Raw genomic sequence first — 57671 nt, 5'->3', positions numbered from 1 at the left:
GCCCAGTCCTGCGCGCCCCAGCCGTTGAAGACCCAGTTGACCGCGCCGAGACCGTCTGGGCCGAGCACGAACGTCGGTCCGATGTCGCGGTACCAGGCGTCGTCGAGCGCCTGCTCGTGCAGCACGATCTCGGACGCCAGCCAGCGCCGGGCCTCGGCGCGCTCGTGGGGCGGAACCAGCAGGTGCACCGGCTCCCACTCGGCGATCGCGTTGGCCACCGCGGCCCAGGTCCGTCGGGCCTCCTCGGCGCTGGCCGCCGTGTCGCCGAGCGTGTAGCCGCCGGCCGGCCAGGCCATCCAGGTGCAGGCGTGCGGCTCGGTCTCGGACGGCATCCGCCACCCGGTCGTCCGAGCATCCGCTGCCATGGATCTGCCCTCCTGTTTGAAAGCCTTTCAAAATTTGTGGCTGCCGTCACTATGCGCGCTCGACATGGCTAGAGTCAAGGGGTGACCAGCCAGGAACTTCGGCGCAACCGCCGGCTCGAGCGGCCACGCGAGCGGGTGCTCCAGGAGGCGTGGGACCTGATGGCCGAGAAGGGCCTGGCCGACCTCAGCCTCTCCGAGCTCGGGCGCCGGCTGGAGACCAGCGCCGGCCACCTCTCGTACTACTTCGGCAGCAAGAACGGGCTGCTCCTGGAGCTGCTTCGCTGGAGCGAAGACGACCTGATCGCCCAGCTGAACGTCGTACTCGACTCCGACGACCCGGCGCTGGAGCGGCTGCGCGGGCTGTGCGAGCTGTTCTTCCCGCGGGCGGTGGGCGACCCGCGCTGGCTGCTGTGGGTCGAGCTCTGGCCCCGGGTCATGCACGAGCCAGCGCTGCAGGAGGCCCACTTCGCGCTCGACGAGGCCTGGCGGGAGGCGATGGTCCGGTTGCTCGAGGAACTGGTCGGCGGCGACGTCGAGCAGCTGTCCAGGCGGATGCTCGCGCTGATGGACGGCCTCAGCGTGGCCCTGCTCACCGGCGAGCCCGGCGTCACCCAGGCCGACGCCTGGGAGCACGTGCAGGCGCTGCTCCCCAGTCGCTAAGCCAGCGCCGCCAGCGCCTCACGGGCGGCCCGTACGCCGGCGTCGACGGCGCCCTCCATGTAGCCGCTCCACTCCAGTGCGGTCTCGGTGGCGGCCCACTTGATCGGGCCCACGGGCGTGGCCAGCGCCTCACCGAAGTGCAGCCAGCCGCACGGACCCGGGTTGGCGTTGTAGCAGCCGCGGGTCCACTCCCGGTCGGCCCAGCCACCCTCGACGACGAGCTCCGGCTTCGCCGCGCGAGGGCCGAAGTGTCTGGCCAGCTCCTCGCGGAAGGCCTCAATCCGCTGCTCGGCTGGCCAGCGTCCCTCGATCCGGGCGTTCTCGCCTTCGAGGAAGCCCAGGATGATGCCCGGCCCTCCGGACGTCTCGGGCATGCACGAGTCGTTGGACATCCGGGCCGGCCCGACGTCGGAGATCAGCTGCGCGTTGAGCCCGTCGGCGCGCCAGAACGGCTCGTCGTACACCGCGAACATCTTGTGGGCCGAGGCCTGGGGCATCCGCTGGGTCAGCTGGTCGCGCTTCCCGGGCAGCGGCGGGTCGTACATGATCCGGCCGGCCAGCGTCGGCGCGAGCGCGACGACCACCTGCCGGCCCCGCGCGACCGGACCGCCGCGACAGCCCACGGTCACCGATTCCGCGGAGTGCTCGACGGTGAGTACTGGACAGTCCAATACGACCCGGTCGCCGAGCTCGGCGGCCAGCCGGAGCGGGATCTGTGCGGTGCCACCGACGAAGCGCTGGGTCTGGGCGCCGCCCTCGGACTCCGACAGCAGGTCGGCGGTGACCCCGCAGGTGACGACGTTGACGAGGAGACCGAGCAGCGACACCTCCACGGTGGGTACGGCGAGGATGCCGACCGTGCAGATCTCCAGCAGCTCCCGCCCGACCGGCGACAGCCCCTGGGCGTCGTACCACTGGCCGACCGTGATCCGGTCCCACTCGTCGGCACGCGGAGCGGCCCACGGCTCGGCGACCGAGACCGTGGCCGCCATTGCGTCGAGCTCGCGCAGCACCCGCTCGACCGCGGCGACGTCCTCGGCGTACCTGCCGTGGAACGCCTCGCCGCGGAGCACCTCACCCGCGAACTCGTACGACGTCTCGCCGTCCTCGAACTGCGGGTAGAGCTCGATGCCGAGCTCGTCGGCGAGCGCGGTCATCCGGTGGTGGGTGTCGCCGATCCACTGCGCGCCGAGCTCGAGGAAGACGCCGGGCAGCGGCTCCTCGGTGAGGATCCGGCCGCCGACCCGGTCGGCGGCCTCGAGCACCAGTGGCTCGAACCCGGCGCGGAGTACCTCGCGGGCGGCAACCAGCCCGGACAGGCCGGCGCCGACCACGATCACGTCGGCCTCGCGCGGCTCCCCCGTCACGAGTCGAACCCCAAACCCATCCGGTCCAGCGTCCGCAGCCAGAAGTTGCGCCGGCCGCCGTGCTTGTCCGCCTGCCCGATCGCCCACTTGGTCGTCATGATCGCCGCGTAGCGCAGCGGCTCGGGCGGGAACGGACGCGGCTTGCTGCGCACCATCTCGAGCCGGGTCCGCTCGTTGTCGACGCCGTCGACCAGGTCGAGCATCACCCGCGCGCCGAAGCGGCTCGAGCCGACGCCCAGTCCGGTGTAGCCGACGGCGTACGCCAGCCGGCCGCCGTACGCCTGACCCCAGAACGCCGTGAACCGGCTGCAGGCGTCGATGGCGCCGCCCCAGCGGTGAGTGAACGACAGCCCCTCCAGCTGCGGGAAGGTCTCGAAGAACTGCTCGGCCAGCAGCGCGAACGTCGCCGGGCGCTGGTCGTACTCGGCCCGGACCCGGCTGCCGTAGTGGTAGACAGCGTCGTAGCCGCCCCACAGGATCCGGTCGTCCGCGGTCAGCCGGTAGTAGTGGAACTGGTTGGCGGCGTCGGCGAGACCCTGCCGGCCCTCCCAGCCGATCGAGCGGCGCTGCTCGGCGGTCAGCGGCTCGGTGACCAGCACGTAGTCGTAGACCGGTACGACGTAGTGGTGAAGGCGCTTGAGCAGGCCCGTGAAGACGTTGGTGCCAAGGACCACCTTGGGCGCCCGCACCGAGCCGTACGGCGTCCGCAGCCGCAGCAGCCGGCCGTCCTCCTCAATCTCCTCGGCCTCGGTGTGCTCGTAGATCCGGACGCCGAGGTCGAGGCAGGCACGCCGGAGCCCCCAGGCGAGCTTCCCCGGATGCACCATCGCGACGCCGTCCGGATCGTGCATCCCGGCCACGTAGGTCGGCGAGTCGACGTACCCACGCGCCTGATCGCGGTCGAGGAACTCGAGGCTGCCGCCACGCTCGCGGACGGCGTCGACGATCTTCCGCAGGTCCTCGGCCTGCCACTCCGCGACCGCGAAGTCGAGCTCTCCGGTGCGCTCGAACTCGGCGTCGATGCCGTGCCGGCGCAGGGTGTCCTCGATCCCGTCGAGGTTCGCGGTTCCCATCGCCTGCAGCCGGTCGAACTCCGCGGGGAACCGCTCCAGGCCGTTCGCGTCGCCGTGGGTCAGGCTGGCGGCGCAGAAGCCGCCGTTGCGGCCGGACGCCGCCCAGCCGACCGTCTGCGCCTCGACGAGTACGACGTCACGCGAGGGGTCGTCCTCCTTGGCCTGCAGCGCCGCCCACAGTCCGGTGTAGCCACCGCCCACCACGACCAGGTCGGCCGTCAGGTCGCCGACCAGGGCCGGTTGCGGCTCGGGCGCCGCGGCGTCGTCGAGCCAGAAGACGGCGGGCTCGGCATGGGCAAGGGCGGTGACGGCGGGACGCGGCACACCAGCATCGTAGGGAATTTGACCCAAGGGCCCGAGAAAACGCTGCGCAGCGGCCTCAGTCGGGCCTTACAGTCGGTGCAACGTCTGCCTGGGAGGGAGGGCGAGGTCGATGTCGACAGGAGCCCGCGAAGAACCGTCATCACACGACATCGACTCGGAGAAGGGCCTCAGCCGTGACTCGCTGACCTTCGTCGGCACGCTCGCGATCGGGCTGGCCTCGGTCGCACCGGCGTACTCCCTGGCGGCGACGCTCGGGTACGTCGTGATCGAGACCGGCACGTTGGCGCCCGTGGCCGTGATCCTCGGCTTCATCCCGATGCTGCTCACGGCGTTCGCCTACCGCGAGCTCAACCGCGTGATCCCCGACTGCGGCACCACCTTCACCTGGGTGACCAAGGCGTTCGGGCCGAGGACCGGCTGGTTCAGCGGCTGGGTGCTGGCGATGGCCGGCATCATCGTGCTGGCCAACCTGGCCCAGATCGCCGCGCAGTACTCCTACGACCTGATCGGCGCCGACGACCTCGCCGACGACACGTTCTGGGTCACGGTTCTCGGCGTGGCGTTCATCGCAACGATGACCTGGGTGTCCTACCGCGGCATCGAGATCGCGAACTGGCTGCAGAACGTCCTGGTCGCGATCCAGTACCTCGCGCTCGGGATCCTGGTCGTGGTCGCCTTCGCCGCGGTGCTCGGCATCGGCGCCGACAAGCCCGACACCGCGATCGACATCTCCGCCTCGTGGTTCAACCCGATGGAGTTCTTCAAGGACGGCGGCACCGGCTGGGCCGGGATCACCGAGGGCATGATCCTGATGATCTTCATCTACTGGGGCTGGGACACGATCCTTTCGCTCAACGAGGAGACCAAGGACAAGGAGAAGACTCCCGGCCGGGCCGCCGTGGCGGCGACGCTGATCCTGCTGGCGACGTACCTCCTCACGACGCTCGCTGCCGTCTCCTACGCCGGCGTCGGCACGACCGGCATCGGGCTGGGCAACGAGGAGAACGCCGACGACGTCTTCAGCGTGGTCGGCGAGTCGGTCCTCGGCTCGTGGAGCTGGATCGTCATCCTCGCGGTCCTGGTCTCGGCCGTCGCCTCCACCCAGACCACGATCCTGCCTGCTGCCCGCGGCACCCTCGCGATGGGCGTCTACCGGGCTCTGCTGTCGCAGTTCGCGAAGGTGCACCCGAGGTTCCTGACGCCGTCAGTCTCGACGTTCGTGATCGGTGGCGTGGCCATTGCGATCTACGTCGGCCTCAGCCTGCTCGGCGAGAACGTGTACGGCGACGTGCTGCTCGCCATCGGCCTGATGATCGCCTTCTACTACGGCATCACCGGCTACGCCTGCGCCTGGTACTTCCGCGACGACATCCGCCGCGGCGGCAGGGACCTGTGGGTCAAGGGCGTGCTGCCGCTCCTCGGCGCACTGCTCCTCACGTTCGCGTTCTTCAAGAGCGCCTACGACATGCTGGCCACGGACTATGGCTACGTCGGCTACTGGACCGTCCCCGGCCTCGGCTGGGAGATCGGCAGCGTCTTCCTCTTCGGCATGGGCACGATCCTGCTCGGCCTCCCGATCATGTTCCTGCTCTCCCGCCGCGCCGAGCAGCAGCCCTTCTTCCACGGCGAGACCCTCCACCACGACACCCCCGTGAAGGCCCCGGAGTAGGCCACCTCTTGGGCCGACAGTTTCACAAGGTCCCTTGTGAACCTGTCCCAACCCGTCGGAAACTTCCCGTGGGGCGGGCCAAAATCACTAGGTACCTTGTGAAACTGCCTGCCATCCCTAGCCCACGCGGGGCTGCTGCTGGGTGGCGCAGTGGATGGTGCCGCCGCCGGCGGCGAGGCCGTCGGTGGTGATCGCGATGACCAGTGACTCGGGGTAGAGCTCGGAGATGATGTCGAAGGCCTCGAGATCGGCCTCGGTGTCGCCGTACTGCGGCATCACGATGCAGCCGTTGGCCTCGTAGTAGCCGATGTAGCCGGCGGCGACGGTCTCGCTGAACTCCGCGGGACTCCGCTCGGTCACCGGCAGGTCCGGGTTGCGGCGGTCGAAGGCGTCGTACACGGCCAGTAGGTCGGGAGCGGGTACGACGTCGGTGGTCAGCTCCGCGACACCGTCCAGCAGCCGCTCCCGCTCGTCGGACGGCAGCTCGTTGACCGCCGCGACGCCCTCCAACAACAGCCGACGGTCACGCTTGTCCTGCGGCTCGCCCCCCTCGGCCGAGGCATAGAGGAGGTGGCCCGACGAGGTGAACCGGGCCAGGAAGTCGACGTGCCAGTCGGTCAGCTCGATGCCGGTGCGGCCCGGCATCCAGATCATCCGCTCGACCCCGAACAGCCGCCGTAGCTCGGCCTCCACCTCGGCCTTGGTCTTGCCGGGGTTCCGGTTCGGGTTGAGGATGCAGCTCTCGGTGGCGACAGCGAGCCCGGAGCCGTTCACCTCGATGCCGCCGCCCTCGATGGTCAGCCACGTCTCCACCAGCGGTACGTCGGAGTCCTCGGCGATCGCGTACACGACCTCCCGGTCCCGCTCGATCGGTTGGTCGACGATGCCGTTGGCGGCCTTCTCGCGGTCCTTGCGCCAGCCCTTCAGCCCGGTCGTGATCGGCGCCTGGCCCCAGCCGTTGAAGTTCAGGTTCAGCCCGTGCAGGGCGCCGTCGGCGTCGGTGACGAAGACCGGACCCGTGTCGCGGACCCACAGGTCGTTGAGCGGGCTGACCAGGAAGTCGAGCGGGTGGGTCTCGACCGGCGGCAGCTCTGCCGGGTCGACCTCGCCGATGTACAGCCGGCCCGAGCCGTCCAGCTCGGCCCCGATCTGGTCCTTGACCGACAGCTCGTCGACGATCTCGGCCAGGAACTCCCGGGCCTCGGCCTTGTCGTCCTCGGTGTCGACCAGCATCGCCACCGGCTCGAACCGCGAGAGGTTGGCGGCCAGCCGGACCAGGTCCTGCCGGGCGAGGATGCGGGCATTGGTCAGGTCCCGGCCGTACGGCGAGACGGTGTCCTCGCCCCACACGCCGACCGTGGCGCCGTACGCCATCCAGGTCACCTCATGTGGGGCCCACTCCGGGGGCATGTGGAAGCCACGCTGCCCCCGGCGCCGAGACGGACTACCCGAGTCGGACGAGCACGCCCCGAGCGACAGCACGGACATGGACACACCCAGTCCGACCGAGGTCTTCAGCAAACCGCGCCGACCGATCACTCTCTGAGAATCCCACGCCACGTCCTAGGTCACCTGGAAAGACGCGCTGGTGGCGAGCAGCGTGTAGCTGTCGTTGGCGAAGAACCGGAAGTTGTAGGTGCCGGGAGTCCCGGGCGCGGTGAAGCTCACCGTGGCGGCCGTGAGGCCGGTGGCCGGCGGGCTGTACGAGCCGTTGAGGTACTTCTCGTCGTAGCCGCCGGCGCTGGTGGAGTCCGAGGCCCGGTAGAGCCCGATCCAGTCCCGGCGGTTGCCCGGGCCGTTGGCCACCGTAGCCCGGATCGTCCCGCCCCGCGGCACCGAGGTCTTGTCCGCGGTGATCGTGGGAACGGTCGACGTCGGGGTCGGCGTGGGCGTCGGCGTCACGGTCGGCGTGCCGGTCGGACCGCCGATCGGCAGCGGCTCCTCCATCGTCACGCAGTGCGCGCCACCACCGCCCTCGCCCATCAGGTTGTCCAGGTTGAGCTGCACGCACGGCCGGCCGAACGCGGTCTCCAGCGCGGCCTTGGCCGCGTTGTCGCCGGTCGGGTTGCCGAACTGGGCGGTGATCACGGCGGTGTCGGTGATCACCGCGTTGAGGTAGCCGTCGAAGAACTTCGCCTGCTGGGCGGCCGGCACCCGCGGCAGCGTCTCCGGCCCGTAGATCGTGGTCACCTGGAGCTGCCGGCCCTTGGCGTCGGTCGACGCGGCGAGCAGGTTCCGGGTCGCGATCGCCGACTGCGACCAGACCGTGCTGGGCTTCGACGGGTGCGCGAGCTGCACGAGCACCGCGCCCGGGCGGGTGTAGAGCACGGTCGCGTCGATGTGGTCGTCGGTGATGTCCTGGTTGGAGACGCCCTGGCACCAGATGATCTTGGTGGCGCCGTACATCCGCAGCAGCTCGGCGCCGATCTGCGCCTCGGTCATGCCGGGGTTGCGAGCCGCGTCGATCCACGAGCTGCGGTTGGCGATCAGCGTCCCGTCGCCGTCGCAGATCACGCCGCCGCCCTCACCGACGACGTTCGCGGCGGTGAAGCTGAACCCGTTGTACGCCGCGACCCGCTGCGCCACCAGCGCATCCTTGGCGTGCGTCTGCTCGCCGCCCCAGCCGTTGAAGTTCAGGCCGATCGCGTCGATGCCGCCGGCACCGTCGAGGCGGAAGACCGCGCCGCTGTCGCGCATCCAGCAGTCGTTGACCGGGATCGAGCTGATCACGGTGACCGCCGAGCTGACCCGGCTGCGCGCGGTCGCGGCGTTGGTCGAGCCGTCGGCGCACATGATCACCGGCGTGTGCTTGACGATCTCGTTGGCGAGCTTGGCGATGTCGCTCTGGATGCCGCCGAGGAGGCTCCCCCAGATCGACGTGCTGGACGGCCAGGCCATCCAGATCCGCTTGTGAGGCGCGGTCTCCGCCGGCACCACGAACGCGCCCGCGGCCGCCACCGAGTCGCGCTGCGCGAGGGCAGCACCGAGGCCGCTGCTCGCCGCGACGACCCCGGCCGTCGCGAACCCTGCGCGGGCCAGGAACAGCCGGCGCGAGTGACCCACCGGCGCCGTGACACTGCTTGCGTGATCGCTCACCTGAGTTTCCTTCCTTCGTCCACATCGAGGTGGAGGTCGATCCCCGTCACCAGTCCATTAACTTGGATGTCATCCAAGTTTCTGGAACCAGAGTCGCGCCAGAGGTGGCGGGTGTCAAGACCTCCGACACGTCCTTTCTTGGATAGGATCAAAATATGGATGCGATCGAGAAGCCGGCAGCGGTCACCAAGCGCCAGGAGCGCGGCGCGGCGCGGGAGAAGGCGATCGTGAGCGCTGCTGCCGAGCTGATCACCGAGCGCGGGCTGGCCAACATCCGAGTCACCGACGTCGCCCAGCGAGCCGGCATGAGCACCGGCCACGTCACCTACTACTTCCGCTCCAAGACCGTGCTGCTGATGCGCGCCATCCAGCAGTCCGAGGACGCGTTCATCGACGAGGTCGAGGCCAAGGTCCACAAGATCCGCGACCCGTGGAAACGGCTCACCAAGTTCATCGAGCTCTCGGCGTCCAACGGCACCCACGACCCCGGCTGGGTGCTGTGGTTCGAGGTGTGGGCCAACGCCGCTCTCGACCCCGAGGTGGCCACGCTGCACGAGGAGCTGGACGCCCGCTCCTGCGGGATCCTGGCCGAGGTGATCCGCTACGGCTGCGAGCGCGGCGCCTTCGCGTCCGAGGACCCGGAGCTGACCGCCACCCTGCTGTCGGCCTCGATCGACGGGCTGTCGATCCAGCTCACCCTCGGCGCCGCGAACCTCACCGGCAAGAAGGTCGTCCAGCTCTGCCTGGAGACCGCCCGGGCGCTGCTCGCGCCGGCCGACCAGTAGGTCGCTCGAAGGCTGCGGGCCGTCGGGCAGGACGTCATACGAACCGTCACCTATTCGAGCCAGGCCGTATGACGCACCGCGGGACGTCATACGAACCGCGCGCAATGGGTTGCGGCTCGTATGACGTCCGCCCGCCGCCCCGAGTGGCCGCCTCATAGGTGGTAGAGCTGCTGGAGCGGCGCCCGGTCCACCGGCCGCATGCTCAGCTGCTCGCCGCGGAAGCTCGCGACGCCGGTCGCCGCATCCACCTCCACCGGACCGGTCACGCCGTGGTGGGCCATCACGCCGAGGTTCACGTCGCGACAGCCGACTACCGGCGCCAGCTGCCGACGCGTCGGCACGGCCGATAGCCCGCTGGCGGCCGCCGCGGCGTTCACGAACAGCAGCGAGATCTCGGCAGCGGTGGGACCGTGCCCGCCGAACTGCGCCCCGAGGACCAGCGGCTGGGCGCCGTCGATCGCGGCGTTCGGGTCGCCGGTGACGCCCCAGGCCGGGAAGCCGGACTTGAGCACCAGTTCCGGCTTGGCCCCGAACATCGACGGCCGCCAGAGCACGATGTCGGCGACCTTCCCCGGCTCCAGGCTGCCTACCTGCTGGTCCAGGCCGTGCACCCGCGCCGGGTTGATCGTCAGCTTGGCGAGGTAGCGCAGCACGCGCGCGTTGTCGTCGCCCTCCGCGGCCGTCGGGTCCGCATGACGCCGCAGCACGCCGGCCAGCCCGAACGTGCTGCGCCAGGTCTCCCCCGCCCGGCCCATGCCCTGGGCGTCCGACGAGGTCACCGGGATCACCCCGAGGTCGTGCAGCAGGTTCTCCGCGCCCATGGTGGCGGCGCGCACCCGGTCGCCGGCGAGCGCGACGTCGCCCGGCAGGTCGGACCGCAGCCCGTGGACGTGGGCGATCATCGCCCGGTGTTCGGCGACCGCGTCGCGGCCGAACGGCAGCGTGGGGTTGGTCGAGGAGGCCAGCACGTGCGGCACCCCGGCCAGGCTGAGTACGTCGGGAGTGTGGCCGCCGCCGCAGCCCTCGACGTGGTACGCGTGAATGGTGCGACCGTCGAGGACCGCGAGCGTGTCCGCAACCGTCAGCCCCTCGTTCAGGCCGTCGGTGTGTACGGCGACCTGGACGTCGTACTCCTCGGCGGCGGTGAGCGCGGTGTCCAGCGTGCGCAGGTGCGCTCCGGTGTCCTCGTGGACCTTGAACCCGCAGACGCCGGCCTCGAGCGCCTCGAGCAGCGGGTCGCGCCTGCTGGACGAGCCGCGGCCGAGGATGCCGACGTTGATCGGGTAGTCGTCGAACGCGGCGTACCCGGTCCGCAGGATCCACGCCGAGCCGACCCCGACGCCCCAGAACGGGCCGATCTCCTGGCCGATCACGGTGGTCACCCCGGAGGCGAGCTCGGCCTCGCAGACCCGCGGCGACAGCATGTGCACGTGGGTGTCAATGCCACCCGGCGTGGCGATCAGGCCCTCGCCCGACACCACGGCCGTGCCGCTGCCGATGACCAGGTCGACGTCGTCCATGGTGTCCGGGTTGCCGGCCTTGCCGACACCGACCACCCTCCCCTCGCGGATGCCGATGTTGGTCGCCCGGATCCCGAGGACGGGGTCGAGCAGCAGCACGTTGCTGACCAGCAGGTCGCAGGACTCCCGGGTCCGGACGGCCTGCATGCCGATCCCGTCCCGGCCGGTCTTGCCGAACCCGAGCAGCACCTCGTCGCACTGCCCGCCCCGGTCGTCGCGGTCCACCCGGACCACCAGCCCGGTATCGCCGAGCACCACCCAGTCGCCGAGGCCGGGGCCGTAGGCGCCGGCCCGCGCGTGCGCGTCGAAGGTCATCGGGTAGCCGCCTCTCGGGTAGCCGCCATCGCCTGCTCGACGGCGTAGTCGGGGTCCGGCCCCTCGGCCTCGCTGTCCAGGAAGCCCCATGAGCGGGCGCGCCGGAGCGCGGTCTCGCGGATGCCCGGCTCGTCGAGCGGTCCGTCCACCAAGCCGGCGAAGCCGACCACCACCCGCGCCCCCCGGATCGGCGCGAGCGCCACGCTCGTCGTACTCCCCGGGTCGAAGCGGACGTGGGTGCCGGCCGGGATGTCCAGGTGCATGCCGTACGCCGCGGCGCGCGGGAAGCGGAGCCGGGCGTTGGCCTCGAAGAAGTGGAAGTGGCTGGTCACCGAGACCGTCACCGGCGCGGTGTTGACGACGTCGATCGTGACCCGGCCGTCGGCCTCCGTTTCGGGCACTGCCTCGGGCACCGGCGGGGCGACGGACACCGACCCGGGCATGTCCGCGCGCTCGGCCACCGGCCCGAACGGCTCGCTGACCACGACCAGTCGGGAGCCGTCGGCGAAGACCGCCTCGACCGACACGGTGCGCACGACGTACGGCACCTCGGGCAGGACGTCGTCGGCGACCAGCACGGCCCGGCCCGCGGCCACCGCCTGGTCGTGCCGATCACCGCGGCGGGCGGCCTCGCAGATCGTGTCGGCGACGATCGCGGTCGCCTCCGGGACGTTGAGCAGTACGCCGTCGGCCAGGCGCCGGCGAGCCAGCTCGGCGGCGGAGAAGAGCAGGAGACGGTCGCGTTCGGTCGGTGTGAGGTGCATGGAGAAAGTTTCACTCTCAGGTATTGACTGAATTTTCAGTCAAGCCCAAACTAACTCACTATGACCTCGACCACAACGGCCACCCCGCCGCACATTCCGGAGTCCGTCGACCCCCTGCTCTCGCCCCGCTACCAGGCAGAGCTGGCGCCACACGGCACCGCGGCGGCGGCCCCGCAGACACCTCCGACCGTCGACCCCCGGCTCCGCACCTACCGGATGCCGGCCGAGTGGGAGCCGCACGAGCGCACCCTGCTCACCTGGCCCACCCGGCGTGAGCTGTGGGCCGGCGTCTTCGAGGAGGCCAAGCGGGACTACGCATCGGTCGCCCGCACCGTCGCGGACTTCGAGCCCGTGACCGTGATCGCGCTCCCGGGAGCGCGGCAGGAGGTGCTCGACCACTGCGGCACCCACAACATCGACGTGCTCGAAGCGCCGGTCGACGACTCCTGGATCCGTGACAACGGCCCGCTGGTGGTCCGCGACGCCAAGGGCGACCGGCTGGGCGTCGACTTCGCGTTCAACTCCTGGGGCCGTAAGTTCCTCCCCTTCGACCACGACGGGGCGCTCAGCACGCGACTGCTGGAGCACCTCGGCATCGAGCGGGTGCCGGTCGACATGGTGCTCGAGGGCGGCAGCATCAGCGTGGACGGCGCGGGCAGCCTGATGACGACCGCCCAGTGCGTGCTGCACAGCAACCGCAACGCCGGTCTCTCCCAGCAGGTCATCGAGGAGACGATGCGCCAGGCGCTCGGCGTCGAGACGGTTCTGATGCTGCCGTTCGGGCACCTCGACGACCGACACACCGACGGCCATGTCGACGGCGTGTGCACCTATGTCGCGCCCGGCCTGGCCGTCGCGCAGACCTGCAGCGACGCCGCCAACGTGAACCACGAGGCGATGGCCCGCAACCTGCGCTACCTGCGCGACAACCCGGACGCCCAGGGCCGGACCGTCGACGTACACGGCCTGGACCTGTTCTCGGCGTTCACCGTCGAGGGCATCACCGAGTACGTCTCCTACGCCAACTTCTACGTCGCCAACGGCGTGGTCGTGGTCCCCGTGAGCGGCCAGCCGGCCGACGACGAGACCGCGCTCGCGCTGATCGGATCGCAGTTCCCCGACCGGCAGACGATCGGCGTACCCGGCCAGGTGATCGCGTACGGCGGCGGCGGTCCGCACTGCATCACGATGCAGGTGCCCGCGGCCGGAGGTGCCGGGTGACCAGCGCGGTTGCGCAGGAGCGCCCGGCCAGCGCGCCGGCCAAGCGCGGTGGCGGCGTCCGCCTGGCCAACCTGGTCAAGCGGTACGGCGACACGCTGGCCGTAGACGACCTCAGCGTCGAGGTCGGCGCCGGCGAGTTCGTGGCCCTGCTCGGGCCGTCGGGCTGCGGCAAGTCCACCTCGCTCCGGATCCTCGCCGGGCTGGAGCAGCCCGACCAGGGCAGCGTCCACCTCGGCGACACCGACGTGACCGCGGTCCCCGCGCACCGGCGCGACATCCACACGGTCTTCCAGTCCTACGCGCTGTTCCCGCACCTCAACGTCGCCGACAACGTGGCCTTCCCGCTGCGCCAGAAGGGCCTGGGCCGCGACGAGATCAGGACCCGGGTCGCCGAGGCGCTGGCGCTGGTGCACCTGCCGCACGCCGCCGGCCAGGCGGTGACCAGCATGTCCGGCGGCCAGCAGCAGCGGGTCGCGCTCGCCCGGGCGATCGTGGACCGGCCCAGCGTGCTGCTCCTGGACGAGCCGCTGTCCGCGCTGGACCGGAGCCTGCGCCAGGCGATGCAGGTCGAGCTGCGGCTGCTGCAGCAGGAGCTCGGCGTCACCACCGTCCTGGTCACCCACGACCAGGAAGAGGCGCTCAGCCTCGCCGACCGGATCGTGATCATGTCGCACGGCAAGATCGAGCAGGTCGGCACCGCCGAGGACGTGTACGACCGGCCGGCCAGCCTGTTCGTGGCCCGCTTCGTCGGCGAGCAGAACGAGCTGGTCACCGACGCCGGCCTCGTGCTGGTCCGGCCCGAGCACGTGCGGGTCGAGGAGCCGGCTGACGAGGCCGCGGGCCCGAACGCCGTCGACGGCATCGTTCGGGGCGTCAGCCTCGCCGGGATCTCGAGCGTGGTGCTCGTCCATTCCCCCCACCACAACCTGCTGGCGCGCGTCCCCCGCGACGGGCGCCCGCTCCCCCGCGTCGGCGACGCCGTGCGCTGCACCTGGGACCAGGCCAATGTCCGCCTGTTCCCCACGCCCGAAGGAGAGTCATGATCCGCCATCTCATCGCCACCGCCTCACTGCTGCTCGGCACTGCCGGCCTGGCCGCCTGCGGCGGCTCCGAGGCCGCCCCCGACCCGTCGACGTACCCCACGAAGATCGAGAAGGGCAGCACGCTCAAGATCTACTCGTGGGCCGACTACATCTCGACCGACAACATCGCCGCCTTCGAGAAGGAGACCGGTGTGAAGGTCCAGGTGGACACCTACGCCTCGGCCGAGGAGGCGCTCGCCAAGCTGCGGCTGACCCAGGGAACCAGCGGCTACGACCTGGTCGTGATGGACGGCTCCTACATCCAGCAGCTGGTCAAGGGCGGCTCGCTGCTGGCCTGGGACAAGGAGCGCCTGCCCGGCTTCGCCGGCCTCTCCGACACGTTCGTCGGCCGGTCCTGGGACCCGGAGAACACCCACGCGATCCCGAAGTCGGGCGGCTCGACCGGCTACGTGTGGGACAGCGCGGTGATCTCGACCCCGCCGGAGACGTGGAACGACTTCTACGACGCTTTCGACGACCCGGGCGTCGACGGCCGGACCTCGGTCGTGGACGGTGCGCCGTCGCTGATCAGCTCCTACTTCTGGGGCAACGACATCTCCGACCAGACCACCAACCCCGACGACTACCAGGCCGCCGAGAAGTACTTCGACGACAAGGTCCTCTCCCACCTCAAGGCCTTCAACTCCTACCCGCGCGCCGATCTCGCGTCGGGCGACCTCGTGCTCGCCCAGACCTTCACGGGTGACGCCCGGGGCGCGCTGATGGACGGCCCGAAGACGCTGCGGTTCGCGCTCGGCGCGCCGAAGACCGACATCTACGTCGACCACTGGGTGCTGCCGAAGGGCTCTGCGAACATCGCCGCCGCGCACGCCTTCGTGGAGTTCGTGCTCGACCCCGTGAACGCCGCGCGGGAGACCGAGTTCCACGGCTACTACACCGGCGTCGAGGCCTCCCGCGACGAGCTGCCGGCCGACATGCCGTTCGAGGAGATCGTCTTCTTCGACGAGGGCGTGCCCGCCGACCGGTTCATCGAGCAGGAGGTGACCGAGGCGCGCAAGCAGTCGGTCGCGACGTTCCAGCGGCTCAAGGCGCTGGCCTCCCGGTGAGCGCCGTCAGCGCCGTGAGCGCGGCGAGGTCCGTGAGGGCGAGGTTGCGGGCGCCGCGCGGCCTGGTCCCGTCGCTGCCGGCCTTCGCCTGGCTGTGCGCGTTCTTCCTGGTGCCCGCCGGGATGGTGGCGGTGTTCAGCCTCGGCGAGTCGGCGTACTTCGGCACCAGCCCGGTCGACCTGAGCGCACCGTCGCTCGACCGGTACGGCGAGGCGGCCAGCGAGACCTTCCGGATCGTGTTCGTGAACACCCTGCAGATCGCGGTCGTCGGCACCGTGCTCTGTGTGCTGCTCGCGGTGCCGATGGCCTACCTGATCACCACCCGGCTGACCGGTTTCTGGAAGTACGCCGCGATCGCCGCGGTCGTCATCCCGTACTGGATGCCGTTCCTGCTGCGCACCTACTCCTGGCGGATCCTGCTGGGCGACCACGGGCCGCTGGCCGAGGGGCTCGGCGTGACCGGTGGCTTCGGGATCGTCGACACCCTGAGTGGCGCCCAGCTGGGCGTGGTCTACAACTACCTGCCGCTCGCGGTGCTGCCGATCGCGGTGGCCCTGGACCGGCTCGACCCGGCGCTGCGGCAGGCCGGGCGGGACCTCGGCGCCAGCTCCTGGCGGGTCTTCTGGCAGGTCACTCTGCCCGCCGCCCGGCCCGGCATCGTCGGCGCCGCGCTGCTGGTCTTCATCCCGCTCATGGGCGACTACGTCACGCCGGCGGTGCTCGGTGGCGTGCAGGCGTCGGTGGTGGGCTCGCTGGTGTCCAGCTCGTTCCTGGAGAGCCAGGACTGGGCGCTGGGCGCGGCCGCCGCCGTACTCCTGATCCTGCTGGTCCTCGCCGTCCTGGCTGCCGCCGCTCTGGCGCTGGCGCTCGGCCGGCTGGTCCTGCGGGCGGTGCGGCCGCTCGACCTGGCCGCCCGGCTGCGGCCGCGCACCGGCACGGCTCGGCCGGCGCGGGTGTCCGGCGACGCCTGGGGACTGCTGCTCCGCGGGTACGGCGTGCTGATGGTGCTGTTCCTCTGGGCGCCGATCCTGACCATTCTGGTCTACTCCTTCAACGACGGCCGGACGCTCCCTGTGTGGGGCGGCGCGAGCACCCGCTGGTACGCCGCGATCCCGGACAACGCCGTACTCATGCAGTCGATCGGCGTCTCGCTGCGCGTCGCCGCGCTGTCGACGCTGGTCGCGATCGTGGTCGGCACGCTCGCCGGCACTGCCCTCGCGCGGGCCGGCCGGCCGATCCGCTGGTCGCTGCTGGGCCTGCTGCTCGTGGTGTTCGTGACTCCGGAGATCGTCACCTCGATCGGGCTGCTGCTGATGTACGTCGCGGCCGGCCCGGCGCTGTCCGACGGCACGCTGCGGCTGGTGATCGCGCATGCGGTGATCTCGACGGCGATCGTCGCCTTCGTCGTGCAGGCGCGGCTGAGCAGCCTGGATCCGCGGCTGTCCGACGCCGCGGCGGATCTCGGGGCCACGCCCGCCGGCGCCTTCCGTCGGGTGATCCTCCCGCTGGCGGCGCCGGCCGTCCTCGCCGCCGCCGTACTCGCCTCGACCGCGTCGCTGGACGACGTCGTCGCGTCGAGCATGCTCGGCAATGTCGGCACCACCACGCTGCCGGTCTACATCTACTCGACGCTGCGCAACGGCATGCGCGGCGACGCTGCCGCCGCCTCGGTGCTGATGATGCTCGGCACCGCGCTGGCGGTCGTCGTACTGGCCTGGGTCATGCAGCGCCGCGGCCAGGGGAAGAGCTTCGCGGCCGGGCTGGTGGGCCGGTGAGCACTCGGCCCGCCTCGCCTAGGATGCGCAGGGTGAGTGACCGTCGCGCACAGCTGCTCGAAGCCACGATCTCCGTCATCGCCGAGCGGGGCGTCCGGGGCATGCGCGTGCAGGAGGTCGCGGCCCAGGCCGGGGTCTCGGTCACCCTGCTGTATCACTACTTCGGCAGCCGTGAGGGCCTGCTCGAGGCCGCGCTGTTCGCGGTCAGCGAGCACGCCGAGCGGTACGCCTCCCAGGAGGCGAGCAGCGCGAGTACGGCGCGCGAGGAGCTGGTCGCGCGGCTGGTCGGCGAGCTGCGCGGCACCGACGAGGTGCGCACCAACTCCGCCGCCTGGGGCGAGCTGCGGTGGGCCTCGGTGTTCGACCAGCGGCTGCGTGCCGCTGTACACAAGCTCACCGCGGAGTGGGTCGACGAGATCGCCGAGCTGATCGAGCGGATCACCCAGGAGGAGGGCAGCACCGGCGACCTGGACACCCACGCCGCGGCCGAGCGGCTGGTCGCCCTCGTCGAGGGCCTGTCCGGCCGCTGGCTCACCGGCGCCGTACCTGTCGACCGGCTGCAGGCGCTGCTGGTCGCCGCGATCGCCCTCGAGGTCCCGTAGGGTCGTACAAACAACCTGGTCAACCCAAGCTGTTTACGATTGCTATTCCGCGGGAAGACCGGAGATGAATCTCATCTTCGAAGGGGCCGGCCAAGTGTCCGACGAGTACCTCAACCTGAACATCGGTGCGCTGAAGCGCGCCGCGATCGACGCGTGGATGAACTCGCACTCCAACGGGTGGTGGGAGATCGACGGCAGTCACTACAGGATCACCGGCGGCGACGCCACGGTCACCCGGCCGGGTGAGGATGGTGAAGGTGGCGGCGACTGGGACGGCAACTTCTTCCTGACCGACTGGATCGTCGACGGCAGCAAGGACGAGGAGTACACCTCCGCGTTCGCCGACATCCGCACCCGGATCGACAACGCCCTCAAGGACTGGGACCACAACCTGCTCCCCAAGCCCAAGAACATCGAGGAGGACGTCGAGCAGGCGCGGCAGGCGATGCGGCTGCTGTCGACGGCGGCCAGCACCTCCGGCGGCGCGACCACTGGCGGTGGCGAGATTGCCGGCTACCTGAAGTCGCTCAACCAGAACGCCAGCTCCATGTCCGGCCAGTCCATGGAGGTCTTCAAGGCCAAGTTCATCAACCAGCTGGAGAGCGCGATCAGCGGCTACCGAGGGATCGCTCTGGTCCTCGGCAACGCGACCGCCGCGGAGCTGAAGATCTGGACCGAGACACGAGCCACGATCATCGACTCGGTCACCAAGACCACCACGGCGTTCAATGCCGCCGCCAACGACGACAGCGTCAACTGGGAGGTCGTGCTGAAGGTCGCCGGCGCCGCTGTCTCAGGGGCGAAGGCATTCCTCACCGGCGGCCTGTCCGGCGTACTGGAGGGCGCTGCGGCCGGGCTCACCCTGATCTCTGACATGGCGGCCATCAGCGAGAAGGAGGCCGCGAAGCCGGACAGCAACAACTACGAGGGCATCATGGTCGCCTTCGAGACCTCGCTGACGGATCTCAGCAAGGCGATCAAGTCCGAGGAAGAGCAGATCAAGACCAACATAGACACCAACTTCGGCCAGGTGCAGGCGGACAAGTCGTCGTACGACCTCACTGCGGCGGTCGTCGACGACGGCAACCCGGAGACGAAGGACAAGACCATCTTCGAGGTCACCGACGACAGCCAGGTCAGCGTCGTCGTGATCAACGCGGACCTGGCCAACGGGATCATCGACGTGGCCATGCCGGGGGTGGCCGCCGAGCTCGCCAAGGCTGCCGACCAGATCTTCTTCGCCGGTCAAACCAAGCTGCGCCGGCCGGATGGGATCGGACTGGGAACCAACGGACCGAGCGGCGAGATCTACGACCTCGGCTGGCGGGCCGCGGAGCTCTGCAAGGACCTCGAGTGGGAGGTCGTCAACGGCGCCAAGATGCTCCGGGCCATCATCGAGGACCTCGGCGTTCAGGACAGCAGCAGCTCCGACAAGCTGGAGCAGCTTCAGGCCAGCCTGAACGAAGGCAGCGGCTGGGACCCCTGGGACTAACGGTTCAGTCCAGCTCGACGATCGCGGCGACCGGTCCCCCACCGGCGGGCCCCTGGTGGGCCGCGGAGACCGAGACGAACACGGCCGGGTCGCCGGTGACGGCCGCGGTCACCCCGCCGACCGCCGACTTGATCTGGCGGTGCCAGTGCACGTCGGAGTCGTCCAGCATCGCGTTGCGGCGCTCGCGCACCATCCCGTCCTGGGACGCCTCGCACTTGAGGAAGACGTTGACCAGCCGGCCCTTGAGGTCGGTGTGGTGGGCGCGCTCGGGCAGGTCGAGGCCGGCGTTGCGGATGGCGTCCCAGATGCCGTCCTGGTCCAGCGCGTCGGCCATCACCGCGTGGCCGATCCGGAACCGGCCGCCCACACCCGCGGCGTTGCCGACGACCACGATCTGAGCCTGGTCGAGCTCCACGCCCGAGGAGCAGGACGCGACCGAGGAGAAGAGGTCGAGGTTGTGCATGACGTCGGCGTCGGTCGGCATCTCGATCTCACCGAGCGCGACCGCGATGCCGAGCGCCGTACAGCCGTTGGAGAGGTCCATCGACTCGTGGGTGTGCTCGGTCCACACGGTCTGGCCGCGCTGCTTGGCGTCGCGGATCGTGTGGATGGTCAGCAGCGGGGTCTTGGTCTGGACGTAGTGCACGTCCACCACCTCCGTGATGCCGGCGCGCTCCATCGCGACCTTGACCCCGTCGGCGACCTTGCGGACCATCGCCACCCGGCCGATGTCCTCGGGCAGCAGCGTCTCGCTCATCGCGTAGCCGACGGTCAGCCGCGGCTCGTCGGTGGGCTCGGCGTCGGTGGTGGCGAAGATCGTGGCGTGCGGGCTGATCACGCCGTCGGTGCCGCCGGACCACACGATCGGCACCTCCTTGACCTTGTCCGGCTCGGCGCCGCCCGCGACCAGCGCCTCACGGAACGCACGGTCGGCGATGATCCGGGTGTAGTCGTTGACGCCGCCGTTGCCTTCGGTCTTGCCGATGATCGCGACCACGCGGTCGGCCTTGAAGACGCCGTCGTCGAGGAGCTTGGTCAGCTCGCTGGCGTCGGCGACGGAGTGGATCGGGACCTTGCGAACGTCGATCGCGGAGGGCATGGAGCTGTCCTTTCGGTTGGTCAGGCTGAGGTCAGGCTGGGGGTCAGGCGGCCGTCACGCGGGTACCTACGCGTCCTTCAACGGCCTCACCGATGAGCGAGAGGGAGGTGATGATGCCGGTGCCGCTGGTCCGCTCGGCGAAGCGGGTGACCGCCTCGACCTTGGGTCCCATCGAGCCGGTGGCGAAGTGCTGCTCGGCGGCGATCGCGCGCATCTCCGTGGTGGAGACGCCGCCGACCTGTCGGGCGTCGGGCGTTCCCCAGTCGAGTACGGCGCCGTCGACGTCGGTGGCGATGACGAGTACGTCGGCGGCGAGCTCCTCGGCCAGCAGGGCCGCGGTCAGGTCCTTGTCGATCACGGCCTCCACCCCGACGAGCTCACCGTCGCGGCGTACCGTCGGGATCCCGCCGCCACCGCAGCAGACCACCAGGAACCCGGCGGCGAGCAGCGCCTCGGCGGCGGCCAGGTCGAGGCAGGCGCGCGGCTCGGGTGAGGCGACGACCCGGCGCCAGCCCTTTCCGGGGACCTCGGTGAACTGCTGGCCGTGCTCGATCAGCACCTTCGCCTCGTCCTCGGTGAGGTGCCGGCCGATCGGCTTGGTGGGGCTGGCGAACCCGGGGTCGTCGGCGTCCACCAGCGTCCGCGAGACCAGCGCGATGGTGCGCTTGGCGAAGCCGCGGGCCGCGAACGCGGCGTCGAGGGCGTTCATCAGCGTCATGCCGAGGGTGGCCTGGGTCTGGGCGCCGCACCAGTCCAGCGGCACCGGCGGTACGACGTTCGCGGCGAGCTCGTTCTTGAACAGCAGGTTGCCGACCTGAGGACCGTTTCCGTGGGTCAGCACCACCTCGTGACCGTCGGCGACCAGGCCCGAGATCGGCTCCGCCGCCTGCGCGATCGCCGCCTGCTGGTCCTCGACGCGGGCGCGTCCGTCCGGCGCAGTCATGGCGTTGCCGCCCAACGCGATCACGATCCTCACCCCGCCGAATCTATGGGCGCCGCCACGGCCCTGGCATGGTCAATGTTCCACAACAGGTGCGTCGGGATCAGGCAAGATCCGCCGACCCGGCCCGTCTTCACCTCAGAACTCGCCGACCCGGCCCGTCTTCACCTCAGAGCCCGCCGACCCGGCCCGTCTTCACCTCAGAGCCCGCCGACCCGGCCCTTGTCGACATTCCAGTGGTGAAGCCGGGCCGGGTCGGCATCAGCGTGAGCTGCGAAAGCTGATGCTGACCCGGAGCTCCGCTGGCGACCCTCGCACGCGTGGACACGGGCCGGGTCGGCGGCTACTGGCGTGAACACGGGCCGGGTCGGCGGCTACTGGCGTGAACACGGGCCGGGTCGGCGGCTACTGGCGTGAACACGGGGCGGGTCGGCGGTTACTGGCGTGAAGACGGGCCGGGTCGGCGGTCGCCCACGCGGGTCAGGGCCTCGAAGGCGGCGGCTACCTCGAGCAGGCGGCGCTCGTGGTTGTGGCGGGCGACGATCTGGATGCCGACGGGCAGTCCGCCGGGGGTGAAGCCGGCGGGCACCGAGATGGCAGGGCAGCCGGTGACGGTGATGAAGTACGCCGCGCGCATCCAGTCGAGATAGGTGACCATCGGCTCGCCGTTGATCTCGGTCGGGAACTCCTGGTCGGCGGGGAACGGCGGGACCTGGCTGACCGGCAGCACCAGGACGTCGTACGTCTCGAACAGCTCGACCATCCGCTGGCTGAGCCTGGCCCGGTCGGTGAACGCCCGCGCGACGTCGCTCCCGGTGAGCGGGGCGCCGGCGCGGATGTTGTCGGCGAGCGACGGCTTGAAGCTGTCGGGGTGCGCGTCCAGCAGCTCGGCGAAGCGGGCGTGGAAGCTCCATGCGCGGAGGGTGCGGAAGACCTGGTCGGCCTCGCGCAGGTCCGGGCTGGCAGCAGTGACCTGGGCGCCCGCATCCGCGAGCGTGACAGCTGCCGTCTCGACGACAGCACGGACGTCGTGGTCCACCTCGACCGCGCCGCCGAGGTCCGGTGCGAGCGCGACCCGCAGGCCGGCGAGCGAAGTCTCGGCCACCGTCTCCAGAGCGTCGGCCGCAAGCGACTGCGGCGTCCGCGGGTCGGGCCCGGCGATCACCGAGAGGAGCAGCGCCAGGTCGGCGACGTTGCGGGCCATCGGGCCGCCGATTGAGAGCGTCTCCGCGGGGTTGGCCTGCGGCCACTCGGGGATCCGGCCGAACGACGGCCGCAGGCCGACCACGTTGCAGAACGAGGCCGGGTTGCGCAGCGAGCCGCCCATGTCGCTGCCGTCCGCGAGCGGCACCATCCCGGAGGCCAGGGCGGCGGCCGCGCCGCCGCTGGAGCCGCCGGCCGACCGGGTCAGGTCGTAGGGGTTGAGCGTGGTGCCGAACACCGGGTTGAAGGTGTGCGAGCCGGCCGCGAACTCCGGCACGTTGGTCTTGCCGACCAGCACCGCGCCAGCCTGCCGGATCCGCGCGACCAGCAGGTCGTCGTGCTCGGCGACGTGGTCGGCGAACAGCGGCGAGCCGTACGTCGTCCGCCAGCCCGCGGCGGCATGAGTGTCCTTGACCGCGAACGGCAGCCCGTGGAGTACGCCGAGCCGCTCACCGCGGGCGTAGCTCTCGTCGGCCTCCAGCGCAGAAGCCCGGGCTCGCTCGGCGTCGAGGCTGACGATGGCGTTGACCTCGGGGTTCACCGCCGAGATCCGGTCCAGGTGCAGCTCCAGCAGCTCGCGGGCCGAGATCTCGCCGTCCCGGACCGCCGCGCTCATCGCGCGGGCGGTCGCGTAGACGTCGAGCGGCATCAGCGTCGGCGCCGGGCCGCGAGGGCACCGGCGATGACGCCGGCCAGGACCAGGCCGGCGCCGACCAGCGCACCCTTGAGCAGATCGTCGGTCGAGCTTGCCGACGCGGCGCGCGGGGGTGCGGCGTACACGGCCGCTCCGTCGGCGCCCTCGCTGACCGCGACCGGAGCAGCGGCGCCCGCCGACTCGGCGACCGTCCCGGTGAGTACGCCGTCGACGTTGCCGAAGAACTCACCAGCCATCCGCTTGCTGACCGAGGTCAGCATCCGCTGGCCGACGCCGCCGATCATCCCGCCGACGATGGCGTCCGCGTCGTAGCTGAGGCGCGTGGTGCCGTCACCGTTGTCGCCGAACCGGACCAGCACATCCGCGGCGATCGTGCCGGGGGCGCCCGCGCCCTGCGCGGACAGCACCAGCGACTCCCGCGGCCGCAGGTCGGTGAGCCGGCAGGTGCCGGCGTAGGTCCCCTTGATCGCCGCGACGCCGGCGGTCACGGTCATCGCGTAGGAGTTCTCGCCGGTCGTCTCCAGCTTCTCGCAGCCCGGGATGGTGCGGACCAGCACGGCCGGGTCCAGCAGCGCGTCCCACACCTTGTCGATGGGCGCCTGCAGCTTGGCCTCACCGGCGATCTTCATCGGTCGTTCCCTTCGATGCGTGTGCGAGCCGGAGCGCGAAGAGCTCCGACGGAGAGATGGGCATGGCGGTGATCGGGAAGCCCTCGGCGTCCTCGATCGCGGATGCCACCGCGGCAGACGTCGGGATCAGGCCTGCCTCGCCGACGCCCTTGATCCCGAGCGGGTTGAGCGGCGACGGCGTCTCGAGGTGGTCCATCTCGATCGACTCCGGGACCTCGGTGGCGTACGGCATCAGGAAGTCCATGAACGACGCGTTGAGCAGCTGCCCATTCTCGTCGTACGCCATCCGCTCGTAGAGCGCTCCCCCGACGCCCTGGGCCACGCCGCCGTGGATCTGACCGGTGACGATCATCGGGTTGATGATCGTGCCGCAGTCGTGGACCAGGGCGTACTTCAGGATCTTGATCTCGGCGGTGTCCGGGTCGGTCTCGACGATGACCGCATGCATGCCGTTGGCGAAGGTCGCCCGCATCGGCGAGTAGAAGTCGCGGGCCTCGAGGCCGGGCTCGTCGTCCTCGGCGACCGGCGGCTTGCCCGGGTCGCCGACGCTGAACTGGGTCGCCGCCTTGCTGGCCTCGTCGAACGCGTAGCGCAGCGGGTTGGAGAGTACGGCGACAGTGCCGAGCGCGATGCTCTTTGCCGGATCGCCGACCACGCGGATCACGCCGTCGACGATCTCCAGGTCATCGGCCGACGCGCCGAGCGCCTCGGCCGCGATCCGCAGCGCCTTGGCCCGGACCATCCGGGCCGTCAGCGCCACCGCCGAGCCGCTCATCACCGCGGCGCGGGACGCGAAGGTGCCGACGCCGTACGGCATCCGCCTGGTGTCGCCGGCCACCACCTCGACGTCCTCGAAGCGGACCCCGAGCTCGTCGGCCGCGATCTGGGCGAACGCGGTCTGGTGGCCCTGACCTTGCGAGGTGAGCCCGACCGCGACCTTGACCTTGCCGCTGGTCTCGACGTGGATGTGGGCGCCTTCGTAGGGGCCGACGCCGGTGCCCTCGACGTAGCAGCCGATGCCGATGCCGACCTTGCGGCCCTCCGCCCGGGCCTCGGCGCGGACCCGCTCGAAGCCGTCCCAGTCGACCAGCTCCTTGAGCTTGCGCAGCGACTCCGGGAAGTCGCCGGAGTCGTAGACCAGCGCCCGGCCGTCCTGGAACGTGAGGCCGTGATCGTAGGGGAACTCGTCGGGCCGGATGAAGTTGTTCTCGCGCACGACCGTCCGGTCCAGGCCGAGGTACGCCGCGATCGCGTCCATGGTCCGCTCCATCACGAACACGCCCTGCGGCCGGCCCGCGCCGCGGTACGGGGTGACGATCACGGTGTTGGTGTAGAGGCTCTCGAAGACCACCTTGTAGCTCTGCGGCTTGTACGGCCCGAGCAGCTGGGTCGAGGTGATGATCGGCACGATCAGCCCGTACGGCGTGTAGGCGCCGTTGTCGTGCCAGAACTCCACCGACAGCCCGAGCAGCCGCCCCTCGTCGTCGAAGCCGACCTCGACGTGGTGCTGCTGGGCGCGCTCGTGGGCCGAGGAGATGAAGTGCTCGCGACGGTCCTCGGTGAACCGGACCGGCTGGCCGAGGGCGCGTGCGGCCATCGGTACCAGCAGCTCCTCGGGCCACGGGTGCATGATCTTGACGCCGAAGCCGCCGCCGACGTCCGGCGTGATCACGTCGACCTGGACCAGGTCGAGGCCCAGCTTGGCGGCGACCGCCGCGCGGACCCCGGTCGAGGTCTGGGTGGACGTCCACACCTGGAGCCGGCGGGCGTCGGTGTCCCAGCGCGCGACCACGCCGCGGCCCTCCATCGGCATGCTGGCGCTGCGCTCGATGTCGAGATCGAGAGCGAGCCGGTGCGGCGCCGTGGCGATCGCCGCCTCGGCGTCGCCGACGTTCTGCTCGAGCCGGGCGGCCACGTTGCCGGGGACGTCGGCATGCACCTGGTGCTCGGCCGCCCGCGCGGCCGGGATGCCGACCACCGGCGTCAGGAACTCGTAGTCGACGCTGATCCGGGCCACCGCGTCCTCGGCGAGGTAGCGGTTGTCGGCCACCACGACCGCGATCGCCTCGCCGACGTGGTTGACCTCGTCCTTGGCCAGCGCGTACTGGGTCCGGCCGTGAGTCAGCGCGGCGTGTGGGATCAGCAGCGGCAGCGGCTCGGCCATCGCGCCGGTGAGGTCGTCGTAGGTGTAGACCGCGTGCACACCCGCTACGTCGAGGACACCGCTCACGTCGATGTCGAGGATCCGGGCGTGCGCGTGCGGGCTGCGCAGCACTGCCATCTCCAGCGCGCCACGCAGCACGTCGTCGGCGTACTGGCCCTGCCCGCGCACCAGCCGGTCGTCCTCGACCCTGCGGACCTCGGTGCCGACCAGCTTGACCGTCGGCTGCGCGGTGACGTCGGTGGTCATGGGGCCACCTCGGCACCGCGGGCGAGCTTGGCGGCGACGCAGACGGCCTCGACGATGTTCTGGTAGCCGGTGCAGCGGCACAGGTTCCCGGAGACCATCTCGCGGGCCTCTTCGCGCGTCGGGTCCGGGTTCTCGGCGATCCCAGCGGTGATCGTGGTCAGGAAGCCCGGCGTACAGAACCCGCACTGCAGGCCGTGGCACTCCTTGAACGCCTGCTGCACCGGCGACAGCGAGCCGTCGGCGTTGGTCAGCCCCTCCACGGTCGTGATCTCGTAATCGCCCGCGGACACCGCCAGCATCAGGCAGGACCGCATCGGCCGGCCGTCGACCAGCACCGTGCAGGCGCCGCAGACGCCGTGCTCGCAGCCGACGTGGGTGCCGGTCAGCCCGAGGTCGTGCCGCAGCGCGTCGCTCAGCAGCCGCCGGGCCGGGACGGTCACGTCGTAGGCAACGCCGTTGACCCGGAGGCGCACCTCGTAGGCCTGCTCGTTGGTCACCTCGGTCACCTGACTCTCCTGTCGGATCGGTCGACCGCGTCGTCGTACGCCGCCCGTACGACGCGCGCGGTCAGCACCCGGACCAGCTGGGCGCGGTAGTCGGCGCTGGCGTGGATGTCGGCCTCGGGCTCCAGCGAGCCGAGTGCCAGCTCGCCGGCGGCGGCCAGGGCGGCGTCACCGACGGCTCCCGAGGCGAACACCTCCGACAGGTCCAGCACGGTCGGCACCTCGCAGACCGACAGGTAGCCGCAGCGGACCGACTCGACCTTCCGGGCATCGTCGACGGTTACCACCGCGGCGACACCGCACAGCGCGTAGTCACCGTGCCGCCGGGCGATCTCGTCGAACGCGACCCCGGCGCCGGGCGCCAGCGCCGGGAAGAACGCCTCGGTGGCGATCTCGCCCTGCTGGAGCGTCGACTCCATCGGGCCGGCGTACAGCTCGGACGCCGGGATGGTGCGGGTGCTGGCGGCCGAGGCCACAGTCAGGCTGCCGCTCAGCAGGCTGAGCACGACCGGCATCTCGGCCGAGGCGTCGGCGTGCACGATCGAGCCGACCGTGGTCCCGCGGTTGCGGATCGTCGGATGCGCGACCAGAGCGAGGGCCTGGGCGAGCAGCGGCTGCACCCGCTCGGCGTCCGCGTCGGCCTGGACCTCGGCGTGCCGGGCCAGGGCGCCGACGCGTACGCCGTCGGTCGACGCCCTCACGTAAGCCAGCTCGTCGAGACCGTTGATGTCCACCAGCATCTCGGGTGCGGCCAACCGCATCGAGAGCAGCGGGATCAGGCTCTGGCCGCCGGCGAGCACCTTCGCATGCGGGTTGCCGGCAAGCGCCTCGAGCGCCTCGGCAAGCGTCGCGGGGCGGAGGAACTCGAACGGTGACGGCTTCATAAGACCTTGGTGACCTCTCCGGCTGGATCCTTCTTCGCCTTCGGCGCCCGGTTGACCAGGTGGAAGTAGACGATGACCAGGATCGTGCCGAGCGCGATGCCACCGAGCTCGAAGTCGTCGGTGATCTCCAGCGTGACGCCACCGATGCCGGCGACCAGACCCCCGGCCAGTCCCACCATATTGACGGGGTCACCGAAGTCGACGTTGTTCTCGACCCAGATCTTCGCGCCGACCAGGCCGATCATGCCGTAGAGGACGATCGTGATCCCGCCGAGCACACCGCCCGGGGTGGCGTTGACGACGGCGCCGAACTTCGGGCAGAGGCCGAGCAGGATGGCGACCCCGGCCGCCACGTAGTAGGCCGCCGTCGAGTAGATCCGGGTGGCGCCCATGACGCCGATGTTCTCGGCGTACGTCGTGGTGGGCGAGCCGCCGACCGCGGAGGCCAGCGCGGTGGCCAGGCCGTCGGCACCGATCGCCCGGCCCATGTAGGGGTCGAGGTCCTCGCCGGTCATCTCGGCGACCGCCTTGACGTGGCCGGTGTTCTCGGCGATCAGCGCGATCACGCCGGGCAGCACCAGCAGGATGAAGGTGACCGAGAACGACGGTCCGTGGACAGCGTCCACACCGTCGGCGAGGGTGCCGCTCGGGAAGCCGATCCAGTCCGCGGCGTCGACGCCGGTCCAGCTGACGCGGTCGTGGGCAACCGGGTCCGGGCCGGTGGGCAGCACCGAGGTGATCTTGCCGAACAGGCCGTCGGCGAACCAGGAGATCAGGTAGCCGAAGATCAGCGCGAGGAAGACCGCGATCCGCGACCAGAAGCCCGGCAGCAGCACCGCCGCGCAGACCATGAACGTCGCGGTCGCGAGCGCGATCCACTGGTCCTGCGGCCAGTAGATGCCGGCCACGACGGGCGCGAGGTTGAAGCCGATCAGCATCACCACGGCACCGGTGACCGCCGGCGGCAGGATCTTGTGGATGGTCCCGGAGCCACCGATGTGGACCACGACACCGACCGCGGCCAGCACCAGGCCGGCGACCAGGATGGCGCCGGTGACGTCGGCCGAGTCGCCGCCCTGCGCGCGGATCGCGGCGACGCCGGCGACGAAGGAGGCGCTGGTGCCGAGGTAGCTCGGCACCCGGTTCTGGCAGATCAGCAGGAACATGATCGTGCAGACACCGGACATCAGGATCGCGAGGTTCGGGTCGAGACCCATCACGATCGGGAACACGAAGGTGGCGCCGAACATGGCGACGACGTGCTGGGCACCCAGCCCCGCCGTACGACCCCAGCTCAGGCGCTCGCGAGGCCCGACCGCCTCGCCCGGGGGCGGCGTCTTGCCGCCGTGCACGACATCCCACTGGAAAAGGCTCATCGCAACTCCGATCCTCGGGCGACCCGACAGCCGCCACGCGACCCCGCCAGAGCAAGGACTCTATTGGCCGACCACCAGCGCAGCCATTGGCGGAGAATGCCGAACGACAGGCCCTTCGACTGGCACACCTTGTGCCGCTGACCGGGCCGCCGGTTGAGGAGGTTGCGCAGCAACCGTCTCGAAACCAAGGCCTGCTCGCGTTGGTGATCCAGGTGTGTCACTAAACGCCGCGTAGTGACACACCTGGATCACCACAGCGCGAAACCCAGTTCGGCGGGCTCGATTAGGGTCTCGGCATGCCGCTCTCACCGGACGACTTCTACACCCACGCCATCGCCGCGGCGGATGACGAGCGCCGACTACCGCTGTCACGGATGACCGGTTGGGACATCAGCCCCTTTGAGGCCGACGGTCTGCAGGTCTCGCAGCTTCGGCCGCCCGTGGTTCCAGAGCCGCCTCGGCACGGCGAAGACCCAACCGACTGTTCGTCCTGCCGCCGACGCGACGAAGGCATCTGGCTGAACGACCGCTGGCGGCTGACCCGGGTTACCGGGGTCGGGGTGCCACTCGCGCTCATGCTGCACCCGCGTGATCACCACGACCTCGAGGACCTCGACGACGACCTCGCGGCCGAAGTGGGCGTCCTCAGCACTCACCTTGCCCGACACGTGCGAGCGCTGCCGCACATCAGCCGATGCCACGTCTACCGAATCGGTGATGGCGGTGCCCACCTGCACATCTGGTTCTTCGCCCGTCCCGAGGGCCAGGCCCAGCTCTTCGGTTCGTGGCTGGTGGTCTGGGACGATCTGCTCCCCGAGTATCCGTCTGCCCTCGCCGAGGCGGATGCCGCCCACGTGGCCGACGCACTGGTCACCTCCTACGGTGGCTGGCGAGGGAGTACCTCGGGCTGACCATCACGCTCAGCCGTGCATCTCCAGCACCTGCAGCGCCAGCGCGATGTTGAGGCGCAGGGACGGGTCGGAGGTGAAGGGGCCGAGGAGGCGTTCGAGCTTGGTGACCCGGTAGCGCATCGTGTTGTAGTGGAAGAACTGCAGCCGCGCGGCCTCGGCGACGTTGAGGTTGGTGTCCAGCAGGTTCTGCAGGGTGGCGCGCAGGTCGGCGGCCTCCTCGGTGTCGGCGGCCAGGTCGCCGAGTACGTCGACGGCGAACTGGCGCAGCTCGTCCTGGTCGGAGACCAGCGCGATCAGCCGGTGTACGCCGAGGTCGTCGAACCACGTCGTGCTCTTCGGTCCGCTGACCCGCCGCCCGACGAGCTTGGCCCGGCGCGCCTGCGAGTACGCCTCCGGAAGGTCGCCCAGCTCCGCCGCGACCCGGCTGACCCCGACCGAGAACGGCCGCCGGCCGCCGCCGCGGTCGCCGGCAACGGCGGCGACGATCCCCGCCACGGCCCGTCGTACGGCGTCGTCCGCGGCGGGGGCGTCCGGGACCGGCACCAGCGCGACCACCTCCGTGGAGAAGTCGGCGGTGGCGATCGAGCGGTCGACGGACTGGCACACCTGCCGCCACGCGGCGGCGAACCGGTCCTGCCAGCTGCGGCGCACCAGTGCCCCGGCGGGAGGCTCGTCGGGCTGAGGTGGGTCGACCTCGGCCGACACCACGACCATCGGCCGGTTGAGGTCCCAGCCGAACGACGCGGCGTGCTCGATCACGAACTCCTCGTCGCCCGCCCGCGCCATGAAGACGTCGCGCAGGAAGTCACCGCGGTACTTGTTCTCGACCGCGGCGACGGCCTGGTGCCGGGTGAAGATCAGCGCGACCACCATCGCGGTCCGCTCCAGCGCCTGGATGTCCCCGTCCGCCATCACCCGCTCCGGGCTGACGCAGACCAGCCGGGCCAGGTCGGCGCCGGCCGCGGCCACCTTCGCCGTGCGCACCTCACCGTCACCCAGCGGGTACGGCGTCGCGGTCGCCCGCTCGACCCGCACCCGGCCCGACGGGTCGAGAAGGCCCGCCTCGGCCAACCGCTCCCGGAGCGCGGGTTCGAGGCTGGCCGCCTGCTCCCGGCCGTCGCTGGTGGTGATCAACAGCCCGACGTCCAGGCTGCGCGCCACCTCGTCGGCGATCTGGGCCAGGTCGGCCCCGGCGAGCACCAGCGTGCCGAGCTCGGTGTTGAGCTCGTCCATCCGCCGCAGCACCTGCCGCTCGCGGTCCGTCACTACCTCGTGCACCTCGCGCACCAGGTCCTCCAGTGCCAGCTCCCCCGGTAGGGCGATCAGCGGGAAGCCGAGCCGGTCGGCCAGCGCGACGGCCTCGGCCGGCACCTGCTCGACGTACCGGCCGAGCTTGATGCCGAAGCCGACCACACCACGGGCGTGCAGCTCGCCGACCAGCTCCACCAGGTCCAGCGAGGTTGCGCCCGGAGTCGCGGCGACCAGCGGGAAGCCGGAGGTCACCAGGAGCTCCTGCGGCTTGACCCGGTCGAGGACGTCCGGCACCTCCATCACGCCGACCCCGGTCACGGTCGCGTCGAGGCCCGCGCCGCCGGCGAGCAGGTCGGAGCCGGCCAGGACGTCACCGGCCAGGAGCTCGCGAACCGAGAGCGCGTCGGACTCGACTATCAACAACTGACCCTTCCCGGTCGTTCTGTTGGCAACCTTGACCATACGCTCGGGGGTCGGATCCGCCATAGCGTACGCAGGGTGACCTCCCCGTCCTTGCTGCCAGCGAGACTCTCCGGTACGGCGTCGCGCTGGGTGCGCGACCAGCTGGCCGGACCCGACCGCGAGGCCCGCGCCGTGCACGTCGGCGCCGACGCTGTCTACCTCGACCTCGGCGGCAGCTGTCTCGGCGTGCTCTCCACCCACGCCACCGCGGTCCCGTGCGGGATCCGGACGCTGCTGCCGAGGCTGACGCCGCCGGTCAGTCCGGGCGACACGCTCGTGGTCGGCTCCGGCCGGATCACCTGGGGACGCGCGGAGGTCCGGGTGGGCCGCGTGGTCGACTACGCCGTACCGCACCTCGACGCGGCGACCGCGCGCTGGGCCCGCCGCCGCCTCGCGCCACCGGTCCTCGACGAACTGCCGGCCGAGGCGCTCGAGCTGCTGCGCGCCGGCGACCCGGCCGCCGTACCGGCGCTGCTCGGCCTCGGCTCCGGACTGACGCCGGTCGGCGACGACGTGCTGGCGGCGTGGCTGGCGGCGATGGCGGCTGCCGGCCACGACGGCCGACACCCGGTCGCCGAGACGGTGCAGCGACTGGCGCCGACCCGGACCACCCTGCTGTCGGCGACGCTGCTGGACTGCGCCACCCGCGGCGACGTGCTGCCCGAGTACGCCGCCCTAGTCGCGGCCCTCTGCCGCCGCGACCGCCGGCCCGCGCACGAGCGGCTGACCGCGGTCGGCCACACCTCGGGCACCGGCATGCTGCTCGGCCTCACCCTCGCCCTCGATGAGATTGCGCTGTCCACCGCCAGGAGAAGCGCATGACCGACCACGTCGAGATCCGCCCCGGTGCGTACGCCGACTCGGTGAGCCTGCTGCAGGTGAGCCGCGACGTCGCCGCCGTCCCGGGTGTGGTCGCGGCCCAGGTCGCGATGGCCACCCCGCTCAACCTCGAGGTGCTCGACGGAATGGGGTTCGCGATCCCGGACTCGACCCCCAACGACATGGTCGTCGCCCTGCGGCTGGCTGAACCCGACGCGCTCGACCCGGCGCTGGCGGCGGTGGCGGCCGCGCTCGCCGCGACCGGCCGGCGTACCGACGACTCCGAGCGCAGCGTCCCGCCGCGGACCACTCGCTCGGCACTGCGCGGCACCGACGCCGACCTGGTGCTGGTCTCGGTGCCGGGCCAGTACGCGTTCGTCGAGGCAATGGACGCGCTCGACGCCGGCCGCGACGTGATGGTGTTCAGCGACAACGTCCCGCTGGCCCAGGAGGTCGCGCTCAAGCGGGTCGCCGCCGACCGCGGCCTGCTGGTGATGGGACCCGACTGCGGTACGGCGATGGTCGGCGGGGTCGGTCTGGGCTTCGCGAACACGACCGCGCCCGGGCCGGTCGGGATCGTGGCCGCCTCCGGCACCGGCTGCCAGCAGCTGATGTGCCTCCTCGACTCCGCCGGCGTCGGCGTAGCTGCAGCGCTCGGCGTCGGCGGGCACGACCTCGGCGACGAGGTCGGCGGCCTGTCGACCAGGACCGCGCTGCAGCGGCTCGACCAGGACCCGGCGGTCGAGTACATCGTCGTGGTCTCCAAGCCCCCGGCCGCCGCGGTCGCCGCGGAGATCGAGAAGCTCGCCGAGTCCCTCTCGACGCCGGTCGGCTTCGCCCTCCTCGGCCCCGGCCGTCCCGACCTCACCGCCGCCGCCGAGCAGGTGCTCGCCGCCCTCGGCATCGACACACCGCAGTGGCCCACCTGGGGCACCACCAACTCGGTGGTCGAGCAGGTTGCGCCCTTCGAGACGGTCGCAGAGCGACCTCCTCAGGACAGGCAGCAACCGTCGTCGAGACCACCATCCGAGTCAGGACTCATCCGCGGCCTCTTCGTCGGCGGCACCCTGGCTAGCGAAGCAGCCCAGATCATGGGGTCCTCGGCCGAACACACCGTGGTCGACTTCGGCGACGACGCGCTGACCCAGGGCCGGGCGCACCCGATGATCGACCCGACGCTGCGCCTGGACCATCTCGCCCGAGCCGCCGCCGACCCGGACACCGCCGTACTCCTGCTCGACGTGGTGCTCGGCCACGGCGCCGAGCCGGACCCGGCCGCTGCCCTGGCACCCGCGATCGAGCAGGTCCGCAAGGAGCACGGCCTGCCCGTCGTCACCTCCTGCGTGGGCACCGAGTCCGACCCGCAGGGGCTGACCCGGCAGGCGGAGCGGCTGGCCGCGGCCGGCGCCGAGGTGTACCTCTCCAACGCCGCCGCCACCCGGCGCGCGATCGAGCTGGCAGGAGCGAGCAAATGAGCGGCATCGTCACCGCCGGGGCCGACCTCTTCGCCCAGGCACTGACCGACCAGGCCGTCCCGGTAACGCGGGTCGACTGGCAGCCGCCGATGCCCGGCACAGCCGACGACCTCATCGCCGTCGCAGCCGACCCGCTCCGCACAGACGCCAACGAGAAGGCTGCCGCGGCGATGCTCGCCGTCCAGGCCACGCTCGTGGACGTCGCGCCGGCGTCCGAGGTGCTCGGCCTGGAGCGCGGACAGTTCCTGCACGCCGGCCCGCCGATCGAGTGGGAGCGCGCCTCCGGGCCGCTGCGCGGAGCGCTGATGGGCGCTGCCGCGCTCGAAGGACTGGTCGCCGACCCCGAAGAGGCCGCGGGGCTCTTCGGGGCCGGCGACTTATCTCTCGAGCCGTGCCACCACCACGGCACGGTCGGGCCGATGGCCGGGGTGGTCTCGCCGTCGATGTGGATGTTCGTGCTCGAGGACCAGGCGAGCGGCCGGCGTACCTACTGCTCGCTCAACGAAGGCCTCGGCAAGGTGCTGCGGTACGGCGCCTACTCCCCCGACGTACTCGAACGACTCCGCTGGATGTCCAGCACCCTCGGCCCGCTGCTCGCCACCGCAGTCCAGAGGGTCGGCCCGGTCGACGTGACCGGCATCCTCGCGCAGATGCTGCAGATGGGCGACGAGGCCCACAACCGCAACCGCGCCGGCACACTGATGCTGCTGCGCGACCTGGCGCCGGCCCTGGTTGAAACGGCTGTCGAGTCCGGGTTCGACGCTGGATTCAACAACAGGGAGGTCGCCCAGGCGCTGTCGTTCATCGGCGGCAACGACCACTTCTTCCTCAACCTCGCGATGCCCGCCTGCAAGCTCGCGCTCGACGCCGCTCGTGACATCCCCGGCTCCACCATGGTCGTGGCGATGGCCCGCAACGGCACCGACTTCGGGATCCAGGTCTCGGGCACCGGTGACGAGTGGTTCACCGGGCCGGCGCAGCTGGCCGACGGGCTCTTCCTCGGCGACTACGGGCCTGAGGACGCCAACCCCGACATCGGCGACTCGGCGATCACCGAGACCGCCGGCATCGGCGGCTTCGCGATGGCCACCGCGCCGGCGATCGTCCGGTTCGTCGGCGGCACCGTCCCGGACGCGCTCGCCACCACCCGCCGGATGCACGAGATCACGCTCACCGAGAACTCCCGCTGGGCGATCCCGGTGCTGGACTTCGCGGGTACGCCGACCGGCATCGACGTCACCGCGGTCTGCCGGACCGGCATCCTGCCGCAGATCAACACCGGCATGGCCGGCAAGCAGGCCGGGGTCGGCCAGGTCGGCGCCGGGCTGGTGACGCCGCCCGCCGAGATCTTCCCGAAGGCGCTGGCGGCCCTCGCTCAACAGTCAGCTACGCGACTACCCGGCACCGAACGGACCGTTGCGCCATGACCGGACCTCTCGACGACATCGTCGTCCTCGACCTGACCCGGGCCCTCGCCGGGCCGCACTGCGGAATGATGCTCGGCGACCTCGGCGCCCGGGTGATCAAGATCGAGAGCCCGCAGGGCGACGACACCCGCGGCTGGGGCCCGCCGTTCGTGGCCGGCGAGTCGACGTACTTCATGTCCTGCAACCGCAACAAGGAGTCGGTCGTCCTCGACCTCAAGTCGGACGAGGACAAGGACCTGCTCACCCAGCTGGTACGCCGCGCCGACGTGCTGATGGAGAACTTCCGGGTCGGCGTGCTGGACCGGCTCGGCTTCTCGGTCGAGCGGCTGCACGAGCTCAACCCGCGGCTGGTCATCCTGTCGGTCACCGGCTTCGGCCACGACGGCCCGGAGGCCCACCGCGCCGGCTACGACCAGATCCTGCAGGGCGAGGGCGGGCTGATGAGCGTGACCGGGTCCGGGGAGCCGACCAAGGTCGGCGTACCGATCGCGGACCTGCTGGCCGGCATGAACGGTGCGTACGGCGTGGTCGCCGCGCTCTACGAACGCGAGCGCACCGGCGTCGGCCGGGTCGTGCGCACCTCGCTGCTGGCCGGGGTGGTCGGCGTGCACGCGTTCCAGGGCACCCGGTGGACGGTCGCCGGCGAGGTCCCCGGCCCCTCCGGCGCCCACCACGCCGCGATCGCGCCGTACGGCCTGTTCCACACCGCGACCGCCGCGGTCCAGGTCGCCTGTGGGTCCGAGGCGCTGTGGCGGGCGTTCGCAGCCGCCGTCGGCTTGGACGCCGAGGACCCGCGCTTCGCCACCAACCCAGACCGGGTCGGCCACCGCGAGGAGCTGGTCGCCGAGATCGAGGCAATATTTGCAGGGGCCCCGGCCGAGCACTGGCTGGCGCTGCTGGAGAAGGCTCGCGTCCCGGCCGGCAAGGTGCGCACCATCGACGACGTCTACGCGTGGGAGCAAGCCCGCTCCCAGGGCCTGCTGCTCGGCGTCGACCACCCGACCGCCGGGCCGATCAACCTGCCCGGGCCGGTGCTCCGGCTCGACGACAACGAGTACGCCGGCGGCCGCGAGACCCACCTGCCGCCGCCGACCCTGGGCCAGCACAACGAGTCCGTCCGCGCCTGGCTCGCGAGCGAGCAGTGAGTACGACGACCCGCCGGCTCGGTGCGCGTGAACTGATCGAGACGGTCCTCGACCCCGGCAGCTGGACCAGCTGGGACCAGGCTCCCGAGCAGCCCGCCGTGCCCGACAGCGACTACGCGGCCGAGCTGGCCGCGGCCGCCGAGCGGGCCGGCACCGACGAGGCGGTGCTCTCCGGCTCCGGCCGGATCGCCGGGCGGTCGATCGCGGTGGTGGTCGGTGAGTTCGGCTTCCTGGCCGGCTCCATCGGCCACGCCGCCTCCGAACGGCTGGTCGCGGCGATCGAGCGCGCGACCCGGGAGGGGCTGCCGCTGGTTGCCGCGCCGGCCTCGGGCGGCACCCGGATGCAGGAGGGCACGCCTGCCTTCGTCGGCATGGTCAAGGTCACCGCGGCGATCACCCAGCACAAGAACGCCGGCCTCCCCTACCTGGTCTACCTGCGGCACCCGACCACCGGCGGCGTATTCGCCTCATGGGGCTCGCTCGGCCACGTCACCGTCGCCGAGCCCGGCGCGCTGATCGGCTTCCTCGGCCCGCGCGTCTACGAGGCGCTGCACGGGCGGCCGTTCCCCGAAGGCGTGCAGACCGCCGAGAACCTCTACGCGCGCGGCCTGGTCGACGCCGTACTCCCCGTCGAGCAGCTGGCCGAGGTCGCCGACCGCGCGCTCGACGTACTGACCGCCGGCCGAGAGGGGCTGCCGGTGCCGCCGGAGGTCCCGCTCGACCCGCTGGACGACGTACCGGCCTGGGAGTCCATCGAGCGGTCCCGGCGGCCGGACCGGCCGGGCGTGCGTGACCTGCTCAAGCTGGGCGCCAGCAGCGTGGTGCCGCTGCACGGCACCGGCGAGGGCGAGAACGACGCCGGGATGCTGATCGCGCTGGCCAAGTTCGGCGACTTCCCGTGCGTCGTACTCGGTCAGGACCGCCGCAACCAGACGCCCGGCCATCCGCTCGGGCCCGCGGGTCTGCGGCAGGCCCGGCGCGGGATGCGGCTGGCGCACGAGCTGCAGCTGCCGCTGGTATCGGTGATCGACACCGCCGGGCTGGCGCTGAGCCAGGAGGCCGAGGAGGGCGCCGCCGCCGGCGAGATCGCCCGCAGCCTGGCCGACCTTGTCACGCTCGACACCCCGACCGTGTGCGTGCTGCTCGGCGAGGGCACCGGCGGCGCCGCGCTGGCGCTGATGCCGGCCGACCGGGTGATCGCCGCCCAGCACTCCTGGCTCTCCCCGCTGCCGCCCGAGGGCGCCGCCGCGATCCTGTACCGGGACCCGAGCCGGGCCCCCGAGGTCGCCGCTGCGCAGCAGGTCCGCTCCCTCGACCTGCTGCGCACCGGCATCGTCGACCGGGTCGTCTCCGAGCGGCCGGACGCCGCCGACGAGCCCGCGGAGTTCTGCGACCGGATGGCGCAGGTGCTGCGCCACGAGCTGGGCGAGCTGATGCAGACCGACCGCGACGGCCGGCTTCAGCGCCGGTTCGCTCGCTACCAGGCCCTGGGCTGAGAGGACGAACACTATGAGTCGACGGATCCGGATCGGCATCGACACCGGCGGCACGTTCACCGACGTCGTCGCGTTCGACGAGGAGACCGGCGAGCTGACCACGACCAAGACGCCGAGTACGCCGGGCAACCCCGCCGACGGGTTCATGAACGGCATCGAGAAGGTGCTCGGCCTGGTCGGCCTCCCGCCCGGCGACGGCTCGGCGATCACGGCGGTCAGCCACGGCACCACCGTGGCCACCAACCAGCTCCTCGAGGGCAAGGTGGACCGGCTCGGCTTCATCACCACCGAGGGGTACGACGCGATCCTGGAGATCGCCCGGCAGAGCGTCCCGGACGGCTACGGCAACTCCTACTTCTGGGTGAAGCCGGACCGGATCGTGCCGCGCGACCTGGTCAAGTCCGTCGGCGGCCGGCTCGACTTCACCGGCGCCGAGATCCGCCCCTTCGACGAGTCCGGCGCCCGGGAGGTCGCGCGCTGGTTCAAGGCGCAGGGCATCGACACCCTCGGCGTCTGCTTCCTGCACGCCTACGCCAACCCGGAGCACGAGGAGCGGATGCGCGCCGTCTTGCGTGAGGAGCACCCGGATGCCATTGTCTCGGTCTCCTCGGAGGTGCTCCGCGAGTACCGCGAGTACGAGCGCTCGATGACCACGCTGGTCGACGCCGCGGTGAAGCCGAAGCTGTCCCGGTACGTCGGCAACATCAAGACCCGGCTGGCGGAGTACGGCGGGCGCTCGGTGCCCTTCTATGTCATGAAGTCCAACGGCGGCGTACTCAGTGCCGACGAGGTGGTGCACCAGCCGATCACCACCGTGCTGTCCGGCCCGGCGGCGGGCGCGCTCGGGGCGGCGCTGGTCGCGAAGGTCGCGGGCTTCGACAAGGTGCTGACCTCTGACGGCGGCGGTACGTCGACCGACGTCTCGGTCGTGATCGACGGCGAGCCGACGCTGACCACCGAGGGCTCGGTGGGCGCGTTCCCGTCGAAGATCCCGATGATCGACGTGGTCACCGTCGGCGCGGGCGGCGGCTCGATCGCGTGGCTCTCGCCCGAGGGCACGCTCAAGGTCGGCCCGCAGTCGGCCGGCGCCGACCCCGGTCCGCTCTGCTACGGCAAGGGCGGCACCGAGGTCACCATCACCGACGCCCACGTCTTCCTCGGCCGGATCCCGCCGCACCTGCTCGGCGGCGAGATCCCGCTCGACGTGGCCGCGGCCCGCGACGGGATCGAGCAGCTCGCCTCCAAGCTGGGCCTGAGTCCCGAGACCTGTGCGACCGGCGTACTCGAGATCTCGGCGTGGAACCAGGCCAACGCGCTGCGCCAGGTCACTGTCAAGCGCGGGCTCGACGTCCGCGACTTCACGCTGACCACGTTCGGCGGCTCCGGGTCGCTGCTGCTGTGCCGGCTGATGGACGTGCTCGGAATCCCGACCGTGCTGGTGCCGCCGAATCCCGGCAACGTCTCGGCGTTCGGGCTGCTCACCGTGGACGTCAAGAACGACTACGTGCAGACCCACGTCGCCCTCGCCAACCAGCTCGACCCGGCCGCCGTCACCGGCATCTACGACGCACTCACCTCACAGGCCGCGGCGGCATTGACCAAGGAGGGGTTCGACGCGGCCGAGCACCAGTTCGTCCGCACCGCCGACCTCCGCTACTTCGGCCAGGCCTTCGAGGTCCGGGTGCCGGTCCCCGCCGGCGACCTCGACCCGGCCGCCGTCGCCGCCACCTTCCACGCCGAGCACCGCGCCCTCTACGGCTACGACTTCTCCGGCGACGACTCGCAACAGGTCGAGTGGGTCAACCTCCGCGTCTCCGGCATCGGCCCCATCCGCCGCCCCGAGATCAAGAGACACGCCCCGCCGGTTGAGGAGGTCGCTCTGCGACCGTCTCGAAACCAAGGGGCAAGCCGACCGGTCTGCTTCGAGCCAGACGACGGGTACGTCGACACCCCCGTCCTCTGGCGCCCCGACCTCGCCCCAGGGACCGTCGTACCCGGCCCGGCGATCATCGAGGAGTTCGGCTCGACGGTGCCGCTGCACCCGGGCTTCACGGCCCGGATCGACGAGTACCTCAACATCATCGTCACCAGGAGTAACGCATGAGCCGCCGCGCACCCACCCAGTTCCCGTTCGGCAGCCTGACCGCGGACGCCGGCGCGAGTGCCGACCCGGTGCTGGTCGAGATCGTCCAGGGCTCGCTGGCCAGCGTGGAGATGGAGGTCGAGACGGCGATCGGCCGCACCAGTCGCAGCCCGATGATCCGCGACGCGCACGACTTCCGGGCGGGCATCCACGACCGGCTGCTGCGCAAGCTCACCGGCCGCTCGTACTCCGCGCTCGTGCACCCGGTCGCCCGGGACTTCCCGATCGAGGAGATGAAGGAGGGTGACGTCTTCTTCCACAACGACGTCTACCGCTCCGAGGGCGGCATCGGCCACCTGCCCGACCTGTGCGTGACAGTGCCGGTGTTCAGCGGCGGGCGCGTGGTGGCGTTCGTGCAGGCGTTCGGCCACCACGACGACATCGGCGGCGCCGTACCCGGCTCGATGCCCTCGGACGCCACCAGCGTCTTCGAGGAAGGCCTGATGGTGCCGCCGATCAAGCTGTGGGACGAGGGCCGCCCCAACCGCGCAGCGCTGGCGATCATGACCCGGAACTCGCGGATGCCCGAGTCGCTCGCCGCCGACCTCGATGCCGAGTGCTCGGCCTGCCTGATGGGCGCGCGCCGGCTCGGCGAGCTGTTCGACCGGTACGGCGTGGACGCGGTCGAGTCGTGCTTCGACGCGATCATCGACCGGACCACGCAGACCTATCGTCGCGAGATCCTGGCGAAGATCCCGGTCGGCACCTGGACCTGGGAGGACTACGCCGAGCACGACGGCGTCGACGAGCCGATGCTGCACACCCAGCGGATCACGCTGACCCGCACGGCTCCCGACGACCCGGACGGCGAGCGGCTGGTGATCGACTTCGACGGCACCTCGGCGCAGGCGAAGGGGCCGATCAACCACTGCGGCGACTACTCCGACGGGGTGTTCCTGAAGAAGTGGCTGGCGCCGATCCTGCGGAACCTCGCCGACACCCCGGAGCGGATGGCCGAGCTCGACGTCAACGAGGGCGTCGTACCGCTGATCGAGATGCGCTTCCCTCCGCCCGGGACGCTTCTCACGCCGGTCTTCCCGGCCCCGACCAATGCCCGCACCTTCGTGATCCTGCGGCTGCTCGGCGTGCTGGCCGGCGTACTCGCCAAGGCCGTCGACGGCCAGATGCCCGCGGACCAGGAGACGATCCGCTACACCGGTGTGTACGGCGAGGATCTCGACGGGCATTCCTACCTGATGCGCGAGGTGCTCGGCGGTGGGTCGGGCGGGCGGCCGTACGCCGACGGCGAGGACACCATCCACGTCGTCCCCGACTCCCGCAACCTGCCGACCGAGTTCACCGAGTCCCGCTTCCCCTTCATCGTGGAGAAGCTCGGCCTCGCGAAGGACTCCGGCGGCGCCGGACAGTTCCGTGGCGGCCTTGGCTACGAGAAGCACATTCGGATGCTCAAGGACGCCCACTTCATGTCCATCGCCGACCGCTCCATCCTGGCCTGCTGGGGGGTCAAGGGAGGCCAGGCCGGCCGCCCCTTCGAAGTCACCATCGACCCCGACGGTCCCCACGAGCGCCAGGTCGACGCCCTCGCCGACGCCGAACCCATCAAAGCCGGCGAAACCATCCGCATCCGCACCACCGGCGGCGGCGGCTGGGGCGACCCTTTGTCGCGCGACCCTGCGCTGGTGGTCCGCGACGTCGTCTGGGACAAGGTCTCTCTGACCGCCGCCCTCGATGAGTACGGCGTCGTCCTCACCGGCTCGGCCTCCGACGACTCACTCGGGTACGACGCGACGGCCACGACCACTCGCCGTACCGGACTGGCCGCCGCCCGCACCGAAGCCGCCTTCTTCGACCGCGGCCCCGGCTACGCCCACCTCAGCGGCGGCGACACCTCCGCCACCTACGACTGGGTCTGACCGCGGGAACCGGCCAATCTTGTCTACGTTCATGGGCAAGGAGTATCGTCTACGAACGTAGACGAATCCGATTGACCACGAACGAAGACAAGGACGCCCGATGGCCAGCATCGCCAACGCGCGACAGCTCGGCGCCGCTGTGCGTGCGGGGCGCAAGCGGCGCGGCCTGTCCCAGGCGAAGCTCGCAGAGCAGGCCGGGGTCTCCCGCGCCTGGCTGGCTCGGTTCGAGAATGGCCACCCGGCAGCGAGCATTGAGCAGATCTTCCGCGTCCTGCGCTCCCTCGATCTCACGATCTCCATCGGCGAGCGCACCCACACGTCCGCAGAGGCTGCGGTCCTTGCCGCTCTGGCCGCTCGAGAGAAGCGCTGATGGCTGCCCGCAGGCTGCTTGTGGTCATGTACGACGCCGTGGTCGGCTGGGTCGACCAACGATCGCCGGCCGCCGACCCGGCGTTCACCTACAGCACCGAGTACGCCGACGCCGGGTCCACTCCCCTCGGCGTACGCCTGCCTGTCGCCGACACCACCTATCGCGGCCGGTACGTCCGGGCCTTCCTCGAGGGTGTGCTGCCCGAGGAGCCCAGGACTCGACAGCGATGGGGAAGCCAGCTCGGTGTCGACCCGGACGACACGGTCGCGATCCTCGCCCGAATGGGATGGGACTGCCCGGGGGCCGTGCAGTTCTGCCTGCCCGAGGCGCTGGACGAGATGCGATCCCGCAGCGGCGCCCTGCAACGGGTCAGCGATCACGATCTCGCCGAGAGGCTGAGAACCCTGCGCACCAGCAGGACCTCGTCCTGGACGCTGCCCGAGGAGCACTGGTCACTGCCGGGCCAGCAGTCGAAGCTCGCCCTCGCTCGGCTAGCCGGCGGCTGGTACGAGTCCCACGGCTCGGCCGCCACCACCCACATCCTCAAGCCCGGCATCGACAGCCTGCACCATCAGGCGCTCGTCGAACACGCGACCATGGCTGCCGGCCGCGAGCTGGGGCTCGAGGTCGCCAGCACTGAGTTCACCTACTTCAGCGATGAGCCCGCCATCGTCATCGAGCGCTATGACCGGATCATCCTCGACGACGGCACCGTGCTGCGCCTGCACCAGGAAGACTTCTGCTCGGCAAGCGGGCGACTCCCTTCGAAGAAGTACGAGGCGCACGGCGGCCCGGGGCTCGCCGACATGGCCCGAATCGTCGACCAGAACGTCGAGGACAGACCAACCGGCCTCCGCAGGCTCGGTGACTTCGCAGCGTACAACTACATCAGCGGCGCACCTGACGGCCACGCCAAGAACGTCTCGCTGATGCTGCTCCCCGACCAAACGCAGGTCGCGCCGCTGTACGACCTGGCCACCAGCCTCCCCTACGACGGCAACGCAGCCCTGCGCGAAGTCGCTGTCAGCATCGGCGGCCGGCGGAAGTTCGGCCAAGTCCTGGGCAAACACTGGGACCGCGCCGCTGCCACCCTGGGCATACCAGCCGAGGAGTACCGCGCCCGCGTCCGCCACCTCGCAGAGGGCTTCCCCGACGCCTTCGCCACCGCACTTCGGCGCGTCGGCACACCAGGAGCAGATCGAGTCCGCAGCCGCGCGGTCAACGCGATCGCGACCCATGTCAAGCACCTCGCCGAACGTCTCGACGACCCTACTGAGCCGTGACCGCCTGCCCTTCGTTACGCATGACTGAGAGACATCTCCCGGTTATCGGAAGGGTCGAGGCTTGCCCAACCATTCGCATCAGGCCTTGGGGAGCTTGTCCTGCACCCAACGCCAATCGATCCGCTCCTGCTCCAGCCGCACTCGCTCACCGAGAGCATCGCCGACCAGGTCGACATAGAGGTCATGCTCGTCAGGGGTGAGTCGGGTGAGCGACGACTTCGCCGGGCGGTCCTCACGCACCCAGCGGTCGCGGTGCACAAGCAGGGTGTCTCGATCCATGAGGACCGATCGTGTTTGCGGGAGCCAGGCCCGCAAGCGGTCGAGGATCGCGAATCCGTGAGTGTCGACGTCTCCCCAGTAGATGAGGTCGGCGTCGCTCAGCCAAGGGAGCCGGCCGACCTTGTCCACCTCGAACCCCTTGCCCCAGATGACGGCACCTTCGGTGGGGACGTCGACGCTCAGGTAGGTGATCTCGTTCTCGATGACGACTGCGGCACGCGGTTCGATCGCGAGGTCAGCGAGCTCGGTTGCCCGCACTGCCAGCTCCGTGAGTGGTGCCGGCAGGCCAAGAGACGAGGAGGGCCGGATGCGGACGAGCTCGGGCTTGGATCTGAGGCCGAGCGCCGAGAGGAAGCCGGAGGCCGTCGACGGTACGCCGAGCGTGGCGGCCAGGACGGCGCGATGTCTCTCCGCGAACTTCGTGTCGACTCCGGGCGCGCTGATCTCGCGCAGGTAGCGGCTCGAGTGACGGTGGCTGTCGAGCCAGACGTGGGCGGCGACCAGCTCGGGCATAGCGTCATGGAGCTCGAGGGCGCGATGGGGATGGTCGACCACCCAGGACCGCACAGCGGGATGGCCCTCCACCACGGCAAGGATCTCGTCGTACCGCTGCACCGGGACGCGCACGCCCAGCAGTGCCCAGGCCTGCGCCCGCGAGGACACCACCGCGCGAGCCGGTAGCTCGTTGCGACCGATGTGTCGCCCGCCGACGGCCTGCCACTGGAGCGAGTACCGGCGGTCCTCGCGGCGGCCGGCGTCGAGATTCGCGATCCAGTCGCGGACTGCACCGAGATCCTCGCCGATCTCCGACGCCTTCGGTCCGCGCAGCGGGACCTCGATGGCCTCGAACGACCCGCCGGTCGCATGGCTTCGCAGCAACGATCCGTCGTCCCACCTGCGCCGGGCCTTCGCAGCAATGTCGGCAGGCGTCGTCCAGCCCCTGCTCATTTCGACCTGCCGTCCCGGCGAGACTGGTACTCCTCGATCGTCATCGTCTGCAGCCGCGAGTACGTCGTCGTCGGGTTGTCGACGAAACCGATCGCCTTGACGTAGGGCTCGATCACGTGGACCTTCTGCAGCGGCGTCACGATGAGCAGCTGCAGGCCGAGCTTGGCGAAGAGTTCCAAGGCGTACCGGGTGGAGGCGTCCGAACCTCTGCCGAAAGCCTCATCGATCACGGCGAACCGGAAGTCCTTGGACTTGACTGCGCCCCATTCGAGCCCGAACTGGTAGGCGAGTGACGCAGCCAGGATCGTGTAGGCGAGCTTCTCCTTCTGACCGCCCGACTTGCCGTCGGAGTCGCTGTAGTGCTCCCACTCGTCGTGCGTCTCGACGTCTCGCTCGGATGCGGAGAACACGAACCAGTTGCGCACGTCGGTGACCCGTCGGGTCCACGCCTTGTCGGAGTCCGCATAGCCATCGCGCCCGCGGAACCGCTCGATGATCCGTTTCACGTCGAGGAACCGCTGCTCGGAGTACTGGTCACCGTCGACGGCCAGGCTGTCGTTGGTCAGGTTGCGCAGGTCCGCGCGAAACTGAGAAACCTCCTGGTTGGTCGTGGGCTCCTTCTCCAAGCGGATGTACCGGCCAGGGTTGTAGGGGACGGCTCCGAGGGCTTCGTTGATCCGCTCGACACGCTCGTCGATGGCCGAGGCCTGACGGTTGAGCCAGTTGTTGAAGCCGGCGAGCTCCTGGATGGCGTTCTTGTTGAGCTGCTCCTTGAACTCGGCCTCGAAGCGCGGCAGGTCGTCGTCGGCGACCCGGGCCCGGAAGGCCAGGAAGTCGGCTCGTGACTCGACGCTGACATCCATGTCGGCCCGCAGCTCTGGCCAGCGGCGCAACACCTCGCCCATGTACTGTCCGAGGCTCTGGCCGTAACCGCCCAGCTCCCTGTTGAGCCGTTCGATGCGCCGGTACAGCTCATCCGAGAGTGCTGACTCCGCGGCTGCGCACTCGTCCGCCGACGTCGGGGGCGACGGGTCGAGACGCGAGGTCAGCGCGGCGTACGACGCTCGTGCGGCCGTGAGCTCCTCGGCCGGCTGGGCTGCGATGAGGCCGTCGTCGCGCGACTTGCTCTGCGTTGCCTGCTCGGCGGATCTTGCCGTGGTGGCGAGCTCTCCGGTCAGCGATTCGATGCGCGCGACGACTGTGGCCGCCAGCTCGGCATTGCGCGTGAGCGCGTTCGTGATCTCGGCGATCCGGGACGAGCCGCTCTCGAGCCGCGAGCGCTCTGCATCGTGATCGGCCGTGCGAGCCTCGGCCTCGGCGAAGTCCAGCTGCTCCCACGATCGGTAGCCGTCCAGGCGAGCGAGGGCCTCCGCTCGGCCTTGAATCGCGTCTCGTTTCTCGGTGATCTTGGCGACCTCGGCGGCAGCGCGAGCGCGGTCGGTCTCGAGTCCGTCGGATTCGTCGCGGAGGGCGGCGATCTTGCGCAGGTTCGCCCAGCCGAGGACCCAGCGGCGGGGGTCATCGACCTGGTGCCGGTCGTCCTTTTCGTGGCGCTCTCCCGAGCGGACCTGGCCCTCGCGAGTGACGGCCCTGCGCTCGCTGCGGAACTCCGCGACGCTCGCGGCGCACCGGTAGTCGGCACGCTTCGCGAGCTCGGCGGCGAGGTACTCCCGGAAGCGGCCCTCTTTGATCTCGATGCAGTCGGCGAGCAGGACCGCTCCGGCGGAGCCATGCTGAAGCGGAAGCTGTCGGTCGGGTACTCGCTCGTAGACAAGCCGGGCTCCCACCTCGCGGCCCCCACGTCCGCGGACCCTCAGCCGCCGGCCGTTGACCCAGCCGGAGACCGCGTCGTAGTGATGCTGAGGCACCAGGAGCGACAGGGCGTAGCCGCGAAGCACACGCTCGGCTGCGCCTCTCCAGTCGGCATGCTCCTCGTGCACGTCGAGGAGCTCGCCCGCGTAGGGCAGGTCCTCTGGCATCAGATCCAGGTCCTGGCACAGCTGGGCACGGACGTCGACCTGCTCGGCAGGCAGGTTGCTCGTGCGCTGCTCGAGGCTGGCCAGCTCTTCGGCAATGAGGTCGCGTCGGCGCTCGAAGTCCTTCTCCTGCGCGATGGCCTCGGCGCAGGCGGCGTCGAGTGCCCGCTTCTCGTCGGCAAGCCGAGGGCGTGCCTCGGTCACCACCGTGGCCAGGGCTGTGAAGCCCTCAGCTCCGGTGACCGGCTCCAGTCCGGCGTCTGCCACGGCTGCATCGAACAAGGTACGGGCCTCCCGGCGCGTCCCCGCTTGGGTGCGGGCTTCGCGGGCTAGCCGCTCCAGCTCACCGATACGGTCGCCGCCTGCCTTGGCCCTCTCCTCGATGAGCGAGTCTCGCTCGCCGGACAGCTTCTGCTGCTGCTCCTTGGCTGCATCCTGCTCGCGCCACAGGCGCTTGCCCTCAGCGTCCAGGCGACCGATCTCGTCTGCGAGAAGCGCGGAGCGAAGCTCGGCGATGAACACCCGGACCGCGGCACGCTCGCGCTCGGCGGTGTCACGCCCGGCGAGCGCGGCGTCGTACTTCTCGGCTGTTGCTGCCACTGGGTCGAGGGCCTCGAGCTGCTCCCTGGCGCGCTTCACGGCGTCGTGTGCCTTGGTGAGGTCCTCGAAGTGGCCGATGATCTCGCGGACTCTGCCCGTGGAGTCGCTGGGTTCGAGCATGTGGTCACGGACGAAGTCGTTGAGGTTGCCGACCGACTTCATCGACACCGTTTGGTGAAACAGCTCCATCGCCTGTTCGGAGCGGATGCCGAGAAGCCGCCTGAGGGACGTCGCGTACTTGGGGAACTCGTCGAAGATCTCCGCGCCGGCACCACGCAGCCGCTTGCGCAGGTCGCGCAGATCCGACCCGAAGTCCGCGAAGTCCGTAGCGACGGACAGCTCCTTCGTAGCCGTGACGAAGAACCGATACGGCTGCCCCGTGCTCTCCCGCTGCTGGAAGATCTGAGCGAGGGTGACTGTCTCGTCGTAACCCTCGTTGGCGAAGACCCCGAGGATGACCGAGTAGGTCCGTCCGTTGGTGCGCAGGCCGATGGCTCTCGACCGCCCGGACGACTCGACCCGCTCGGACTTGTAGTGCCCCTCGACGTAGGAGCGTAGGGTCCGCTCCTTGGCCTCGGCGCCGGCGGCCTTGTTGTAGGCGATCCGGTGCGCGGGCATCAGCAACGTCGTGAGGGCATCGACCAGGGTGGACTTACCCGAGCCGATATCGCCGGTCAGTAGGGCGGTCTCCGATCCCGGTGTGAGACGCCAGACCTGGCCGTCGAAGGTGCCCCAGTTGAACACCTCGAGGTGTCGTAGGCGGTAGCCGGCACCGCCTTCCGACGCGAGGTCGAGCCGTGAGAACAGTCCCTCACTCATCGGCGGTCACCGTGCCTGCATACTCGCGCAGCTTCGACGCGAAGCCCGACAAGGCCTCCGCGTCGACGTAGGCCTTCAGGATGCGGCGTACCTCCCAATGGTCGCTCTGGCCACGCAGCTGTCGGACGAAGCCGAGGTCGGCTGCCTTCTTGATCGTCGTCTCCGCGTTGTCGACGAGGCGCGCGTCGTTGGTGGACTCGGCCTGGAAGAGCCGCAGCATCTCCACGATCTGCTCGGTGGTGAGCACCAACCGGCCCTCCCCTCCGCCTGTCTCGAACTCGACCAGACGCTTGCGCAGGAGCACGAGCAGCAGGCTCACCGAGTAGGTCAGCGTGCGTCGCCGGACGAGACGTGGGAGTGCTTCCTCTCCCTCGACCTCTGGTCGCGATCGAAGGTAGGCGTAGCCCTCGTCGTCGTCGACGACGACTTCGACTCCGATCGTCGCGAAGTGGTCCCGGACGCCGGCTCCCGCCCGTTCGAGCGTCAGCCAGGTGTCCTCGTCGGACTCCTGGTAGACGACACCTCGCATCAGCCGGATGATGGCGCTGGCGATCGCGTGTTCGTCGCTCATCGGCGCCTCACCGTCACCTTCGGTAGCCGCGCCCGCTTGGTGGTCTCTGGGTCGGACGGGTCGTCGTACTCGAGGATGCTCTCGTCGGTGTCGTCCATCTCGACGACAACGTCACTGTCGTCGAGGGCGAGATAGCCGACGATCTCGGCGGCGCCCTGCTCGACGGGATACATGGCGACGATGTCGGAGAGCAGGGCAGCGGAATGCTCGGGCAGCACGGCACGGATGTTCCCGACCAGCCGGGTCTGGTCCACGAATGTCTGGGTGAACAGCACGTCAGAGTCGACCTCCTCGGTCGTCGGCGGGATCAGGCTCTCAACCTCCGCGGCTGCCGGCGGTTGGTACAGCGGGCGCTCGAACGGGAGGGTGATCGCCATCCCGGGCTCGTCGACCTCGAGCCCGAAGGAAGGCGGGTCCTCCCGCACCTCGAGCGCCGCGCTCTCGACGCGGCGTACCAGGTCCAAGACGCGGCGGTTCTCCAGCCACACCTGGTCGTCCAGGAATCGCCGTAACTGTTCGGAAATCTGTCGGACTGTGCGCTGGGCACGCTCAGCGGACTCGGACCAGTCGTGGTGGACGCCTCGCAGGCGTCGGTCGGCATCGATGGCGTCGAGCGCGGAGACCCGGTTCAACAGCTCGGTCAGCTCAACCTGTCGCGAGTCCGACAGGAGGAACTCGTAGAAGGCCAGGAAACTGTGGCCCTGATCGGAGTGGGTGATGTCCGACCGGCTCCCGACGAGCTCGGCGAGAAGCTCGCCCTTGGCGCCGTCCCACGTGGCGATCTTCTCGCGAGCCGCACGATCGAGCTGTCGGAAGTTCTCCTCGACCTCGCGGAAGTCGGACAGCAGCTCTCGGGCGGTGGTCGTGAACTGCTGGTACCGATCGCGCACGCCGGCCGGCTCGAGCAGCGAAAGCCTGCCGGCCTCGACGGAGGCGATCTCGGTGTCCAGCTCGTCACGACGGCGACGGAGCTCGGCGAGCCGCCGGTCGGGGTCGGTCTCGGTGCCGTGGACGATCTGGCGAAGCAGCTCGACCGCGGTGTGCAGCCGAGACTCCGTGGCCACGAATGGCCGAGCCTTGAGCGACTGCACCCAGCCGTATGCCTTCTCGAAGGGCGGCGTGACCTCGTAGTGGACTTCCCCGTCTCCCGGCGGGTAGAAGCGGCGAAGGTAGCCCGCTTCGGTGGCGGCCCAGTCCTCGAGGTAGTCGCGGGGAGACTTGGGGAACCGGGCGTCGCCACTCGCCGTGGAGATGGCTTCGTTGAGTGCATAGAGGTGGTCGTCGAGCGCGCCTGCCACCACGCTTGCCGAGGTGGCGCCTCGGTTGCCCTCGACGAAGAAGTCTCCCAGGAACGACAGGATCAGGGTGGCGTTGCCGGCGCGCAGCAGCCGCCAGGCAGCATGCCGCTCCCGCAGCGCATCGATCCCGTCGTACTCCACGGCGGCAAGCCTAGGGATGCCCACCGACAGAATCTGGCGCAGGTCTCGGCGAGCCTCCCGTCCGACTCGCGGAACCTGCCGACCGAGTTCACCGAGTCTCGCTCCCAGTCATCGTCGAGAAGCTCCGGGTCTCCTCAGCGAACAAGCGGTACTCCGGATGACCGGGCGCCGACGTCAGGCACCGCTGGACCAGGGTGCCCGCAGCCTCCAGGTCGCCGCGCGCGCGTGCGAGGCGGGCCTGAACGAAGGTGAGTTCTGGCCCAGCCAGTGCTGGATGCGCTACAAGACGATCGAGTAGCTGCTCGTGGTCCGACCCGGCGAGACGCTCCACCAGGAGGCCGTTCCACTCGCTCATCGCCTCGGTCCGAGGCTGTCGACCCGGACGCCCGCGCCGCTGACCACCACCGCCGCCTCCGGCGACCCGGTCCAGCGCATCCAGATAGTGCCCGGCAACATTGGTCCACAGGTCGGGCACCACCAGGAGTTCGGAGAGCACCGTCGCGAGAGAGGTCTCGCGTGCGCTCACCCAGCCGTCGCCCCTGCGAGTCCAGCCATAGCGAGACTCCCAGCTCAGCAGTTGCGCGGACGCAACCTCGGTCAAATGGACCGCGCCCCGCACCTCCCGCATGCGGGACCACAGCACCGCGACCGCATCCGAGACCACGAACCGGGCGGCCTCGAGCGGATCCTCGGAGCGAAAGTAGTCAAGCTCCCTTGTCTCACACGCCAGGTCGATCATCGCGGCCACGGCAGCAGCAGCTGTCTCGAAGTCGTCGCCGCGCAGTGCGTCCTGAGCGTCCCCGCTCAGTCGGCGAAACGTGTGTCGCCACCGTGACCGCTCCTTCGGCGACACGCGGCGATCACCGGCCAGGTAGGAGCCCGATCGCGCCAGTGTGGCGAACTGCCGGACCTCCCCCAAGACGACCTTCGGGTCAGGCGGCGCCTTCACTGCCCGAGCACGCACTTCGTTGCTCTGTGGGTCGATGATGGCCTCGACACGTTCTCGCAGAGGCGCCGCGCCCCGCCAATAGAGAGTCCACAGCGCCTTCTTCAGATCGGTCTCGTCCATCTCGCCCAGCTTGTCGAAGAACTGGTCGCGGTTCAGCCGCCCCTGTGCCATGAGACAGCACGCTACCCAGTCGCCCGTCGCGCGTGATGGACTAGCGAAGTCGATCGGCAGGTGCCGACGGGGAAGGGCCGAGAATGGACGACGTGAACGTGCCGCGCGCGGTGCGGCCGTACGCCGATCAGGTAGTGGCGGTGACCGACGCCGCGTGCCGGGAGCATTTGGACGTGGAGTACGCCGACCTGTGCCGCACATTGGTCGGCAGGCTCGGCCGGAAGCGACCCTCGCCGCTGACCCGCGGCGACCTGAGGATCTGGGCCGCGGGGGTCGTCTATGCCGTCGGGCAGGTCAACTTCCTGTTCGACCCTGCCCAGGTGCCGCACGCGACCACCGACCAGCTCAGCGAGTGGCTGGGCGTCAAGAAGACCACGATGGCCAACAAGGCCCGGTTGATCCGAGACACCGTCAACCTGAGCCAGTTCGACGCCGAGTTCATGCGCCGTGACCTTGCTGAGGCCAGCCCTTTGACCTGGCTGTTGGAGGTCGACGGGATGCTAGTCGACATGCGCCGAGCGCCCATCCACATTCAGGTACAGGCGTTCGAGTTCGGGCTGATCCCCTACGTCCCCGGGGCCGCCAATGACAGGCCATGAAGAAGTGGATCGTCTCGTCGCGGCTATTACCGAGGACTGCTACAACCTCGCCGAGCAGGTAACCGCTTTCTACGAGACGTTCTCCGAGGAGATCACGCTCCCCACCACCGCCAGCGTGGTCGGTACCACCGTTCAAGTTGTCGGGATCGACATCGCCGCGCATGGTGAGGAACTCATCGCACTCTGCCAGCGCGGGGACGTCGTGCAGGACCTGCGGCTTTCGGACCTGATATTTGCTCCCGATACCGCAGCCGGATGGATTCACGCTGCCTACCGCCGCTCCCTCGGCCTGACGCCGCACCCGGCTGCCATACCAGAAGGATGGAAGCCTTCCTGGTTGTGACCTGATCTTCAGCCCGTGATCTCTGGCGGCCGCAGGCGATACACCTGGAGCCGGAGGTCGTAGTACTTGTCGGTCTCTCCGACCCACTGAAAGCCCAGCCGGCGCGCGAGCTTCGCCGCGCGCTGATTGGCCGGGCGCATCACGGCGAACAGCTCGTGCGCTGAGGCCTCGAACGCCCAGGCGGCCACTGCTCGGGCGGCCTCCGTCGCGTAGCCGTTGCCCCAGTGACCAGGCGCGAACTGCCAAGCGAGCTCCAGATCCTCTTGGTACGGCGGCATCCGACGCAGCGTGATCGACCCCAGCAGTACGCCGTCCTCGCGGCGCCGTACTGCCCAATGACCGACGGGAGGATCAGTCTCTGCGTCCTCCTCGGCCCACCGGGCCAATGCCTCGCGCATCCCCGCCTCGTCGTCGACGGGCTCCATGGCCGGAGTCAGCCAGCGCGTGACCTCCTCGGTGCCATAGATCGTGAGGCCGGTCGTCGCGTCCTCCGCAACCCACGGTCCGATATCGAGCCGCTCGGTGCTGAGGATGACTTGCTGGGATGCCATCTGAGGCTCCTCATCAACTCGGATAGCTCTCATGAACCCACAACCACCGTGGTTCGACAATGCTTCCGGGCGTCCTGGCGCGCCGGGCTACGAGAAGCACATCCGGACCGCAGCGAGCTGCGACTGGCTCTGATCGCACCCGGGTGGTCAAGCAGCGAGGTACGAGCGTCGTCGAGACCACGACGCCACCCGAGCCGGGGTCAGGATTCGTCGCTGAACGAGCCCCCGTAAATGCTCGACCCGCCGAAGGCCGCCGGGCACTGGTTGTTCGGTCCGGGACGTAGCGCGGTGGAGTGTGTCGCCGGGAGCTCGCCCGCCGACGCGCGGTCCCGCGGCCGGTCGGCCACGATCGGCGCTGTGTCGCCGCTCACCACGTCGTCGACGAACGCCTGCCGGTACGCGTTGATCGCCGGGCAGACCGCGCCGTCGCGCATGTCGTTCCATACCGCCGTGGCTGCGTCGTTGGTGGCCACGACGTAGTTGTAGTCGCCGAGGAACTCCGAGGTCAGCCCGTTGGCGCTCGAGGCACGCCCGTCGCCGGTCGGGCCACGCAGCTCGGTAGTCCACGAGCCGATGACGCCACCGGAGATGTCGGCATGCCGCACCACGCCGAGAACCCGCCGCGGAGACGAGGTCTCGTTGCGCCACGGGTCCAGCCAGGCGTTGTAGACAAGCCAGGCGTCCGTGCCGTCCGGCGAGATCGCGATGGCGGGGAAGTTGGCACGGTCGGTGCCGTCGTTCGCGTCCATGACGCCGGAGAAGGATTCGCCGCCGTTGGTCGAGGAGATGACGTACGCGCGCTCGTTGTTCGTGCCGGCGCGATCGTCGGACCAGGTGACCAGGATCTGGTCGGTCGCGTCCTCCCCAGACGGAGCTCCGTTGGCGATGTCGATGCTCGGGAAGGTGTTGGTGCGCGCACCGGCGACGCCGTCGATCGTGAAGCGCCCCTGCGCCGGGTCGAACTGGCCGATGCCTTCGACCGTCACGATGGGCCGGGCCCGCTCGAAGCTGGCGCCGCCGTTGAAGGACCTGGCGAGGAAGAAGACGCCCTGCCTGGTCGGGATGGACGTGCCCTCCCAGATCACGTACACGACGCCCGCGCTGTCGGTGCGGATCGCGCAGCCCTGCCGTCCACCGGTCTGGTTGTTGTTCGTCGCCTCGCTCAGCTGCCGGACGGTCCAGGTGTCGCCGCCGTCGGTCGACCGGGAGAACAGCACCGGCTCGGAACCCGCCGAGCCGCGGAAGCCGACGTTGCAGACATAGGCGTTGCCGAAGTGCGGGCTGGTCTCGGCGTTGTCCGCCCACAGCTGCTCCTTGTCGCTGAACAGGGCTGTGTTCTGCCGGGTGACAACCACCGGGTCGGACCACCCCGCGTCGTTCCCCGAGATGGCGCCGACGAGGTCGGTCGTGTGCGACACCGCGATGGCGCCCGCGCCCTTGAAGCCCGGGTTGCCCGGGAACGGGGTGGCAATGTTCGCGTAGTACAGCCGCTGCCCGTTCGCCCAGGAGAAGTCGCCGTTCTCGTCCGGCTCCGGGCCGAAGACGAGCTCCGGGTCGCCGTTGGAGACCATGCCATTCTCGTCGTAGTGCGGCAGCGTGCCGATCGGCCCCGCCGGGTCAGGCACGCAGCCGGTGTCGCCGGCGGGCGGCTGACCGACCGCGAGGTCAGGCTGGCCGAGGCAGCTCGGCGTCACGCGTGCCGAGTAGCCGGTGTAGTTCGGCTGCGTCCACGACACGCCGCCGTTCGTCGAGAACTGGACACCCGACAGACCGACGCCCGGCGTGAAGGGACAGGTGCGGTCGTCGGCAGCGTTGCAGGCCTCCATGTCGATGTTGTCGTTGGCGCCGGCCGCGAGGATCAGGGGGTTGACCGGGTTGACCGCGACCCCCGGCTCGTTCTGCTTGTTCTGGGAGAACAGGTTGTCGTTGCTGCCCACGGTGACCTCCGCCGACCCGCCCGGCGTGATCGGCGCACCGACCGCCGGCACAGCCGCGAGTAGGCCGGCCGCGATGAGGGTGGCTCCCAGCAGAACTGCGGTTCGTGATGTCATGAGCTTTCCTCTCAGTGATGGGCCAGCTGACCAGCTGGAACGTCCCGAGAGTTAGCGATTGGGCGCCTCGGCTCTAGAGCCAATCTCTCAGTTTTCTCCCCAAGGCTGGATCGTGCAAGGCCCGCGACGTACGGTCACCGTCTGGTCCACCGTGACGGGAAACGCGAACAGGTTGCGTCCTTAACGCCGGTGCGCCGTGAGGCTCGTCGTGATTCGGTTGGACGTGCTACACCGTCACGCATTCGCACCCGCCCATGTTGGTTATGCCGATCCCAAATTCGGCTCCCGACGAGGTCCGAGAGGGCGTACTACGCGCATCTCGCGTGCTCTTCGCCGATCCCGGCCTAGCTGCAACCGCGCTTCGCGCCACCGTGGAGCGCTTCCTGACCTCGGAGAGCGTCTCGGCGACCAACTCAACCGGACGGTTCCGTAGCGCTCACGAACGCATCGAGGAGTGGCGAGACGCCGACCCTAACCGTCCGCCGGTTGCCGACCTGTTCTTCGCAGCCAAGTGGCTCGGCAACGCCGGCACGCACGAAGACTCAGACCTGTCCACCATCGAGGTGCTGGACGGCGCCAGAGTGCTTGACGAAGCGTTCCACCGTCTCTTCACGGGGCCGGATATCGACGCTCACGCGCAGACCATCAAACGTAGCTAGAGTGCCCTCTCGGCAGCCCTGAGGCGCCTTAGCTGACCGATGGTGAGGGCAGCCCGATCAGCTCCATGCCGCAGAAGGCATGCCCTGCGGCCATCCGTTCTGCCGCGATGGGTGCCTCACTCCGCCGCCTATGCTCGCGACCTCTGGGAAGGTCCCGCGTGCGAACTCGCACAGCCGTGCCTCCGGCTACATGCGCTCGGGTGCCGCGATCCCGAGGACGTCGAGTCCGTGGCTGAGGGTGTTGGCGGTCAGGCGGCAGAGGGCCAGCCGGTTGGATCGCGTGGGCTCCTCCGCTTGGATGACTGGGCAGGCCTCGTAGAAGCCGGTGAAGGCGCGTGCGAGGCCGAAGAGGTAGCCGCAGAGCTTGTGCGGCTCGAGAGTCACCCCAACATCCGTGAGCACTGCGCCGTAGGCGTCAAGTTCGAGGGCGAGGGTGCGCTCAGCGGGCTCCAGTGGGGGTGTCGGGTCGATCCGTGCGTCGGTGTCGCCGGCCTTGCGGAGGATTGACCGGATGCGGGCGTGGGCGTACTGGAGATAGACACCGGTATCGCCGACGAAGGCGACCATGCGGTCGACGTCGAAGGTGTAGTCCTTGACCCGCGAGTTGGAGAGGTCTGCGTACTTGACCGCTCCGATGCCGGCCTGCTCGGCGATCTGGTCAAGCAGGTCGGCGCTGAAGCCGGGGTTCTTCTCGGCGACGATGGCGCGGGCGCGAGCCACGGCGTCATCGAGGAGGTCCGTGAGGCGGACCGTTCCGCCGGCGCGGGTCTTGAAAGGCTTGCCGTCCGGTCCGAGAACGGTGCCGAAGGGGACATGGGTTGCCTCGACTTCGTCGGTCAACCAGCCGGCACGTCGGGCGGCTTCGAAGATGAGCCGGAAGTGCAGCGCCTGGCGCGAGTCGACCACGTAGAGCATGCGGTCCGCTTTGACGTCACGGATGCGGTAGCGGATCGTCGCCAAGTCGGTGGTGTCGTAGCCGAATCCTCCATCGCGCTTGCGGAGCATCAAGGGGACAGGCTGGTCGTCAGGGCCGGTGACCTCCTGTGAGTAGATCACCAGCGCGTCGTCGCTCTCGACGACGATCCCGGTGTCCTCGAGCTCGGCGATCGTGTCGGCCAGCATCGGGTTGTAGAAGGACTCCCCCACTGAGTCTTCGGCGGTGAGCTGGACACCCAGCCGGTCGTAGATCTCGCGGAAGGCGAACTCGGACTCGGCGACGATGTCCTTCCACTTGGCCAGTGTCTCCGGGTCGCCGCCTTGAAGGGCCACTACCCGTGCGCGGGCGCGGTCGGCGAAGCCAGTGTCGTTGTCGAACTTGGCGCGGGCTTCCCTGTAGAGCGTGTCCAAGGCCGAGACCGTTGAGGTGTCACCGGCGAGCTCATCGTGGTGCCAGGCAGTTTCGGGGTGCTCGTCGAGGTACTGGATGAGCATTCCGAACTGAGTTCCCCAGTCGCCCAAGTGGTTCTGGCGGATCACCTCGGCGCCGAGGAAGCCGAGCACTCGGACGAGGCTGTCGCCGATGATCGTGGTGCGCAGGTGCCCGACGTGCATCTCTTTGGCGATGTTCGGTGCGGAGTAGTCGACGACGGTACGACACCCCGATTGCGGTGACGCGACTCCCAGCCGCGAGTCCGCCAGGCGGGCTGCGACCTGACCCCACACGACGCGATCAGGCAGCTTGATGTTCAGAAACCCAGGACCGGACACCTCGACCGCCTCGAGGTAGTCACTGTCGAGGGCTGCGACCAGTTCGGCCGCGAGATCAGCGGGCTTAATGCTTGCCCGCTTGGCCAGCGCCAGCGCGGCGTTGGCCTGAAAGTCGGCATGTTCCGAGCGTCGTACGACGGGGTCTGCCTCGGCCAGCTCGGGTCGCGCACGGCGGATGGCGTCGGACACCGCAGCCGAGGTCTGGTCGAGCAGGGGCAGAACGTCGTGGTCGCTCATGTCGTCACCAGCAGGAGGCTCGTCTCGGCCTTGTCGATGACCGATCCAGCCGTCTGCTGGCGCTCTCCTGCAGCACGCAGGATGGCTGTGATCTTCGGCTGGGCGGCACGATCCTGGTTCCAGCGCCGAATCTCGGTGCAAAGAGTCTCTGCCAAGACATCGCCGCGTGGCCCGTGCCCGATAGCCCCCAGCTCGGGCCGGGACGCGCCGTCAGGCGCTCCGGGTCGGCGGAACGTGAAG

The 57671-nt window shown here is 70.2% G+C and carries 47 protein-coding genes (2 of these 47 running past the window's edge); 22 read left to right on the top strand and 25 right to left on the bottom strand.

Translation table 11 applies throughout. From position 1 onward, the window contains the following. On the bottom strand, nt 1–365 hold the 5' portion of the coding sequence (locus tag DDV73_RS27635; RefSeq protein ID WP_109510489.1) for an agmatine deiminase family protein. It extends 712 nt beyond the left edge of the window; 365 of the gene's 1077 nt are visible here — the first part of the coding sequence; it begins with the start codon at nt 363–365; its stop codon lies off the left edge, out of view. Nucleotides 366–446: 81 nt separating this feature from the next. Here DDV73_RS27635 and DDV73_RS27630 point away from each other — a divergent pair, with 81 nt between their 5' ends. Next, on the top strand, nt 447–1025 hold the full coding sequence (locus DDV73_RS27630; RefSeq protein WP_109510488.1) for a TetR/AcrR family transcriptional regulator: 579 nt from the start codon (nt 447–449) through the stop codon (nt 1023–1025). Here the strand turns inward: DDV73_RS27630 and DDV73_RS27625 are convergent. Further along, nucleotides 1022–2392, bottom strand: a complete 1371-nt coding sequence (locus DDV73_RS27625) for a flavin monoamine oxidase family protein (protein ID WP_109510487.1) — start codon at nt 2390–2392, stop codon at nt 1022–1024. The genes DDV73_RS27630 and DDV73_RS27625 overlap by 4 nt on opposite strands. After that, nucleotides 2389–3789 carry an NAD(P)/FAD-dependent oxidoreductase gene (locus tag DDV73_RS27620; protein WP_109510486.1) on the bottom strand — a complete coding sequence of 467 codons (1401 nt, stop codon included), beginning with the start codon at nt 3787–3789 and terminating at the stop codon, nt 2389–2391. The genes DDV73_RS27625 and DDV73_RS27620 overlap by 4 nt, the downstream gene beginning before the upstream one ends. A 109-nt stretch (nt 3790–3898) precedes the next feature. On the opposite strand from DDV73_RS27620, the gene DDV73_RS27615 reads away from it, so the two are divergent. Continuing rightward, nucleotides 3899–5458, top strand: coding sequence for an APC family permease (locus DDV73_RS27615; RefSeq protein ID WP_109510485.1), 1560 nt, complete (start codon nt 3899–3901; stop codon nt 5456–5458). 117 nt (nt 5459–5575) lie between these two features. Here the strand turns inward: DDV73_RS27615 and DDV73_RS27610 are convergent, their stop codons facing one another. Continuing rightward, complete coding sequence (locus DDV73_RS27610) at nt 5576–6868, bottom strand: agmatine deiminase family protein (protein WP_161962552.1); 1293 nt, start codon at nt 6866–6868, stop codon at nt 5576–5578. Nucleotides 6869–7021: 153 nt separating this feature from the next. Next, nucleotides 7022–8554 carry an agmatine deiminase family protein gene (locus tag DDV73_RS27605; protein WP_109510483.1) on the bottom strand — a complete coding sequence of 511 codons (1533 nt, stop codon included), beginning with the start codon at nt 8552–8554 and terminating at the stop codon, nt 7022–7024. A gap of 155 nt (nt 8555–8709) precedes the next feature. Here DDV73_RS27605 and DDV73_RS27600 point away from each other — a divergent pair, with 155 nt between their 5' ends. Then, nucleotides 8710–9339, top strand: coding sequence for a TetR/AcrR family transcriptional regulator (locus DDV73_RS27600; protein ID WP_109510482.1), 630 nt, complete (start codon nt 8710–8712; stop codon nt 9337–9339). 152 nt (nt 9340–9491) lie between these two features. Here DDV73_RS27600 and DDV73_RS27595 read toward each other — a convergent pair whose 3' ends face one another. Both DDV73_RS27595 and ureA read right to left on the bottom strand, forming a co-directional pair. Then, the gene (locus tag DDV73_RS27595; RefSeq protein ID WP_109510481.1) at nt 9492–11174 is read right to left on the bottom strand and encodes an urease subunit alpha; all 1683 of its coding nucleotides are present in this window, start codon (nt 11172–11174) and stop codon (nt 9492–9494) included. Next, a complete protein-coding gene (gene ureA, locus DDV73_RS27590) occupies nt 11171–11938 on the bottom strand; it encodes an urease subunit gamma (RefSeq protein ID WP_109510480.1) in 768 nt (255 codons plus the stop codon). Before ureA ends, DDV73_RS27595 begins: the two co-directional genes overlap by 4 nt. Before the next feature lie 60 nt (nt 11939–11998). Between ureA and DDV73_RS27585 the strand changes: the two genes are divergently transcribed. The 6 genes from DDV73_RS27585 (at nt 11999) to DDV73_RS27560 (ending at nt 19177) form a co-directional block, all read left to right on the top strand. Further along, complete coding sequence (locus DDV73_RS27585) at nt 11999–13159, top strand: agmatine deiminase family protein (protein WP_240617526.1); 1161 nt, start codon at nt 11999–12001, stop codon at nt 13157–13159. Beyond that, nucleotides 13156–14202, top strand: coding sequence for an ABC transporter ATP-binding protein (locus tag DDV73_RS27580; RefSeq protein WP_240617525.1), 1047 nt, complete (start codon nt 13156–13158; stop codon nt 14200–14202). The genes DDV73_RS27585 and DDV73_RS27580 overlap by 4 nt, the downstream gene beginning before the upstream one ends. Further along, the gene (locus DDV73_RS27575) at nt 14199–15308 is read left to right on the top strand and encodes a polyamine ABC transporter substrate-binding protein (RefSeq protein WP_109510479.1); all 1110 of its coding nucleotides are present in this window, start codon (nt 14199–14201) and stop codon (nt 15306–15308) included. Before DDV73_RS27580 ends, DDV73_RS27575 begins: the two co-directional genes overlap by 4 nt. 32 nt (nt 15309–15340) lie before the next feature. Continuing rightward, nucleotides 15341–17083 carry an ABC transporter permease subunit gene (locus tag DDV73_RS27570; RefSeq protein ID WP_154402931.1) on the top strand — a complete coding sequence of 581 codons (1743 nt, stop codon included), beginning with the start codon at nt 15341–15343 and terminating at the stop codon, nt 17081–17083. Nucleotides 17084–17115: 32 nt separating this feature from the next. Further along, a complete protein-coding gene (locus tag DDV73_RS27565; RefSeq protein ID WP_161962551.1) occupies nt 17116–17685 on the top strand; it encodes a TetR/AcrR family transcriptional regulator in 570 nt (189 codons plus the stop codon). Between the two features lie 64 nt (nt 17686–17749). Next, nucleotides 17750–19177 (top strand): hypothetical protein, encoded by a 1428-nt coding sequence (locus tag DDV73_RS27560; RefSeq protein WP_109510476.1) that lies wholly within the window; start codon nt 17750–17752, stop codon nt 19175–19177. A 4-nt stretch (nt 19178–19181) separates the two neighbouring features. On the opposite strand, the gene bar is transcribed toward DDV73_RS27560, so the two are convergent. From bar to DDV73_RS27520, 8 genes are all read right to left on the bottom strand, one after another. Next, a complete protein-coding gene (bar, locus tag DDV73_RS27555) occupies nt 19182–20276 on the bottom strand; it encodes a barbiturase (protein ID WP_109510475.1) in 1095 nt (364 codons plus the stop codon). 43 nt (nt 20277–20319) lie between these two features. Further along, nucleotides 20320–21252 (bottom strand): carbamate kinase, encoded by a 933-nt coding sequence (locus DDV73_RS27550; RefSeq protein ID WP_109510474.1) that lies wholly within the window; start codon nt 21250–21252, stop codon nt 20320–20322. A 400-nt stretch (nt 21253–21652) separates the two neighbouring features. Continuing rightward, on the bottom strand, nt 21653–23068 hold the full coding sequence (locus tag DDV73_RS27545; protein ID WP_109510473.1) for an amidase: 1416 nt from the start codon (nt 23066–23068) through the stop codon (nt 21653–21655). Further along, complete coding sequence (locus DDV73_RS27540; RefSeq protein ID WP_109510472.1) at nt 23068–23703, bottom strand: SRPBCC family protein; 636 nt, start codon at nt 23701–23703, stop codon at nt 23068–23070. Before DDV73_RS27540 ends, DDV73_RS27545 begins: the two co-directional genes overlap by 1 nt. Next, entirely contained in the window at nt 23687–26113 is a 2427-nt protein-coding gene (gene cutA / locus DDV73_RS27535; RefSeq protein ID WP_109510471.1) for an aerobic carbon-monoxide dehydrogenase large subunit, read from the bottom strand. Before cutA ends, DDV73_RS27540 begins: the two co-directional genes overlap by 17 nt. Continuing rightward, nucleotides 26110–26619, bottom strand: a complete 510-nt coding sequence (locus DDV73_RS27530; RefSeq protein ID WP_240617524.1) for a (2Fe-2S)-binding protein — start codon at nt 26617–26619, stop codon at nt 26110–26112. The genes cutA and DDV73_RS27530 overlap by 4 nt, the downstream gene beginning before the upstream one ends. Next, nucleotides 26616–27500, bottom strand: a complete 885-nt coding sequence (locus DDV73_RS27525; protein ID WP_109510469.1) for an FAD binding domain-containing protein — start codon at nt 27498–27500, stop codon at nt 26616–26618. The genes DDV73_RS27530 and DDV73_RS27525 overlap by 4 nt, the downstream gene beginning before the upstream one ends. Further along, nucleotides 27497–28876, bottom strand: a complete 1380-nt coding sequence (locus tag DDV73_RS27520) for a uracil-xanthine permease family protein (RefSeq protein ID WP_109510468.1) — start codon at nt 28874–28876, stop codon at nt 27497–27499. Before DDV73_RS27520 ends, DDV73_RS27525 begins: the two co-directional genes overlap by 4 nt. 296 nt (nt 28877–29172) lie before the next feature. On the opposite strand from DDV73_RS27520, the gene DDV73_RS27515 reads away from it, so the two are divergent. Continuing rightward, nucleotides 29173–29787 (top strand): hypothetical protein, encoded by a 615-nt coding sequence (locus tag DDV73_RS27515; protein WP_109510467.1) that lies wholly within the window; start codon nt 29173–29175, stop codon nt 29785–29787. A 9-nt stretch (nt 29788–29796) separates the two neighbouring features. Here the strand turns inward: DDV73_RS27515 and DDV73_RS27510 are convergent, their stop codons facing one another. Continuing rightward, entirely contained in the window at nt 29797–31458 is a 1662-nt protein-coding gene (locus tag DDV73_RS27510; RefSeq protein ID WP_206051133.1) for a PucR family transcriptional regulator, read from the bottom strand. A 78-nt stretch (nt 31459–31536) separates the two neighbouring features. On the opposite strand from DDV73_RS27510, the gene DDV73_RS27505 reads away from it, so the two are divergent. The 9 genes from DDV73_RS27505 (at nt 31537) to DDV73_RS27465 (ending at nt 43532) form a co-directional block, all read left to right on the top strand. After that, nucleotides 31537–32322, top strand: a complete 786-nt coding sequence (locus tag DDV73_RS27505) for an oxamate carbamoyltransferase subunit AllH family protein (protein WP_109510466.1) — start codon at nt 31537–31539, stop codon at nt 32320–32322. Further along, complete coding sequence (locus DDV73_RS27500) at nt 32319–33794, top strand: FdrA family protein (RefSeq protein ID WP_109510465.1); 1476 nt, start codon at nt 32319–32321, stop codon at nt 33792–33794. The genes DDV73_RS27505 and DDV73_RS27500 overlap by 4 nt, the downstream gene beginning before the upstream one ends. After that, a complete protein-coding gene (locus tag DDV73_RS27495; RefSeq protein WP_109510464.1) occupies nt 33791–35221 on the top strand; it encodes a YlbE family protein in 1431 nt (476 codons plus the stop codon). Before DDV73_RS27500 ends, DDV73_RS27495 begins: the two co-directional genes overlap by 4 nt. Then, nucleotides 35218–36366, top strand: coding sequence for a CaiB/BaiF CoA transferase family protein (locus DDV73_RS27490; RefSeq protein WP_109510463.1), 1149 nt, complete (start codon nt 35218–35220; stop codon nt 36364–36366). Before DDV73_RS27495 ends, DDV73_RS27490 begins: the two co-directional genes overlap by 4 nt. Continuing rightward, on the top strand, nt 36363–37862 hold the full coding sequence (locus DDV73_RS27485) for a carboxyl transferase domain-containing protein (RefSeq protein ID WP_109510462.1): 1500 nt from the start codon (nt 36363–36365) through the stop codon (nt 37860–37862). The genes DDV73_RS27490 and DDV73_RS27485 overlap by 4 nt, the downstream gene beginning before the upstream one ends. A gap of 13 nt (nt 37863–37875) precedes the next feature. Further along, a complete protein-coding gene (locus DDV73_RS27480; RefSeq protein ID WP_109510461.1) occupies nt 37876–39966 on the top strand; it encodes a hydantoinase/oxoprolinase family protein in 2091 nt (696 codons plus the stop codon). Continuing rightward, nucleotides 39963–41879, top strand: a complete 1917-nt coding sequence (locus tag DDV73_RS27475; protein WP_109510460.1) for a hydantoinase B/oxoprolinase family protein — start codon at nt 39963–39965, stop codon at nt 41877–41879. The genes DDV73_RS27480 and DDV73_RS27475 overlap by 4 nt, the downstream gene beginning before the upstream one ends. Before the next feature lie 100 nt (nt 41880–41979). Beyond that, entirely contained in the window at nt 41980–42249 is a 270-nt protein-coding gene (locus DDV73_RS27470) for a helix-turn-helix domain-containing protein (protein WP_109510459.1), read from the top strand. Beyond that, nucleotides 42249–43532, top strand: a complete 1284-nt coding sequence (locus tag DDV73_RS27465) for a type II toxin-antitoxin system HipA family toxin (RefSeq protein WP_109510458.1) — start codon at nt 42249–42251, stop codon at nt 43530–43532. Before DDV73_RS27470 ends, DDV73_RS27465 begins: the two co-directional genes overlap by 1 nt. Nucleotides 43533–43610: 78 nt before the next feature. On the opposite strand, the gene DDV73_RS27460 is transcribed toward DDV73_RS27465, so the two are convergent. The 5 genes from DDV73_RS27460 to DDV73_RS27440 all read right to left on the bottom strand — a co-directional run bounded on the left by DDV73_RS27460 (nt 43611) and on the right by DDV73_RS27440 (nt 51284). After that, nucleotides 43611–44759, bottom strand: a complete 1149-nt coding sequence (locus DDV73_RS27460) for a Wadjet anti-phage system protein JetD domain-containing protein (protein ID WP_109510457.1) — start codon at nt 44757–44759, stop codon at nt 43611–43613. Continuing rightward, a complete protein-coding gene (locus DDV73_RS27455; protein WP_109510456.1) occupies nt 44756–48154 on the bottom strand; it encodes an ATP-binding protein in 3399 nt (1132 codons plus the stop codon). The genes DDV73_RS27460 and DDV73_RS27455 overlap by 4 nt, the downstream gene beginning before the upstream one ends. Further along, nucleotides 48147–48725, bottom strand: a complete 579-nt coding sequence (locus tag DDV73_RS27450; RefSeq protein ID WP_109510455.1) for a DUF4194 domain-containing protein — start codon at nt 48723–48725, stop codon at nt 48147–48149. The genes DDV73_RS27455 and DDV73_RS27450 overlap by 8 nt, the downstream gene beginning before the upstream one ends. Beyond that, nucleotides 48722–50164: a DUF3375 domain-containing protein gene (locus DDV73_RS27445; RefSeq protein WP_109510454.1), complete on the bottom strand. Its 1443-nt coding sequence runs from the start codon at nt 50162–50164 to the stop codon at nt 48722–48724. The genes DDV73_RS27450 and DDV73_RS27445 overlap by 4 nt, the downstream gene beginning before the upstream one ends. 88 nt (nt 50165–50252) lie before the next feature. Next, nucleotides 50253–51284, bottom strand: coding sequence for a hypothetical protein (locus DDV73_RS27440; RefSeq protein ID WP_109510453.1), 1032 nt, complete (start codon nt 51282–51284; stop codon nt 50253–50255). 83 nt (nt 51285–51367) lie between these two features. Between DDV73_RS27440 and DDV73_RS27435 the strand changes: the two genes are divergently transcribed. After that, on the top strand, nt 51368–51883 hold the full coding sequence (locus DDV73_RS27435) for a DUF6398 domain-containing protein (RefSeq protein WP_109510452.1): 516 nt from the start codon (nt 51368–51370) through the stop codon (nt 51881–51883). Next, on the top strand, nt 51870–52226 hold the full coding sequence (locus tag DDV73_RS27430) for a hypothetical protein (RefSeq protein ID WP_154402930.1): 357 nt from the start codon (nt 51870–51872) through the stop codon (nt 52224–52226). Before DDV73_RS27435 ends, DDV73_RS27430 begins: the two co-directional genes overlap by 14 nt. Before the next feature lie 8 nt (nt 52227–52234). Here the strand turns inward: DDV73_RS27430 and DDV73_RS27425 are convergent, their stop codons facing one another. Continuing rightward, on the bottom strand, nt 52235–52777 hold the full coding sequence (locus DDV73_RS27425; RefSeq protein ID WP_109510450.1) for a GNAT family N-acetyltransferase: 543 nt from the start codon (nt 52775–52777) through the stop codon (nt 52235–52237). Between the two features lie 200 nt (nt 52778–52977). Next, a complete protein-coding gene (locus DDV73_RS27420; RefSeq protein ID WP_109510449.1) occupies nt 52978–54828 on the bottom strand; it encodes a sialidase family protein in 1851 nt (616 codons plus the stop codon). 323 nt (nt 54829–55151) lie between these two features. Here DDV73_RS27420 and DDV73_RS27415 point away from each other — a divergent pair, with 323 nt between their 5' ends. Beyond that, the gene (locus tag DDV73_RS27415) at nt 55152–55487 is read left to right on the top strand and encodes a DUF4145 domain-containing protein (RefSeq protein WP_161962550.1); all 336 of its coding nucleotides are present in this window, start codon (nt 55152–55154) and stop codon (nt 55485–55487) included. A gap of 186 nt (nt 55488–55673) precedes the next feature. Here the strand turns inward: DDV73_RS27415 and argS are convergent, their stop codons facing one another. Next, nucleotides 55674–57431: an arginine--tRNA ligase gene (argS, locus tag DDV73_RS27410; RefSeq protein WP_109510447.1), complete on the bottom strand. Its 1758-nt coding sequence runs from the start codon at nt 57429–57431 to the stop codon at nt 55674–55676. Continuing rightward, nucleotides 57428–57671 carry the 3' end of a methyltransferase, FxLD system gene (fxlM, locus tag DDV73_RS27405; protein ID WP_109510446.1) on the bottom strand. It continues 968 nt past the right edge of the window, so only the last 244 of its 1212 coding nucleotides appear in the window; the start codon falls outside the window, past its right edge; the stop codon is at nt 57428–57430. Before fxlM ends, argS begins: the two co-directional genes overlap by 4 nt.

It is taken from the genome of Nocardioides speluncae, from assembly GCF_003121585.1.
Taxonomy (GTDB): domain Bacteria; phylum Actinomycetota; class Actinomycetes; order Propionibacteriales; family Nocardioidaceae; genus Nocardioides; species Nocardioides speluncae.
This window is presented reverse-complemented; position numbering and strand designations above follow the sequence as displayed.

What these genes read in the sequence shown, in the direction of transcription:
- DDV73_RS27615 (WP_109510485.1), top strand. Translation starts at nt 3,899, where the DNA reads ATGTCGACAGGAGCCCGCGAAGAACCGTCATCACACGACATCGACTCG.
- DDV73_RS27610 (WP_161962552.1), bottom strand. Translation starts at nt 6,868, where the DNA reads ATGCCCCCGGAGTGGGCCCCACATGAGGTGACCTGGATGGCGTACGGC.
- DDV73_RS27600 (WP_109510482.1), top strand. Translation starts at nt 8,710, where the DNA reads ATGGATGCGATCGAGAAGCCGGCAGCGGTCACCAAGCGCCAGGAGCGC.
- DDV73_RS27595 (WP_109510481.1), bottom strand. Translation starts at nt 11,174, where the DNA reads ATGACCTTCGACGCGCACGCGCGGGCCGGCGCCTACGGCCCCGGCCTC.
- ureA (WP_109510480.1), bottom strand. Translation starts at nt 11,938, where the DNA reads ATGCACCTCACACCGACCGAACGCGACCGTCTCCTGCTCTTCTCCGCC.
- DDV73_RS27585 (WP_240617526.1), top strand. Translation starts at nt 11,999, where the DNA reads ATGACCTCGACCACAACGGCCACCCCGCCGCACATTCCGGAGTCCGTC.
- DDV73_RS27575 (WP_109510479.1), top strand. Translation starts at nt 14,199, where the DNA reads ATGATCCGCCATCTCATCGCCACCGCCTCACTGCTGCTCGGCACTGCC.
- DDV73_RS27560 (WP_109510476.1), top strand. Translation starts at nt 17,750, where the DNA reads ATGAATCTCATCTTCGAAGGGGCCGGCCAAGTGTCCGACGAGTACCTC.
- bar (WP_109510475.1), bottom strand. Translation starts at nt 20,276, where the DNA reads ATGCCCTCCGCGATCGACGTTCGCAAGGTCCCGATCCACTCCGTCGCC.
- DDV73_RS27545 (WP_109510473.1), bottom strand. Translation starts at nt 23,068, where the DNA reads ATGCCGCTCGACGTCTACGCGACCGCCCGCGCGATGAGCGCGGCGGTC.
- DDV73_RS27540 (WP_109510472.1), bottom strand. Translation starts at nt 23,703, where the DNA reads ATGAAGATCGCCGGTGAGGCCAAGCTGCAGGCGCCCATCGACAAGGTG.
- cutA (WP_109510471.1), bottom strand. Translation starts at nt 26,113, where the DNA reads ATGACCACCGACGTCACCGCGCAGCCGACGGTCAAGCTGGTCGGCACC.
- DDV73_RS27525 (WP_109510469.1), bottom strand. Translation starts at nt 27,500, where the DNA reads ATGAAGCCGTCACCGTTCGAGTTCCTCCGCCCCGCGACGCTTGCCGAG.
- DDV73_RS27520 (WP_109510468.1), bottom strand. Translation starts at nt 28,876, where the DNA reads ATGAGCCTTTTCCAGTGGGATGTCGTGCACGGCGGCAAGACGCCGCCC.
- DDV73_RS27515 (WP_109510467.1), top strand. Translation starts at nt 29,173, where the DNA reads ATGCCGCTCTCACCGGACGACTTCTACACCCACGCCATCGCCGCGGCG.
- DDV73_RS27500 (WP_109510465.1), top strand. Translation starts at nt 32,319, where the DNA reads ATGACCGACCACGTCGAGATCCGCCCCGGTGCGTACGCCGACTCGGTG.
- DDV73_RS27495 (WP_109510464.1), top strand. Translation starts at nt 33,791, where the DNA reads ATGAGCGGCATCGTCACCGCCGGGGCCGACCTCTTCGCCCAGGCACTG.
- DDV73_RS27490 (WP_109510463.1), top strand. Translation starts at nt 35,218, where the DNA reads ATGACCGGACCTCTCGACGACATCGTCGTCCTCGACCTGACCCGGGCC.
- DDV73_RS27480 (WP_109510461.1), top strand. Translation starts at nt 37,876, where the DNA reads ATGAGTCGACGGATCCGGATCGGCATCGACACCGGCGGCACGTTCACC.
- DDV73_RS27475 (WP_109510460.1), top strand. Translation starts at nt 39,963, where the DNA reads ATGAGCCGCCGCGCACCCACCCAGTTCCCGTTCGGCAGCCTGACCGCG.
- DDV73_RS27470 (WP_109510459.1), top strand. Translation starts at nt 41,980, where the DNA reads ATGGCCAGCATCGCCAACGCGCGACAGCTCGGCGCCGCTGTGCGTGCG.
- DDV73_RS27465 (WP_109510458.1), top strand. Translation starts at nt 42,249, where the DNA reads ATGGCTGCCCGCAGGCTGCTTGTGGTCATGTACGACGCCGTGGTCGGC.
- DDV73_RS27460 (WP_109510457.1), bottom strand. Translation starts at nt 44,759, where the DNA reads ATGAGCAGGGGCTGGACGACGCCTGCCGACATTGCTGCGAAGGCCCGG.
- DDV73_RS27455 (WP_109510456.1), bottom strand. Translation starts at nt 48,154, where the DNA reads ATGAGTGAGGGACTGTTCTCACGGCTCGACCTCGCGTCGGAAGGCGGT.
- DDV73_RS27450 (WP_109510455.1), bottom strand. Translation starts at nt 48,725, where the DNA reads ATGAGCGACGAACACGCGATCGCCAGCGCCATCATCCGGCTGATGCGA.
- DDV73_RS27440 (WP_109510453.1), bottom strand. Translation starts at nt 51,284, where the DNA reads ATGGCACAGGGGCGGCTGAACCGCGACCAGTTCTTCGACAAGCTGGGC.
- DDV73_RS27435 (WP_109510452.1), top strand. Translation starts at nt 51,368, where the DNA reads ATGGACGACGTGAACGTGCCGCGCGCGGTGCGGCCGTACGCCGATCAG.
- DDV73_RS27430 (WP_154402930.1), top strand. Translation starts at nt 51,870, where the DNA reads ATGACAGGCCATGAAGAAGTGGATCGTCTCGTCGCGGCTATTACCGAG.
- DDV73_RS27425 (WP_109510450.1), bottom strand. Translation starts at nt 52,777, where the DNA reads ATGGCATCCCAGCAAGTCATCCTCAGCACCGAGCGGCTCGATATCGGA.
- DDV73_RS27420 (WP_109510449.1), bottom strand. Translation starts at nt 54,828, where the DNA reads ATGACATCACGAACCGCAGTTCTGCTGGGAGCCACCCTCATCGCGGCC.
- argS (WP_109510447.1), bottom strand. Translation starts at nt 57,431, where the DNA reads ATGAGCGACCACGACGTTCTGCCCCTGCTCGACCAGACCTCGGCTGCG.